General features: G+C 49.2%; 46 protein-coding genes and 1 other RNA gene (2 of these 47 cut by a window edge). 19 read left to right on the top strand and 28 right to left on the bottom strand.

Annotated elements, in window-relative coordinates; all coding sequences use genetic code 11:
• The 3 genes from DFR42_RS04835 to DFR42_RS04845 all read left to right on the top strand — a co-directional run.
• Nucleotides 1-102 carry the 3' portion of an MFS transporter gene (locus DFR42_RS04835; RefSeq protein WP_245936825.1) on the top strand. It extends 1,212 nt beyond the left edge of the window, so only the last 102 of its 1,314 coding nucleotides appear in the window; its start codon lies off the left edge, out of view; it ends in the stop codon at nt 100-102.
• 365 nt (nt 103-467) lie between these two features.
• Entirely contained in the window at nt 468-953 is a 486-nt protein-coding gene (locus DFR42_RS04840; RefSeq protein WP_110253783.1) for a cache domain-containing protein, read from the top strand.
• 73 nt (nt 954-1,026) lie between these two features.
• Nucleotides 1,027-3,300, top strand: coding sequence for an ATP-binding protein (locus DFR42_RS04845; RefSeq protein ID WP_110253784.1), 2,274 nt, complete (start codon nt 1,027-1,029; stop codon nt 3,298-3,300).
• 68 nt (nt 3,301-3,368) lie between these two features.
• On the opposite strand, the gene ffs is transcribed toward DFR42_RS04845, so the two are convergent.
• An RNA gene (gene ffs, locus DFR42_RS04850) (signal recognition particle sRNA small type) lies at nt 3,369-3,467 on the bottom strand.
• Nucleotides 3,468-3,697: 230 nt separating this feature from the next.
• Between ffs and DFR42_RS04855 the strand changes: the two genes are divergently transcribed.
• From DFR42_RS04855 to DFR42_RS04875, 5 genes are all read left to right on the top strand, one after another.
• Nucleotides 3,698-4,606: an ABC transporter ATP-binding protein gene (locus DFR42_RS04855; protein ID WP_110253785.1), complete on the top strand. Its 909-nt coding sequence runs from the start codon at nt 3,698-3,700 to the stop codon at nt 4,604-4,606.
• A 9-nt stretch (nt 4,607-4,615) separates the two neighbouring features.
• Nucleotides 4,616-8,185: an ABC transporter permease/M1 family aminopeptidase gene (locus tag DFR42_RS04860; protein ID WP_110253786.1), complete on the top strand. Its 3,570-nt coding sequence runs from the start codon at nt 4,616-4,618 to the stop codon at nt 8,183-8,185.
• A gap of 324 nt (nt 8,186-8,509) precedes the next feature.
• Nucleotides 8,510-10,372, top strand: a complete 1,863-nt coding sequence (gene pepF, locus DFR42_RS04865) for an oligoendopeptidase F (protein WP_110253787.1) — start codon at nt 8,510-8,512, stop codon at nt 10,370-10,372.
• Between the two features lie 105 nt (nt 10,373-10,477).
• Nucleotides 10,478-12,550, top strand: coding sequence for a S46 family peptidase (locus DFR42_RS04870; RefSeq protein ID WP_110253788.1), 2,073 nt, complete (start codon nt 10,478-10,480; stop codon nt 12,548-12,550).
• A 157-nt stretch (nt 12,551-12,707) separates the two neighbouring features.
• Nucleotides 12,708-13,307, top strand: a complete 600-nt coding sequence (locus tag DFR42_RS04875; protein ID WP_110253789.1) for a hemerythrin domain-containing protein — start codon at nt 12,708-12,710, stop codon at nt 13,305-13,307.
• 5 nt (nt 13,308-13,312) lie between these two features.
• Here DFR42_RS04875 and DFR42_RS04880 read toward each other — a convergent pair whose 3' ends face one another.
• Nucleotides 13,313-14,209: a DMT family transporter gene (locus tag DFR42_RS04880; RefSeq protein ID WP_110254239.1), complete on the bottom strand. Its 897-nt coding sequence runs from the start codon at nt 14,207-14,209 to the stop codon at nt 13,313-13,315.
• 124 nt (nt 14,210-14,333) lie between these two features.
• Entirely contained in the window at nt 14,334-18,206 is a 3,873-nt protein-coding gene (gene hrpA, locus DFR42_RS04885; RefSeq protein WP_245936864.1) for an ATP-dependent RNA helicase HrpA, read from the bottom strand.
• Nucleotides 18,207-18,857: 651 nt separating this feature from the next.
• Here hrpA and DFR42_RS04890 point away from each other — a divergent pair.
• From DFR42_RS04890 to DFR42_RS04900, 3 genes are all read left to right on the top strand, one after another.
• Nucleotides 18,858-19,826 carry a tetratricopeptide repeat protein gene (locus DFR42_RS04890; RefSeq protein ID WP_170133413.1) on the top strand — a complete coding sequence of 323 codons (969 nt, stop codon included), beginning with the start codon at nt 18,858-18,860 and terminating at the stop codon, nt 19,824-19,826.
• A 112-nt stretch (nt 19,827-19,938) separates the two neighbouring features.
• Entirely contained in the window at nt 19,939-21,249 is a 1,311-nt protein-coding gene (argA, locus tag DFR42_RS04895; RefSeq protein WP_110254240.1) for an amino-acid N-acetyltransferase, read from the top strand.
• Nucleotides 21,250-21,304: 55 nt separating this feature from the next.
• Nucleotides 21,305-21,577 (top strand): oxidative damage protection protein, encoded by a 273-nt coding sequence (locus tag DFR42_RS04900; RefSeq protein WP_110253792.1) that lies wholly within the window; start codon nt 21,305-21,307, stop codon nt 21,575-21,577.
• Nucleotides 21,578-21,669: 92 nt separating this feature from the next.
• Here the strand turns inward: DFR42_RS04900 and DFR42_RS04905 are convergent, their stop codons facing one another.
• The 3 genes from DFR42_RS04905 to DFR42_RS04915 all read right to left on the bottom strand — a co-directional run bounded on the left by DFR42_RS04905 (nt 21,670) and on the right by DFR42_RS04915 (nt 24,322).
• Nucleotides 21,670-22,416, bottom strand: a complete 747-nt coding sequence (locus tag DFR42_RS04905) for a carbonic anhydrase family protein (RefSeq protein ID WP_110254241.1) — start codon at nt 22,414-22,416, stop codon at nt 21,670-21,672.
• A gap of 99 nt (nt 22,417-22,515) precedes the next feature.
• A complete protein-coding gene (gene rpiA, locus DFR42_RS04910) occupies nt 22,516-23,187 on the bottom strand; it encodes a ribose-5-phosphate isomerase RpiA (RefSeq protein WP_110253793.1) in 672 nt (223 codons plus the stop codon).
• Between the two features lie 91 nt (nt 23,188-23,278).
• Nucleotides 23,279-24,322, bottom strand: coding sequence for a serine/threonine protein kinase (locus tag DFR42_RS04915; RefSeq protein WP_425450864.1), 1,044 nt, complete (start codon nt 24,320-24,322; stop codon nt 23,279-23,281).
• A 75-nt stretch (nt 24,323-24,397) separates the two neighbouring features.
• Between DFR42_RS04915 and DFR42_RS04920 the strand changes: the two genes are divergently transcribed.
• Entirely contained in the window at nt 24,398-25,099 is a 702-nt protein-coding gene (locus tag DFR42_RS04920; RefSeq protein ID WP_110253794.1) for a UPF0149 family protein, read from the top strand.
• Nucleotides 25,100-25,222: 123 nt separating this feature from the next.
• Nucleotides 25,223-25,477 (top strand): acyl-CoA-binding protein, encoded by a 255-nt coding sequence (locus DFR42_RS04925; RefSeq protein WP_110253795.1) that lies wholly within the window; start codon nt 25,223-25,225, stop codon nt 25,475-25,477.
• Between the two features lie 23 nt (nt 25,478-25,500).
• Here the strand turns inward: DFR42_RS04925 and DFR42_RS04930 are convergent, their stop codons facing one another.
• The gene (locus DFR42_RS04930; RefSeq protein ID WP_110253796.1) at nt 25,501-26,472 is read right to left on the bottom strand and encodes a 2-hydroxyacid dehydrogenase; all 972 of its coding nucleotides are present in this window, start codon (nt 26,470-26,472) and stop codon (nt 25,501-25,503) included.
• Between the two features lie 407 nt (nt 26,473-26,879).
• Here DFR42_RS04930 and fdxA point away from each other — a divergent pair, with 407 nt between their 5' ends.
• Both fdxA and DFR42_RS04940 read left to right on the top strand, forming a co-directional pair.
• The gene (gene fdxA / locus DFR42_RS04935; protein ID WP_110253797.1) at nt 26,880-27,203 is read left to right on the top strand and encodes a ferredoxin FdxA; all 324 of its coding nucleotides are present in this window, start codon (nt 26,880-26,882) and stop codon (nt 27,201-27,203) included.
• A 75-nt stretch (nt 27,204-27,278) separates the two neighbouring features.
• A complete protein-coding gene (locus DFR42_RS04940; protein WP_110253798.1) occupies nt 27,279-28,349 on the top strand; it encodes an NAD(P)/FAD-dependent oxidoreductase in 1,071 nt (356 codons plus the stop codon).
• Nucleotides 28,350-28,482: 133 nt separating this feature from the next.
• Here the strand turns inward: DFR42_RS04940 and DFR42_RS04945 are convergent, their stop codons facing one another.
• Nucleotides 28,483-29,607, bottom strand: coding sequence for an HD-GYP domain-containing protein (locus tag DFR42_RS04945; RefSeq protein WP_110253799.1), 1,125 nt, complete (start codon nt 29,605-29,607; stop codon nt 28,483-28,485).
• A 71-nt stretch (nt 29,608-29,678) separates the two neighbouring features.
• Nucleotides 29,679-33,971, bottom strand: a complete 4,293-nt coding sequence (locus tag DFR42_RS04950; protein ID WP_110253800.1) for a response regulator — start codon at nt 33,969-33,971, stop codon at nt 29,679-29,681.
• A gap of 518 nt (nt 33,972-34,489) precedes the next feature.
• Between DFR42_RS04950 and DFR42_RS04955 the strand changes: the two genes are divergently transcribed.
• The 3 genes from DFR42_RS04955 to nth all read left to right on the top strand — a co-directional run bounded on the left by DFR42_RS04955 (nt 34,490) and on the right by nth (nt 37,214).
• Nucleotides 34,490-35,725: a polyhydroxyalkanoate depolymerase gene (locus DFR42_RS04955; protein WP_110253801.1), complete on the top strand. Its 1,236-nt coding sequence runs from the start codon at nt 34,490-34,492 to the stop codon at nt 35,723-35,725.
• Nucleotides 35,726-35,853: 128 nt separating this feature from the next.
• Nucleotides 35,854-36,570 (top strand): electron transport complex subunit RsxB, encoded by a 717-nt coding sequence (rsxB, locus tag DFR42_RS04960; protein ID WP_110253802.1) that lies wholly within the window; start codon nt 35,854-35,856, stop codon nt 36,568-36,570.
• Nucleotides 36,567-37,214 (top strand): endonuclease III, encoded by a 648-nt coding sequence (gene nth / locus DFR42_RS04965; protein ID WP_110253803.1) that lies wholly within the window; start codon nt 36,567-36,569, stop codon nt 37,212-37,214. The genes rsxB and nth overlap by 4 nt, the downstream gene beginning before the upstream one ends.
• Before the next feature lie 62 nt (nt 37,215-37,276).
• Here nth and DFR42_RS04970 read toward each other — a convergent pair whose 3' ends face one another.
• Entirely contained in the window at nt 37,277-37,858 is a 582-nt protein-coding gene (locus DFR42_RS04970) for a malonic semialdehyde reductase (RefSeq protein WP_110253804.1), read from the bottom strand.
• 109 nt (nt 37,859-37,967) lie between these two features.
• On the opposite strand from DFR42_RS04970, the gene DFR42_RS04975 reads away from it, so the two are divergent.
• Complete coding sequence (locus DFR42_RS04975; RefSeq protein WP_110253805.1) at nt 37,968-38,396, top strand: DUF1841 family protein; 429 nt, start codon at nt 37,968-37,970, stop codon at nt 38,394-38,396.
• 86 nt (nt 38,397-38,482) lie between these two features.
• Here the strand turns inward: DFR42_RS04975 and bamC are convergent, their stop codons facing one another.
• The 18 genes from bamC to DFR42_RS05065 all read right to left on the bottom strand — a co-directional run.
• Nucleotides 38,483-39,652: an outer membrane protein assembly factor BamC gene (bamC, locus tag DFR42_RS04980; RefSeq protein ID WP_110253806.1), complete on the bottom strand. Its 1,170-nt coding sequence runs from the start codon at nt 39,650-39,652 to the stop codon at nt 38,483-38,485.
• 77 nt (nt 39,653-39,729) lie between these two features.
• The gene (dapA, locus tag DFR42_RS04985) at nt 39,730-40,614 is read right to left on the bottom strand and encodes a 4-hydroxy-tetrahydrodipicolinate synthase (protein ID WP_110253807.1); all 885 of its coding nucleotides are present in this window, start codon (nt 40,612-40,614) and stop codon (nt 39,730-39,732) included.
• Between the two features lie 99 nt (nt 40,615-40,713).
• Nucleotides 40,714-41,307 carry a class I SAM-dependent methyltransferase gene (locus tag DFR42_RS04990; RefSeq protein WP_110254243.1) on the bottom strand — a complete coding sequence of 198 codons (594 nt, stop codon included), beginning with the start codon at nt 41,305-41,307 and terminating at the stop codon, nt 40,714-40,716.
• A 28-nt stretch (nt 41,308-41,335) separates the two neighbouring features.
• Nucleotides 41,336-41,995, bottom strand: a complete 660-nt coding sequence (locus tag DFR42_RS04995; protein ID WP_110253808.1) for a site-2 protease family protein — start codon at nt 41,993-41,995, stop codon at nt 41,336-41,338.
• Between the two features lie 74 nt (nt 41,996-42,069).
• Nucleotides 42,070-42,693, bottom strand: a complete 624-nt coding sequence (locus DFR42_RS05000) for an L-threonylcarbamoyladenylate synthase (protein WP_110253809.1) — start codon at nt 42,691-42,693, stop codon at nt 42,070-42,072.
• Nucleotides 42,694-42,746: 53 nt separating this feature from the next.
• A complete protein-coding gene (gene htpX, locus DFR42_RS05005; protein WP_110253810.1) occupies nt 42,747-43,622 on the bottom strand; it encodes a protease HtpX in 876 nt (291 codons plus the stop codon).
• Between the two features lie 63 nt (nt 43,623-43,685).
• A complete protein-coding gene (locus DFR42_RS05010) occupies nt 43,686-44,576 on the bottom strand; it encodes a 3',5'-nucleoside bisphosphate phosphatase (protein ID WP_245936827.1) in 891 nt (296 codons plus the stop codon).
• Nucleotides 44,577-44,698: 122 nt separating this feature from the next.
• Nucleotides 44,699-47,014, bottom strand: a complete 2,316-nt coding sequence (locus DFR42_RS05015) for a TonB-dependent receptor plug domain-containing protein (protein WP_110253811.1) — start codon at nt 47,012-47,014, stop codon at nt 44,699-44,701.
• Between the two features lie 177 nt (nt 47,015-47,191).
• A complete protein-coding gene (locus DFR42_RS05020; protein ID WP_110254245.1) occupies nt 47,192-48,535 on the bottom strand; it encodes an ABC transporter permease in 1,344 nt (447 codons plus the stop codon).
• Between the two features lie 53 nt (nt 48,536-48,588).
• Nucleotides 48,589-49,536: an ABC transporter ATP-binding protein gene (locus tag DFR42_RS05025; protein WP_110253812.1), complete on the bottom strand. Its 948-nt coding sequence runs from the start codon at nt 49,534-49,536 to the stop codon at nt 48,589-48,591.
• Nucleotides 49,537-49,781: 245 nt separating this feature from the next.
• Nucleotides 49,782-51,299: an amidophosphoribosyltransferase gene (purF, locus tag DFR42_RS05030; protein WP_110253813.1), complete on the bottom strand. Its 1,518-nt coding sequence runs from the start codon at nt 51,297-51,299 to the stop codon at nt 49,782-49,784.
• Between the two features lie 22 nt (nt 51,300-51,321).
• Nucleotides 51,322-51,810, bottom strand: coding sequence for a CvpA family protein (locus tag DFR42_RS05035; protein ID WP_110253814.1), 489 nt, complete (start codon nt 51,808-51,810; stop codon nt 51,322-51,324).
• A gap of 19 nt (nt 51,811-51,829) precedes the next feature.
• Nucleotides 51,830-52,867: an SPOR domain-containing protein gene (locus tag DFR42_RS05040; protein WP_110253815.1), complete on the bottom strand. Its 1,038-nt coding sequence runs from the start codon at nt 52,865-52,867 to the stop codon at nt 51,830-51,832.
• Nucleotides 52,868-52,929: 62 nt separating this feature from the next.
• Nucleotides 52,930-54,219: a bifunctional tetrahydrofolate synthase/dihydrofolate synthase gene (folC, locus tag DFR42_RS05045; protein WP_110253816.1), complete on the bottom strand. Its 1,290-nt coding sequence runs from the start codon at nt 54,217-54,219 to the stop codon at nt 52,930-52,932.
• Between the two features lie 55 nt (nt 54,220-54,274).
• Nucleotides 54,275-55,150 (bottom strand): acetyl-CoA carboxylase, carboxyltransferase subunit beta, encoded by an 876-nt coding sequence (gene accD / locus DFR42_RS05050; RefSeq protein ID WP_110253817.1) that lies wholly within the window; start codon nt 55,148-55,150, stop codon nt 54,275-54,277.
• A gap of 85 nt (nt 55,151-55,235) precedes the next feature.
• Nucleotides 55,236-56,042, bottom strand: a complete 807-nt coding sequence (gene trpA, locus DFR42_RS05055) for a tryptophan synthase subunit alpha (RefSeq protein ID WP_110253818.1) — start codon at nt 56,040-56,042, stop codon at nt 55,236-55,238.
• 138 nt (nt 56,043-56,180) lie between these two features.
• Nucleotides 56,181-57,449 (bottom strand): tryptophan synthase subunit beta, encoded by a 1,269-nt coding sequence (gene trpB, locus DFR42_RS05060; protein ID WP_110253819.1) that lies wholly within the window; start codon nt 57,447-57,449, stop codon nt 56,181-56,183.
• A gap of 59 nt (nt 57,450-57,508) precedes the next feature.
• Nucleotides 57,509-57,671 carry the final stretch of a phosphoribosylanthranilate isomerase gene (locus DFR42_RS05065; RefSeq protein ID WP_342766832.1) on the bottom strand. It continues 515 nt past the right edge of the window, so the window shows 163 of its 678 coding nt (coding positions 516-678); its start codon lies beyond the right edge, outside the window; its stop codon occupies nt 57,509-57,511.

Here is a 57,671-nt window from a genome sequence, read left to right on the forward strand (position 1 = left end):
CAATTATTCATGGGTAGTGGCAGTTTGTTGATTTTGATCGTCATTATGGCGACGCAAATCAGCCCTATTGCCAGGGTGACAGATAAACGCGTCACTGCATAAAACCTGCATTAAACAGGCTCAGGCTGATCTCAGGCGGATAACCTCTTCTGCCTCAATGACGCCTGAGTCACATCGATACACATCCTCTCGCCAGTCAGTTTCCAAAAAACAACAAATCCCATGTTAAATCGGGTTAATTTGGATAGCAATTCATTTCCATTCAACTTAACTTTCCAGGGTTTCGCTCTATGATGTAAACACCAGGTAATTAAATCGAATCATTGTGGCTGCTAACAAAACGTCATTGGGTTACGTGCCTGCCCGTTATTTGATTTGCCTGGGATTTGTCATTCTGCTGCTTCAAGGTACGAAAGTAGTTTTAGTTCATCAACCAGCATAAGTCAGCACAAATCAGGGAGACATCCATGAGAAAAACTTGCCTTGCATTCGCTTTGGGATTTATTGTTGCTGCATCACCACTCTACGTATCAGCTACTGAAAGAAGTACAGAAGCCGAAGCTCTGGCTTTAATACAAAAGGCTCAGGAATACATCAAAAAAAATGGTGTCGAAAAATCAATCGTTGAATTCAATAAACTGGATAGTCCTTTCAACACCACCAGCGACATCAATAAAAAAGGGGACCTCTATCTTTATACGGTGGACCAAAAAGGTTATCAGGCAGTTCATGGGAAAAATCCTAAAATCGTAGGGAAAACCATGCTGGACATGCGTGATCAGGACGGTGTTTATCTGATCAAGGAATTAGTCGAGAAGTGTTTTGCCAATGGCAAGGCATGGGTAGCCTATCGCTGGCCAAACCCGATAAGTAAAGAACTGGAAAGGAAGAAAGGTTATGTTGAAAGAGTTCCGGGACAAGATTTCTGCCTGGGAACAGGGATATACTATTAATACATTTTCTTGTTGTTTGAAAGAGGAAGCGGAAAACTTCCTCTTGATGAAATAATTACAGGAAGGAATTTGCATGGCAGGACCGGCTGAACGGCCAAAAATTGCTGGTGTAATTTTCCTGTTGCTTGCAGGTGTGGCCATTGCCGCCATTATTTTGCAAACCTGGTGGGCTATTTCACAAGACCGCAGCCTCACCTTCAAATCAGAGTATGAAAATGGCCTGGTTACAGTTCGCCTGCTGGAAGAACACGCAACCCAGACGCTAAGAGAGGCCGATGGCAATTTAAGCACCGTCATTAACGCCATACAGTCCATCAGCAGGGAAAGAGAGCTGAATGACGATATCATTCGCGAACTGATCACCCAGGCACAGCCTTTTAACAAAGTATTAAAGGCTCTGCAGTATGTAAATACCACTGGAAAAGCATTTGTCAGCACTATCGATTATCCTGCATATCAAGTTGATGCGGATGAAAGAACCTACATTCCCTATCTGCTAAAGCACCCTGAAATCAAACACGCCATCATAGGACATCCATTTGAACGCTTTTATGATACTGAACTGGTCGTTCCTCTGGCGCGTAATTTATTTGCAGATAATGGCACCCATCTGGGTATCATCAGCACCGATATCAGTGTCGCTTACTTCAGTTCTGTATATGCGCGGGTAGCCAAGGACAGCAAGGCGATAGTCTCTTTATTCACCGACGAAGGTACGGTTATCGTTCGTTTTCCCTTTGATAAAAAATATGTTGGCAAAGAGTTTAAACAATCTCCTGTCATCAAGAATCTAGTACTCAAGGAAGTTGAAGGCAACTTCAGGGACAAGCAGTTTCTTGATGAAAAAAACCAGATAGAACGTCTATATACCTATAGAAAAATTACTGGTTTTCCTATCGTCTCAGTTTTTGCCCGGGACAATGACTCTATCCTTTCACCCTGGCGTGAACGCACGCGTGATCGGGTGATATTTTCCGGGGTAACAATACTACTCTTATGCATACTGACATTTTCGCTCTGGATACATATACACCGTTTGCATAGCTCTGAGGATTCCTTGAGAAAATCAGAGATGTCGCTACGCATCAGTGAAAGCAAGTTCGTCAATCTGTTTAAATTTTCCCCTGTTCCTTTGGCCTTGATCAGTCTGGCAGATGATAAATTGGTTGAAGTAAATGACAGCCTGCTCAGGCAAACCGGCTTTCAAGTCCAGGAAATGATGGGTAAATCACCGCAGGAGCTGCATCTTTGGGAAGATATTAATTTACGAAAAAATTACCTGACTCTACTTAAAGAGCAAGGTTTTGTTGATCAGTTTGAAATGCGCTTCCGCTACAAAAACGGCAACATTGCCACCTGCTTATTATCTGCCAGGCTTTTTGAATCTGACGGCGACAAGATGGTTATCTTTACGCCCATCGATATCAGCCAGATACGCGCGATAGAAAATGAGATTAGGCAGTTAAATACAGACCTGGAAGAGCGCGTCAGGCAAAGGACGCAGAGCCTCGAAGAAACCAATAAAGAACTGGGCAATGCGCTAGACAGTCTCACTACCATGCAGGTTGAATTGATACGCTCTGAAAAAATGGCCGCACTGGGGTCCCTGGTTGCTGGTATTGCACATGAATTAAATACTCCCATAGGTAATAGCGTCACTGTTGCTTCGACCCTGCAAGATCATGCTGAATCCATGGAAAATGAATTATCAACCAATCAACCCCGTCGCTCTATCCTCGCAAAGCTGACCCGTGAAACCAGCAAAGGGGCCAACATACTTGTGCGCAGTCTGGACAGAGCAGCCCAGCTGATACTCAGTTTCAAACAAGTTGCAGTAGACCAGTCCAGCAATCACCGACGCAATTTCGACTTGAGTACTACGCTCAATGAAATCCTAGCCACTCTGGAACCCATGTATAGCAGGACCGCTCATCGTCTGCACACAGACTTCGCTTCTGACATAAGCATGGAAAGTTATCCCGGGGCGCTGGCACAAATCATCACGAATTCAGTGAATAACAGTCTGACACATGCATTTGAACAGATGGAGCACGGTAATATGTACCTGAAAACCAGACTTTTTGGTCAACATCAGGTAGAAATTATCTTTAGTGATGATGGATCAGGCATTTCACCTGAACATCTTGCCCGTGTATTTGACCCCTTCTTTACGACTAAGCTTGGCAAGGGCGGCTCAGGACTGGGGATGCATATAGTCTACAACCTGGTGACGGATGTGTTAGGTGGCAAGATTGAGCTGGAGAGTGAACCCGGCAAAGGAACCACCATCAGCTTGTTATTGCCTTTAATTGCACCAGTCAAACAAACCGACAGGTTTGCCGCATAGACTGGCGCAACACCAAAGAAATGGTGAAACACGTCACGATAATTAAATTGGGGAATTTGAAAGAGGAAGTTGGCGAGCCTGATCTGCGGCACTTGTGGTAAGTGACTGTGGCTGCTTCGTTCCCGACCTGACCAGATTGGCCACGCCGCAATGCGCAGGGGCCCGCCAAGCCGCATTATATCGCATCAGACATAAACTTGCAGCACTTTGACCAGAATAAGCCTGACAGTGCTTTGGCACTACTCCAGCCAAACAAGTTCAATCCGCAATTTCCTGCTTCCATCCCCGTCTGTGGCCGTTTCATCGCATCTTTCCATTTGCACATTCCATTTGCATAAGATATATCTGCCAGCGCCACATCGCGCAGGGAATAGTTCAATTACAAAAAGGAAAAAGCATGGAACTTCGCATACAGCAGCTATCAAAACAATATAGTAATGGCGTGCAAGCGCTGGACAATATCAACCTGACCATACCTGCTGGCATGTTTGGCTTGCTCGGGCCAAATGGCGCGGGCAAATCCACCCTCATGCGTACTCTGGCGACTCTGCAAGACGCTGATTCTGGCACGGCGCTGCTGGATAATATGAATATCCGCGAACAAAAAGATCAGATACGCCGTTTGCTCGGCTATCTGCCACAGGATTTTGGCCTCTACCCCAAGGTCAGTGCCTATGATTTACTCGATCACTTCGCGGTCCTGAAGGGCCTGGACAACCGCAAGCAGCGTAAAGAAGTGGTGGAGGCTTTGCTGCATCAAACCAATCTCTACAATGTTAAAAGCAAGCATCTGGGTGGATTTTCCGGCGGCATGCGCCAGCGTTTTGGTATTGCGCAGGCGCTCCTGGGCGACCCGAAACTGATCATCGTTGATGAACCAACTGCCGGCCTGGACCCCGAAGAACGGGTGCGCTTCCATAATTTGCTGGCGGACATAGGTTCAGAAAAAATCGTCATCCTGTCCACCCATATCGTGGAAGACGTGGCTGACCTGTGCAATAACATGGCGGTCATCAACAAAGGCCAGGTCATCCTGACCGGCCAACCGCTTTCTTTAATTGCGCAAATACAGGGCAAAATCTGGAAACGATTTATAGAAAAATCTGAACTCGCTGCCTGCCAGCAAAAGTATCAACTCATCTCCAGCCGTCTGACCTCGGGCCGCACACTCATACACGTGTATGCAGATGCACAGCCAGATAGCAACTTTGAAGCCACTCAAGGTAATCTGGAAGATGTGTATTTTTCTGCGATGGCAGGCTTGCTGTCTGGCCCCGCTGCATTGCCAGTTCAACGCGCAGCCTGAGGAGTCGTCATGTTAGCAATACTCAAGTTTGAGCTGCGTCAAAAGGCACGCAGCATGTCCAGTTACATCTATTTTCTGGTTTTCTTCAGCCTGGCCTTGTTATGGATGGCAGCTGCAGGCGGCTTATTCACTGGCGCATCCATCGGTTTTGGCGGCAAGGTAAATATCAATGCGCCGGTAGCAATTTTCCAAAGCATTACTTTTCTTGGTTATCTGGGTATCAGCACTGTCGCGGCATTGATGGGGCAAGCGACACACCAGGATATAGAACACCACACCTGGCATTTTTTCTATAGTGCACCCATCAGTAAATTCCAGTATCTTGCTGGCCGGTTTTCAGGCGCCCTGCTGACTTCCATCATTATCTTTTCCGGTCTCGGCCTGGGTGCATGGCTGGGCTGTTATTTGCCTGGCATAGAAGCAGTGAGACTGGGCGCTGTACAGCCCATGTCCTACGTCATGCCTTATCTGTATGCGATCTTGCCAAACTTTATTATTTTTGGCGGCATCTTCTTCACTCTTGGCGCACTCACCCGTCGCATGTTGCCGGTGTATGTGGCCAGCGTGCTCTTGATTATCGGCTACCTGGTTGCTCGTTCATTGCGAGCTGATCTGGATAACAAGACCCTGGCTGCCCTGCTCGATCCCTTCGGTTCTTCTGCCATCAGCATGATGACGGAATACTGGAGCATCGCCGACAAGAATACCCGCCAGATTGCCCTGGATGGTGTATTCCTCATTAACCGCCTGATATGGCTGAGCCTTGGCCTTATCAGCCTGGCGTTGTGCTACTGGCGCTTTCAATTCTCCACAATCAATACGACGGGCAAACAGAAGAAAGAAAAGGCTGTAGCTGCCCCAATCGCAGTACAACTGCAAAAAGTCACGCCCAATTTCTCCGGTAACAGAATTTTGAAGTTGCTGTATGCAGAAAGCATGCTGAATTTGCGGGAATCAGTAAAAAACGTGTATTTCATCGTCATGCTGCTGGCGGGTGTTTTGTTCATGTTTGCGATTTCCAGCTCCATCACCAAAATGTTTGGCACACCCACTTATCCTGTGACTTATGCGGTGCTGGAAATTCTCGGCGGCAGCTTTAGTATCTTCATGCTTGCGATTACCACCTTTTACGCTGGTGAACTGGTGTGGCGTGAACGGGATGCCCGCATCGCGCAATTACTTGATGCTCTGCCCGTCCCCAATTACCTGCCATTCACTGCAAAACTGATCGCACTGATTGCCTTGCAGGGCATCATGCTTTTCGTGCTGATGTTATGCGGCATTTTGCTGCAAACCATCAAGGGCTATACCAATTATGAGTTAGCCCAGTATGTGCAACAGCTGTTTTTGATGCAATGGCCAGATTATGCCTTGCTGGCAGTCCTGGCGATTTCCTTGCAGGTTATCGTCAACCACAAGTATCTGGGCTATTTTTTAATCATCCTGTATTACGCTGCCACGATAGCTTTGCCTGCCATGGGTATCGAGCACCCCATGTTCCGCTACGCAGTAACACCACATATCACTTACTCGGATATGAATGCTTATGGTCACATGCTGGCAACATCGCGCTGGTATCTGAGTTACTGGACTGGTGCAGCTTTGGTATTGGTCAGCTTGTCCTTGATGATGTGGGTACGCGGCACGACTACCGATTTCCGTCTGCGCTTACGACTGGCAAAGCAGGCTTTCGCGGGTGGCAATTCAATCTTGCTGCTGGGTGGCACCAGTATTTTCGTGCTGACCGGCGCTGCCATCTTTTACTTTACAAATATCCTCAATCCCTACCAAAACCAGTTTGCAGAACAGGCTGACAATGCCAGCTATGAAAAACTGTATAAACAATATGCCATCCAGGCACAACCACGTATCAGCGATGTCAAATTGAATGTAGATATCTATCCTGAAACGCGCTGTGCGAACATCAAAGGAAGCTATCAACTGGTCAATCGCAGCAAGCAGGCTATCCAAGAGATTTTTATTACGCAGAAAGAAGATATAGACATCGTCAAGATGGAATTTGATTTTGCCACAGAAAAAAATATTGCTGATAAGAAGCTGGGCTTTCATAGCTATAAGCTAAAAAAGCCTTTGGCAGCAGGTGAAAAATTGACTCTCAATTTTGAACTCAGGATCGCACCCAAAAACTTTCTGGGCATGAGCCAGGGTAGCCCTCTTTACTACAACGGCAGTTTCTTTAACAGCATGTTGATGCCACATATAGGCTATCAACCGGCACTGGAACTCAGGGAAGACAAGACCAGGCGCGAACATGGCTTACCTGAAAAGGAGAGAATGGCAGAAAGAGATGATTCCAAGGCATTGGAAAACAGCTATATCGCCAATGATGCTGACTGGATTAATTTTGATGCAGTAGTGTCGACCTCGGCAGACCAGATGGCTGTCGCACCTGGCACCTTAAAGCGTCAGTGGCAAGAGCATGGCCGTAATTATTATCATTACGTGCCTGAACTGCCCATCTTGAATTTTTATGCCTTCCTGTCTGGACGCTATGAAGTGAAACAGGCGCAATGGCAAAACATTCCCATAGAAATCGATTATCACAAGGGACATGAATATAACGTAGACCGCATGGTGAAAGGCGTGCAAAAGTCACTGGATCACTACACTAAAAACTTTGGCCCGTATCAGCACAAACTGGTTCGTATCATTGAGTTTCCACGTTATGCCAGATTTGCCCAGGCTTTCCCTAACACCATACCGTTTTCAGAAAGCATAGGTTTCATTGCCCGCGTTGATGACAATAACCCCAAGGAAGTTGATTATCCATTCTATGTAACGGCACATGAAGTTGCTCATCAGTGGTGGGCACATCAAGTAATTTCGGGCAATAGCAAGGGGGGCACAGTGCTGGTAGAAACCCTGGCGCAGTACTCTGCCCTGATGGTCATGAAGCATACTTATGGTGATGCAACCATGCGCCGCTTCCTGCAATTTGAGCTGGACAGATATCTGCAAGGCCGTAGCCAGGAAAGGAAAAAAGAATTGCCGCTGGCACAGAATGAAAATCAAGACTATATCCACTATGCCAAAGGTAGCCTGGCCATGTACTTGCTGCAAGACCAGATAGGCGAAGACAAAGTCAACCAGGCCCTGCGCGAAGTCATCGCCCGTCATGCCAATAAGGGCGCTCCCTACCCTAGCAGCAAGGCACTGACCCAGGCATTACGCGAAGTGACGCCAGTGGAGCAACAATATGTGATTGATGATCTGTTTGACTCCATCACCTTGTATGAAAACCGTGCTATTTCAGCAAACGCCACGGCCTTGCCAGACGGACAGTACGAAGTAATGCTCAAAGTCACCAGCAATAAACTCAAGGCAGATGAACTGGGTGCGGAAAAAGAAGTTGCCTTGAAAGACTGGATGGACATAGGCATAGACGACAAGGATGGCAAGCCCTTGCTGCGTCAACGCCATCTTATCAATCAAAAAGAGATGGCATTCAAACTCGTCGTCAAGGGTCTCCCCTACAAAGCGGGTATAGATCCTGACATCAAATACATAGACCGCAAGCCTGATGATAATTTGATTAAAGTCGAATTGAGTAATAAGTAAGCTCTTACCAGAGAAACAAAAACCAGGAAAGGCGAACCATGTTCGCCTTCCTTTTTAATTTCTCAGTAGCAGAATCAAACCAGCTATTAAATTAGCCATTTAATATTCAATCAGATGAATTATTAATAATTCCCTTGAAATCGATCAATCTGCCGGGAAAATGCGAAAAACAGGAAATATATTTCCAAAATTGCTTTTCAATTGAGAACTTTCAGAACAGAATAATGCCCAAATACGGGGATGTAATTTCTAAATATATTAAATAAACAAAACATCATTCCCGCATTTGCTGCACATCCATTAATCCAAACTGGACCACTCACCATGCATAAACATCTTGTTCGCAACTTGTTCGCTGTTGCATTGACACTACCAAGCTTCGCTTTTGCTGCCCATCCCAATGAAACGGAAGCAGACCGCTGGAATTTAAATGACATGTATCAGACAAAGGCAGACTGGGACAAGGATGCTGTCATGCTGGAGGTACAGTTAAAGCAATTTCAAACTTGCAGCGGCCATCTTGGCGACAATATCGCGCGCTTCAAGACTTGCCTGGATCTGAATGCTGACTTGTGGAAGCGCTATGCCCGCCTCTCCAGCTATGCATTCCAGTTCCGCGACCAGGATACTGGTGACAATGCCGGCGCAGACCTGGGCCAGCGTTCGGACATTTTGGGCAGTAAAGTGGAAGAAGCGACTTCCTTCCTCAGGCCTGAGATTTTGAGTATAGGTGCTAAGAAGATACAGGCTTTCCAGGCCAAAGAAAAAGGCTTGAAAATATATGCCCATCAACTTGATGACATCTTGCGCTCTGGCAAACATACCCTGGACAAAAAAGGCGAAGAAATTGTCGCTACTTTTGGCATGGCAACCAATACGGCCAGCGCAGTGTATTCCACACTTTCCAATGCTGACATGCCATGGCCCAAGGTCAAATTATCGACAGGTGAAGAAGTACGCATAGACCAGTCTGCCTACACCAAATACCGCGCAGCGCCCAACCGCGCTGACCGCCAACTGGTATTTGATACATTCTGGGGCAAGTGGAAAGAATTTGAACGCAGCTACGGTGTCACTTTTTATGAACAGTTAAAACGCGATTCCGCCTATGCCAAGATACGCAACTACCCTGACTCATTGACGCAGGCACTGGATAACAACAAGTTGCCGCGTGAAGTGTATGACACACTGGTCACGCAAACCCGCGCCAACCTGCCTACCCTGCACCGCTACTTCAAACTGCGTGCCAAACTGCTGGGCGTCAAGGACCTGCGCTATTTCGACATCTACCCGCCGCTGGTATCTGGCGATTTCAAATATCCTATCAAGGATGGCGTCAAACTAGTCGTTGAATCAGTCAAGCCGCTGGGTGATGATTATGTCAAAGCCATGGCCAAAGCCACGACAGAACGCTGGATGGATGTATACCCTCGCCCACGCAAACGTTCTGGTGCCTATATGAATGGCGCAGCCTATGACGTGCACCCATACCTGCTGTTGAATTACAACGACGACTATGAGTCTGTCTCGACACTGGGGCATGAGTGGGGCCATGCCATGCATTCCTACCTGGCCAATAAACATCAGCCTTTCATCAGCGCTGACTACCCTACTTTCACGGCAGAAATTGCTTCAACTACCAACGAAGTCTTCCTGCTCGACCATATGCTGAAAATCGCCAAGAGCGATGATGAACGCCTGTTGTACCTGGGTTCAGCACTGGAAAACCTGCGCGGCACTTTCTTCCGCCAGGCCATGTTTGCCGACTTTGAGCGCGAGGTACATGCCAAGGTCGACAAGGGTGAATCCCTGACTGGTGAAGCACTGTCGAAAATCTATGGCGACATCCTGAAAAGCTATCATGGTGACAAAGAAGGCGTCATGAAGATAGATGATACTTACGCTGTTGAATGGGCATATATCCCTCATTTCTATAACCGTTTCTACGTATTCCAGTATGCCACCTCCATCGCTGCGGGCTCCATGTTTGCTGATGAAATCCTCAAAGGCCAGACTGGTGCCAGGGATAAATACCTGAATATCCTGAAAGCTGGCGGTTCTGCTTACCCTTATGAACTGGTCAAGAGCGCAGGTGTTGATCTGGCCTCGCCTGCTCCTTACCAGGCAGTGTTCGTGCGCATGAACAAGATCATGGATCAAATTGAAGCGATACGGGCAAAACGTTAATGCCTCATGTGTAGGCAGGAAGCTATCAGCTTCCTGCCGATGAATACCTCTGCCTCTCGCCAGCACTGACGAGAGGCAATTTATTTTCAAAGTAATGGAAAAACAATGCAAAAGAAATTCTTATTTCTGAGTCTGGCGAGTCTGGCGAGTCTGTCGACTCCCGCGATGTCCTTCGCGGCGGAAGGCATGTGGACCCTGGACAATCTGCCCATCACCAGACTGCAGGCAGAATATGGTTTCAAGCCCTCAGCAGAATGGATTAAAAACACCATGTTAAGCTCGGTCAAGCTACCGGGCTGCTCTGGCTCTTTTGTCTCCAGGGATGGTCTGGTCATGACCAACCATCATTGCGCCTCCAACTGTATAGAGCAGTTGTCGACCGCCAAACAAAATTATGTAGAAAACGGCTTTCTGGCAAAGAAACGTGAAGAAGAACAAGTTTGCCCAGCACTGGAATTAAACCGTCTGGAAGATATCAGCGATGTGACAGATGAGATCAAGAAAGCCACCGCAGGCCTCGAAGGCAAAGAATTCAAGCAGGCACAAAATGCCATTAACGCCAAACTTACCTCAGCCTGTGTAGGCGAAGACAAAGAAAAAACCCGCTGCGATATAGTCGATCTTTATCATGGTGGCCGCTACCATCTGTACAAATATCACCGCTATGCCGATACCCGTCTGGTATGGGCGCCGGAGAAGTCCATCGCTTTTTTTGGTGGCGACCCGGATAACTTCAACTTCCCCCGCTATGATCTGGACATCACCATGTTGCGCGTCTATGAAAATGGCAAACCGGCAGAAATCAGGAATTTCTTCCCTTTCAGTAAAGCCGGGCCACAAGAAGGTGAAATGACGTTCATCACAGGCCACCCTGGTTCCACTCAGCGCCAATTGACCATGGCACAATTGACAAGCTTGCGTGACATCGGTCTCATAGACAACTTGCAACACCTGGCTGAATTACGCGGTGTGCTCACACAATATAGCAAGACCAGTGCCGAAGCAGCACGTACTGCAGATCATCTCTTGTTCAGTACAGAAAACAGTTATAAAGCACGTACAGGCAGGTTAAAAACCTTGCTGGATCCGGAATTCATCGCCCGCAAGCAAGCAGAAGAAGCTGCTTTACGCTCGTTTGTCGATAGCAATCCTGAGCTCAGGTCAAAAATTAGTGGTGCATGGGACGCCATTACCAGGGCCCAGGAAAATTATCGCCAGTTGCACAGGATAAGCAGTATGGCAGAAGGTGCTGCGGCTTTTTCCAGCGAGTATTTTCACATAGCCCGTAATCTGGTTCGCGCTGCAGATGAAAAATTGAAAAGCAATGCCGATCGCCTGCCTGAATTTACCGATGCACGTCTCCCGGCCGTGCAACAAACAGTATTTTCAAAAGCACCAATTTACCCTGAGTTTGAAAAAGTCAAACTGTCGCACTCCCTGTCCAAGATGCGAGAAGATCTCGGCACCAATCACGCATTTGTCAAACAAGTCCTGGGCAAACTCTCACCTGAGCAATTGACGGACAAGCTCGTCGGCAAAACCCGCCTGGCAGATATTGAATACCGCAAAAACTTGTGGAATGGCGGCAAGGAAGCCATCATTCAGTCTGACGATCCCTTCATCAAACTGGCCCTGGCTGTCGATGCTGAGTCGCGAAATATACGCAAGCGCATGGAACAGGAAGTACAGTCAGTGGTGCAAAAGAACTCTGAGTTGATTGCACAAGCACGCTTTTTGCAAACTGGCACTGGCGCATATCCTGATGCCACCGGCACCCTGCGCCTGTCTTATGGTGAGGTCAAAGGCTGGGAGTCAGGTGGGAGCATGGTCAACCCGTTTACCAATTTTGCTGGCGCATTTGAACATGAAACCGGTGCCTATCCTTTTGCCCTGCCTGCATCATGGCATGCTGCGAAAAGCAAGCTGAACCTGCAACAAGCCTATAATTTCGTGACCAACAACGACATCATAGGCGGCAATTCTGGCAGCCCGCTCATTAACAGGAATGGTGAAATTGTCGGCCTGGTCTTTGATGGCAATATTCATTCTTTAGGTGGCGCATTCTGGTTTGATGAACGCAGCAACCGCGGCGTTGCCATCCATAGCGGCGGCATACTGGAAGCCATGGATAAAATTTATCATGCCAAGGAATTACTGAAGGAATTGAGCAGCAAGTAATACTCCTTATATACAAAAATATGATAGCCACGCAAGCCAAGCTTGAGTGGCTTTTTTTACCATTAATTCCATGACAGGCAAACACCTTTGATCCTGATCAACAGCAGCCTCCTGCGGCCAAAGTAAAGTAGCAAAAAGAATAGCAAGGAGGCCCACCATGTCCATCAGAAATATTTACCCTGCTTCGCTACGCGTCATACAGGATGAACACGAACATTTGTCTTCAGTCATACAAGGCATGCGTTATTTCGTCCGGCAAATTGAGAGTGGCGGCAATGCACCCGATTTGAAGGTGTTCCGTGCCATGCTTTACTACATCATGGAATATCCCGAAAAAATCCATCATCCCAAGGAAGATCTGTATCTGTTCGCCAAAATCAAGGAAAGAACACATCAACTCGATAGTGAGCTGGATGCCTTAAGCGCGCAACATAGCATGGGTGAATTAATGGTGCATGGCCTGTTCCAGGCCTTGCTGGATTATGAATTTGGTGGCAAACCTGCTTTTACACGCTTCCACGATCTGGTAGAACAATACGCACTTTTTTATTTCGCCCATATGCGTGCGGAAGAGGAGCGCATCATGCCTGTGGCCAGACAAGTACTCAATGAGCAAGACTGGAAAGAAGTCGACGCCGCCTTCCTCGAAAATCGCAAAATGCTGGATGATGCTGGAGAACGTTACAAATACGAGCAATTATTCTCACTCATCGTCAATATTTCACCCGCACCTATCGGCGTCGGTGACCCTATATAGATAGACTAGCGACGTGATGAAAGAATAATACCGCCAACAATGCACATGAAAGCCAGCCCATGAAACACATGCGGTGTCTCACCCAGGAATGCCGATGACAAGAGCGCCGCAAACAAGGGCGTCAGATTACTAAAAAAAGCAGCAATATTTGGCCCTACTCTTTGCACACCCAGACCCCAGCAACGAAAAGCAATGACTGCCGGGCCTATGGCAACAAAAGCCAGGGCAGCAAACAAGATCGGGCTCCAGTGTATCGCCGGTCCGGTAATAGCCCATTCTGCCGCAGAAAACAGCCCTGACCACAATACGCCAAAGCTGACTTGCGCCAGCAAGAAATCGGCCCAGTGCTTGCGTAACTCTCCGTCATTGCCACGCGTCAGCAACCAGCTGTAAATTGACCATGTAATGGTGGCGATAATCATGAAGATATCGCCAGGCACCAGGCGCAAAGCCAGCAATTGCGCTATCTCACCACGGCTCAGGACAATCAGTACGCCAGCGATAGACAGCAGCGCCCCAGCCAATTGCCAGCGCGATACTCTGGCCTGAAAGAACAGTCGCCCTACAATCAACATCCATACCGGCATACTGGCCGCAACCAGAGTGACATTGATCGGGGTAGAACTTTGTAAGGCCAGGTATTGCAAGGCATTGTACAAACCCACGCCCAGCAAACCTAATACGGCATAACGTCGCCAGTTACGCCATAACATACTGTCGCGACGAAAAATATGCCAGGCCAGAGGCAAGAGTATTAAGAAGGCCAGTACCCAGCGTATGAAGTTCAGGGTAATCGGTGGCACCATCTCATGTATCATGCGCCCGACAACAGCATTGCCTGCCCATAGCAATGGCGGTATGACTAGCAGGAAGATCGTTGCAGGATTGAGTTTGTGATTCATGGATTTTTGCTCGCCTATAAAAAAAGCAGGCAGTATCAGGTTGATCAACCTGTCTGCCTGCCATCAGCATACAACAAGCAAACAAGCTTTGCCTGCGGCCATGCGAATCCAACTCAAATAGCACCTATCGCTGGAAACTCTCCCACACTTTTTGCAAACGCTTGACTGACACAGGCATGGGGGTACGCAGCTCCTGGGCAAACAAGGAAACCCTGAGTTCTTCCAGCAACCAGCGGAATTCCAGCAATTTTGGATCAGCATCCGGTCCTGTCTTGCGTGGGTGACGTTGCCAGGCCTGGGCCACACTATTCCATTCAGCCAGCAACTTCTGGTCACGCGCAGGGTCTGCACGCAACTTGTCCATACGTACTGTAATCGCCTTCAGGTAACGCGGGAAATGCGACAACTGAGTGAACTCATTTTCTGCAATAAAGTGCTTGGTTACCAGCATCTGCAATTGCGTCTGCATGTCGGCAGTTGCTTGCGCATGGGCCTTGATGCCTTGCAGCTTTTTGGGCAAGCCATGGTATTCAGCAAGTATTTGCGCCGCTGTACGGGCAATTTCATTGGCCAGCAAATTCAACCTTGCCTTACCTTCATCTCGTCGCTTATTGAATTCACCTGAATTAGCAGGCAATGGGTTTTGCAGGAAAGCGCTTTCTATGGCGACCTGAATGATCTGGTCACGCAATTCTTCCTGCGAACCCAGAGCCATGAATTGCATGCCCATTTGCTGCAAGCCAGGGATATTTTTTTCCAGGAACTTGATCTGTTCTTTCAACTGCAAGGCAAACAGGCGTCGCATGCCTATGCGATGTATGCGCGCTGCCTCATCCGGATCATCAAACACTTCAATATGACAATGCGTGAGTTTGTCGACCAGTGCTGGATAACCAATCAGAGTTTGCTTGCCTTGCTGGACTTCCAGCAATTCTGGCAAACTGTCGAATGTCCATGCTGTCAGGTTTTCCTGCTTGAATGCCGGTACGACAGAAGCAGTCTGAACATTCGCAGTTGCAGGTTTTCCATTATTACGGACCGACTTGTCTTCTACTACAACAGCCGGTTTGGAGGCAACTGGGTTGGTATCCAGCAGCGCCAGTTTTTCGGCACTGGCAATACGCTGAAAACTCTCGCGTGCCTGACCACCAAATTCTGCCCGCAGGCTGGCCAGGTTACGCCCCATTTCCAGTTGACGACCATGCTCATCAACGACTTTGAAATTCATCGTCAAATGCACAGGCACGGTCTCGAATTTGAAATCCGTAGTCTTGCACAGCAAGCCTTTTTGTTCGCGTATATCGGCAATCACGGCGTCAAGGAAATTGCCCTTACCGAAATCATTGCGCTCGCAAAAGCCTGCTGCATATTCCGGGATAGGCACGCAATGACGGCGTATCTTTTGCGGCAGAGACTTGATCAGCAAATGCACTTTTTCTTTGAGCATGCCAGGCACCAGCCATTCGCAGCGGTCTGCCGACACCTGATTCAGTGAAAACAAGGGTACGGTCAGGGTCACGCCATCGCGTGGACTGCCAGGCTCAAAGTGATAGCTGAGCTGCAAGGCCACACCCGAAACTTGCATGGTCTTGGGGAACAGTTCTGTGGTGACGCCAGCCGCCTCATGGCGCATCAGCTCGTCCTTGTTCAAGTACAAGAGCTTGGGGTTGGCCTTGGTCACTTCTTTATGCCATTGCTCAAACAGGACTGCATTCCACACATCGGCTGGCAAGTGCTGATCATAAAAAGCCACGATCAGTTCTTCATCGACCAATACATCTAGACGGCGTGATTTGTGTTCGAGGTTTTCTATCTCGCGCACCAGTTTTTGGTTATACGCAAAGAAAGGTGCGCGGGTATCAAACTCACCTTCTACCAGCGCATCGCGGATAAACATCTCGCGTGCCTCTACCGGGTGGGTTAAACCATACTGGGTGCGACGCTGGCTATATACGACCAGGCCATACAGCGTGGCGCGTTCAAAGGCAGATACCTGGCCTGCACGTTTCTCCCAGCGCGGTTCGCCATAAGATTTCTTGAGCAGATGCCCGCCTATCTTCTCCAGCCATTCTGGATTAATCTGCGCAATACAACGACCGTACAGACGTGTGGTATCAACCAGTTCAGCCGACATGATCCAGCGCCCGGCTTTTTTGGCCAGAGTGGAACCTGGCCAGATATAAAATTTGATACCACGCGCACCCAGATAATGTGCTTCTTCATCTGACTTATAGCCGATATTGCCCAGCAAACCCGTTAGCAGAGACAGGTGCAATTGCTCGTAGGTGGCAGGTGCCTCATTCAAGCGCCAACCCTGCTCTTTTACTATCGTCAGCAATTGCGAATGCACTTCACGCCATTCACGCAAACGCATCTGGCTCAGGAAATTGGAGCGGCAATTATCTTGCAACTGACGATTGGTTTTCTTATGCTCGATTGCATCTTCGAACCACGCCCAGATTTTCAGGTAAGACTGAAATTCAGACTTTTCATCGGCAAATTTCTTGTGCGCCATGTCGGCTGCGGCTTGCGCATCCATAGGACGGTCACGCGGGTCTTGCACTGACAAGGCAGCAGCGATAATCAACACTTCCTGCAAAGCCTGGTTGTCACGCGCTGCTAAAATCATGCGGCCTACACGCGGGTCCAGCGGGAGTTTGGCGAGCTGCCTGCCCACCGGCGTCAACTGATTGACTTCATCCATTGCCCCCAGTTCCTGCAAGAGCTGATAACCATCAGCAATCGCCCTGCCTGGTGGGGGTTCTATGAAGGGAAAAGTTTCTACATCCGTCAGACGCAGAGATTTCATGCGCAAGATGACGGCAGCCAGTGACGAACGCAAAATTTCTGGTTCAGTAAATTTTGGCCTTTGCAGGTAATCCTGTTCATCGTACAAACGTATGCAGACACCAGCAGCAACGCGACCACAACGACCGGCGCGCTGATTGGCAGCAGACTGGGCCACCGCCTCTATCTGCAATTGCTCGACTTTATTGCGGTAGCTGTAGCGCTTGACGCGTGCCAGACCAGCATCAACGACATAGCGTATGCCAGGCACAGTCAGCGAGGTTTCGGCAACATTGGTTGCCAGGACAATACGACGCGCATTCGAGGTCTTGAATACCCGCTCCTGCTCTTGTGCTGACAGGCGGGCAAACAGTGGCAAAATTTCTACATGCGGTGGATGGTGTTTACGCAAGGCCTCGGCAGCATCGCGAATTTCACGTTCACCTGGCAAAAACACCAGTACGTCACCAGACCCGACTCTACACAATTCATCAACGGCATCAGTAATCGCCGTCATCAAATCACGCTCTTTATCTTTTTCTGTATCTTGTATCGGGCGATAGCGTACTTCTACCGGATACAGACGGCCCGACACTTCGATGACAGGTGCAGGCTTGGGCTCGCCACCACGCGTATCAGCAAAATGATTGGCAAAGCGCTGCGCATCTATTGTGGCTGAGGTGATGATGATCTTCAGGTCACGACGCTTGGGCAGTAATTGCTTCAGGTAACCGAGCAGGAAATCAATATTCAGGCTGCGTTCGTGCGCCTCATCGATGATGATGGTGTCATATTGCTTTAACAGCGGGTCTGTCTGGGTTTCTGCCAGCAAGATACCGTCCGTCATCAACTTTACCGATGCGCCCTTGCTCAGGGTGTCGGTAAAACGGACTTTAAAACCTACATTTTCGCCCAGCGGCGAATTCAATTCCTGTGCAATACGCTTGGCAGTAGACGAAGCAGCAATACGGCGCGGCTGGGTATGGCCTATCAGGCCTTTTTGCCCGCGCCCCAGCTCCAGGCAGATTTTGGGTAATTGCGTGGTCTTGCCTGAACCGGTTTCGCCGCAGACAATAATGACTTGATGTTTTTGCAGAGCCTCGGCAATTTCTGCCCGCTTGCCGGATACCGGCAACTCTTCGGGGTAACTGATTTCTGGCAAGGGATTACGAAAAGGCAGTGGGGCTTCTTCTTTGGCAGGCCCGGCCATTTTTTTCGCAGCGCCTGGACGCTTACTTTCAGTTGCCGTCGTTTTACTGCGATTCGGCTGCGGCCTTGCACTTTGCACTTTGGGAGTGCGCAGAGGCTCAGCACTGTTTTCCTTTGGCCGTTTGTTGTCAGGCGACTCAGACTTGGCAGCTGTTTCGCGCAATTGTTGTCGAAGTTCTCGCAATCCCGATAAACCATCTATCGCACTGGGCATTGCTTTTGGGGGGGAGTTTTTTGGTGTTTGATTTGAAGACATAGCGCTGCGCATTATCCCAGATTTTTAGCTGTGCTGCGCAATGTTGTTTTTTGGCTATTTTCAAGCAAGCTACAGAGACAATTCTTTTTTTATTCTGCAAGGCAGATAAATAGTGAAATTAAATTCCCCGGAAATTTAATCTATACTGAATAAATCAAAGCTGAGATGAACTGAGCATCAATTTACTATCCTGATACTTGCGGGGAGATTGAGATGAAAACCTTGATTATTCTGTTTTTCACATGCCTGGTAACAGCTTGCGCCACACAGACAACACAAAAAGTGAGTGCGCTTCAGTTTCATGATCAAGGGTTTTCCCCAAGCAGCACACCTATAGACAGAGAAAATGTACTAACACTTAGTAAGGAAATGAAATCCTACTTGCTCGAGGAAATCATGCCGCAGCTAAGTAGACGTGGTCCACAAAGAGCTTTGTTTGAAGCCCTCTCAAGTAAACGCCAGATCAAACTGGAATATGATGCAGAAATGACACGCAATGCCGCGCAGGCCTTTGCTGCGCGCTCCGGCAACTGCCTGTCACTGGTACTCATGACTGCTGCCTTTGCAAAACAATTAGGTCTGGATGTGCAATTTCAAAATGTCATCATCAATGAGGCATGGAGCCGCAACAATGATTTGTACTTTGCCGCTGGCCACGTCAATATCGTTCTGGGCAGGAGACCAAATTTTTTGCGCAACACGGATGAATACCATCAAAGCATGGTGATTGATTTCTTGCCACCAAGTGAAATCCTTGGACAAAAAACAGTATTGATCAGTGAAGCGACAGTAATCGCCATGTACATGAATAACCGTGCGGCAGAATTGCTGGCACAGCACAATGTCAATGATGCCTATTGGTTTGCCCGTGAGGCATTGCGTGCTGACCCCGATTTCCTGACAGCCTACAATACCCTGGGTGTTATTTATCGGCAGCATGGCGACTTCCAATTGGCAGAAAATGTATTCAAACAAATATTGGAAAAAGAACCCAATAACACTCTGACCTTAAGTAATCTGGCTGAAGTCTTACGCAAATCCGGGCAAGCACAAGAGGCACAGGTGTACATCAGTCGCCTGGAGCAATTACAACCTTATCCGCCCTTCTATTTTTTCAATCGCGGCCTGGCGGCGATGCAGCGTGGCGAGTTTACGGAAGCCAAGGTTTTATTCAAACGCGAGATAAAACGTGACGCAAACTATGATGAATTTCATTTATGGCTGGCGCTGGCCCATTTGAAACTAGGTGAAATACCTAACGCCACTGAAGAGCTACTGTTGGCAAAGGCTAATAGCACGACCCGCAAAGCCCATGATCTGTATGCCGGAAAACTGGAACGTATCAAAGCAACTTACACACATTGAAAACGATGTGAATATTGCCAGGGATCGCAGGCAAAAAGTGAAAGCCATCAATGTGGAAAATCGACCACGTTGATTCATGATCTGTTTTCGCGTCTCAGATTATAATTGGCGGATGGAAAATCCCGTTCAATTCGTTCAATGGCTGCGTTCGGTCGCGCCCTATATTCACGCCTTCCGTGGCAAGACCTTCGTGGTCGCATTCCCGGGGGAACTGGTCATGGCAGGAGCCCTGCCAGTTCTGGCGCAAGATTTATCACTTTTGCATGCCCTGGGCATCAAGATCGTTATCGTTCATGGCTCACGACCCCAGGTGGCCGAGCAACTGGCACTGCGCAGCGTAGAAGGTCGTTTTCATAATGGCATACGCATTACCGATACAGCAGCACTGGAATGCTCAAAAGAAGCTGCTGGCGAATTGCGCCTGGACATAGAAGCCGCATTCAGCCAGGGCTTGCCAAATACGCCTATGGCACATTCTGCGATCCGTATCATTTCAGGCAATTTTGTCACAGCCAAGCCTATAGGCATCGTTGGCGGTGTGGACTTCCAACTGACCGGTATCGCCCGTAAAGTCGCTTATGACACCATACACCGCATTCTTGATGCAGGTAATCTGGTCTTGCTTGGGCCTCTGGGCTTCTCCCCCACAGGCGAAGCATTCAATCTGACGATGGAAGACGTTGCCGTATCTGCGGCCACCGCCTTACGGGCCGACAAACTGATTTTCATTTCCGAAACACCGATGATGGTGGACCAGGATAATGATGAAATCCGCGAACTGTCTTTCATGCAGGCAGAACTGGAATTAAAAGCAGGCTATCTGCCCCTGGATTCAGCGTTTTATCTGGAGCATGCCATCAAGGCCTCACGCGGTGGTGTGCCGCGTATCCATATCGTCCCCTACAAGATGGACGGTTCTGCGCTACTGGAATTGTTTACCCATGACGGCGTGGGTACCATGGTGTCTTCAGAAAACCTGGAAAGCCTGCGCGAAGCCACGATTGAAGATGTAGGCGGCATTATCAAACTGATAGAACCACTGGAAGCCGACGGCACCCTGGTCAAACGTGGCCGCGAACTGATAGAGCGCGAAATCAATTACTTCTCAGTCATTGAGCATGATGGTGTGATTTTCGGCTGTGCTGCGCTATATCCCTTCCCGTTCGAAAAAATGGCAGAGATGGCTTGCCTGACCGTCAACCCGGACGTGCAAAGCCAGGGCGATGGCGAACGCATACTCAAACATATGGAAAAACGCGCACGTCGCGCTGGTTTCCATAGCCTGTTTGTATTAACAACACGTACGGCACACTGGTTCCTGAAACGTGGTTTTGTCAGCGCATCAGTCGATGATTTGCCGAAAGACAGGCAAAAAATGTATAACTGGCAACGCAAGTCTTTAGTCCTGATCAAGCAACTCTGAGCCACTGGTCGTATAATTCAGCCTGTTTTCAAGATTTAATATTAAGGAGCACCACATGGCCCGTACGGTCCACTGCATTAAATTAGACAAAGAAGCCGAAGGCTTGGACTTTCCACCATATCCAGGTGAATTGGGCAAACGCATTTATGAAAGTGTTTCCAAAGAAGCCTGGGCTGCCTGGCTCAAGCACCAGACCATGCTGGTGAACGAGAATCGCCTGAATCTGGCAGACACACGCGCCCGTAAATATCTGGCAACGCAAATGGAAAAGCATTTCTTTGGCGATGGCGCAGATGCTGCTACTGGCTATGTCCCGCCAACAGAATAATGAGTGCGCATTAACGCTTCATTAACTGCATACCAGCTACATAAACAATAAAGCCCGCATCTGCGGGCTTTATTGTCAGGAAACAGACTAGCTCAATAAAAATCGATCTTGCCAGTTTCTACATCCAGCATGGCACCGACGATTTTGATCTGGCCCTTATCTGCCATTTCTTTCAGCACCACACTTTTTTCTGTCACTGCCTTGACCGTCATTTTGACATTCATCTCTGCCACTGCATCAACAAAATGGTGATTCTTCGATGAACGGTCACTACCATGATTATCTGGTGTCGCCTTCACAGCCGGCATGATCTTGGCCACCAGTTGCGTCAGGTTTCCCAGATTGGCATTATCACAAGCACCTTTCACAGCACCACAGTGAGAATGACCAAGGATGATGATGACTTTGGAGCCCGCGACCTTGGCCGCATATTCAAGACTGCCGAGTATGTCTTCATTAACGATATTGCCTGCCACCCTGGCTGTAAACAAATCGCCTATACCCTGGTCAAATACCAGCGCCGGATCAGAACGTGAGTCTATGCAACTGACGATGCTGGCAAACGGGAACTGACCATCTCTGCCACTGGTTTTCACTTGCGCAGGCAAATCGCGCTTGAGCATGCTGCCAGAAATAAAGCGCTGGTTCCCCTCTTTCAGCATCGTGATGGCAGCATCAGGGCTGATTTTGGCCTGCATAGCCTGCGTCATTGCCACATTGATGGGAGGCTGGCTGGCCGTAGGCGACTGCGTAGCGCAGGCTGAGATCAGCAAAGCTGCCGTCAGTGTGACAAAGAAACTTAATGACGTGACCGTTTTTTTATTTGTATTCGTGTTCATTTGCATCATCTCCTCATAAAATTGAACAACGGATGACTTCTGATTCACCTGCGATTGCACAGATTTACAGCAGACCAACTGGACATTTCCTTGCTGAACTCAGAATTGCAAGGTTTTAACACCTTCCGCAGTCCCCAGCAGGCAAACATTTGCACCCTGACGCGCGAACAAACCGACCGTCACCACTCCCACGATATTATTAATCTCAGCTTCCATCGCCAGCGGATCATGGATTTGCATGCCATGCACATCCAAAATCATATTGCCGTTGTCAGTCAGCAGTGGCTGCCCATCCTTGATACGCAAACGCGCCTCACCGCCCAGTGCATTGAGCTTGCGTGCCACGACTGCATGTGACATGGGAATCACTTCTACCGGCAAAGGAAACTTGCCCAGCACATCCACCAGCTTGGAACCGTCGGCGATACAGATAAATTTTTCAGCGACAGATGCAACGATCTTTTCGCGCGTCAATGCTGCACCGCCACCCTTGATCATGGCTCCTTGCGGCGTAATTTCATCTGCGCCATCGATATACACTGGCATGGACGTCACTTCATTCAAATCCAGCACGGTAATACCATGAGAACGTAACCGTGCCGCCGTCACCTCGGAAGAGGCAACAGCCGCTTTGATTTTGTGTTTGATCTTGGCCAGCTCATCGATAAAAAAGTTCGCTGTAGAACCTGTACCTACACCAACTATTTCACCTTCTACTACATAAGCAATTGCCGCCTGGGCGACGGCAAGTTTCAATTCATCTTGAGTCATGGTGCATTTCCATCATAGTTTAAAAATTGGCGGGATTTTACAGTAAGGCCTGACTTATTAGCAATTTGATCAAAACATCACAAAAACAGTATTAAATTTGCCACAGTGGTGCTTCATCCATCAAGGCAACCTGTTCGCGCAATTCAAGTATGCGGTCTTGCCAGTAACGCTGGCTGTTAAACCAGGGAAAGGCTGCCGGAAAAGCCGGGTCGCTCCAACGCTGCGCCAGCCAGGCGGAATAATGGATCAACCTCAAGGTTCGCAAGGCTTCTATCAAATATAGCTGGCGCGGCTCGAATTCAAAGAAATCTTCATAGCCCACCAGGATATCGGTCAACTGGCTTTGCATTTCGCTGCGCTCACCTGATAACAGCATCCATAAGTCCTGTATACCCGGCCCCATGCGGCTGTCATCAAAATCCACAAAGTGCGGGCCTGCCTCAGCTCCGGACTCCAGCCATAAAACATTTCCAAGATGGCAATCACCATGCAGGCGCAGTTGCGGCACATCACCCGCTCTGTCATAGCAAGCCTGAATACCATCCAGAGCTTGCTGGCTAACGCTGGTATAGGCAGCCAGCAGGTCTGGTGGAATAAAATCATTTTCCAGCAACCAGACACGTGGCAAGACACCAAAACTTTGAGGATTCAGCGCTGGCCTGACTGCGTAGCTGGCAGTAGCCCCGACTGCATGTATGCGTCCTATGAAACGACCCAGCCACTCCAGTGTCGCTGGATCACCAGTTTCAGGTGCACGACCACTCTGGCGATTAAACAAGGAAAAACGGAAGCCCTGATAATGCCGCAGGCTCTTGCCATCTTCCGTTTGCAGGGCTGCCAGCACGGGAATCTCATGCGCCTGCAATTCACGCACGAAATCATGTTCTTCCTGTATCGCCTCGTCCGACCAGCGCAAGGGCCGGTAAAACTTGGCAATAATCGGCGAGGCATCCTCTATACCTATCTGGTAAACGCGATTTTCGTAGCTGTTCAGGGCCAGCATGCGGCCATCGCTGCGCAAGCCACTGCTTTCTACGGCATCAAGGACTAATTCGGGTGTCAGCCCGGCGAAGGAATCTGGGGGAGTAAAATCTGTCATCCCGCTATTGTACGTGGCTGCCAGTACATTCGACATAAAACTCCTGTGCAGCCAGCACACAAAGCGCTAAACTTCCGGTATTTTCATACTTATCTTTTGAAGAGTCACGACATGCATCTCGACGAACCACTAAGCGACAAAGAATTCAATGAACTCGACAAATTTCTGATGTCGGACAAAGTCGGCGACGATGGCATGACCATGGATGCCCTCCATGGCTTCCTGACTGCCATTGCCCTTGGTCCAGAAATGATACCGATGGCTGAATGGCTGCCACTGGTATGGGGTCTGCCTGAAGAGGGCGAACCCAAGTTCAAGAATGAAAAGGAAATGCAGCGCGTTACCAGCCTGGTAGCCCGTTTCATGAATGAAATCCAGATCACCTTTGAAGTAGCGCCGCAAGAATACGAACCCCTGTTTTGCGTCATGGAACAAAATGGCAAGGAATTGATTGATGGCGAAACCTGGGCCTGGGGCTTTTGGGAAGGCATGCAATTGCGCGAAGAAGCCTGGGAAGCTGCCTGGGAATCGGAAGAAATTGGCCCGCTGCTGCAACCTATCTACCTGCTGGGTGCAGAAGAGATAGAAGAAAGTGAATTGAAATTCGTTGATACGCCAGAGAAATGCCATGAACTGGCATTGACACTGGAAGCGTCCATTCCTGCGATACGTCGTTTCTGGGCCCCCTTGCGCAAGTCTGGCGTTACCACGGTCAAGCGTGAAGCTCCAAAAGTAGGCAGAAATGACCCCTGCCCTTGCGGCAGTGGCAAAAAGTATAAAGTCTGCTGCGGCGCTGAACCTACCCTGCATTAATCATCTGCAAAATTAATCATCTGCAAACCATCGGCGCTGGAGGGAAACCTCTAGCGCAAAACTGCCCTGCCAGCATGTCTTCATGCTATTTTTGCGCTTCTCAATAACATGCTGGAGACTTCCATGAGCTTGCAAGAACAATTCACCCAGGCACAAGCCGATTCCAAAAACTTGTCCGAGCGTCCGGACAATATGACTTTGCTGAAAATCTACGGATTGTTCAAGCAAGGCAGTGCCGGTGACGCCACTGGTGACCGTCCTGGCATGACCGATTTTGTCGGCCGCGCCAAGTTTGATGCCTGGGCTGGCCTGAAAGGCACTACCCAGGAAGCAGCAATGCAGCAATATATAGATCTGATCACTTCACTCAAGGATTAAGTCCCTATCATTAAGGCGGTAGCTTAAGCTGGAGGGTTAAGCCAATCCCTGGGCTTACCCTCAGTCAGACCTGCAATCAAATTATCTGCCGCCCGGTTTGCCATAGCCCTGCGGGTTGCCTCTGAGGCGCTGGCGATATGCGGAGTCAGTACGACATTGCTCAAGCCCAAAAAGTCTGGATGAAATTTAGGTTCATTCTCAAACACATCCAAACCTGCTGCCGCAATCCTGTGTTCACGCAAGGCTGCGATCAGGGCCTGGTCATCAACAATACCACCGCGTGCCAGATTCACCAGGGTTGCGCCAGGCTTCATCATTGCCAACTCTGCCGCAGCGATGGTGTGATGTGAGGCTACTGAGTATGGCAGCACCAACACCACATGGTCAGCCTGTTGCAGCAATTCTTCCTTACTGACGTATAGAGCATTATTTGCATAGGCCTCCTGTTCAGCGCTGAGGCGTGAGCGATTGTGATACACGACCTTCATATCAAACCCCATGGAACGCCGCGCTATGGCCTGCCCTATTCTCCCCATACCGATAATACCCAGGGTGGCTCCATGCACATCTGCCCCCAGAAAAGAGTCATAGCGCCATTTGGTCCAGTGACCGGCGCGCAACCAGTGCTCAGACTCTGTCACCCTCCTGGCTGTCGCCATCAGCAAAGCCCAGCCAAAATCGGCGGTAGTCTCGTTCAAGACTTCTGGCGTGTTGCTGGCCATGACACCATGTGCAGTACAGGCTGGCACATCAATATTGTCGTAACCTACGGCCATGCTGGCGATCATTTTCAAACCCGGCACCTGCTGCAGCAACTCAGTATTGATTCTTGCACTGGCGGTTGCCAGAGTGCCGACTTTGCCCTTGAGCCTGGCAGCCAGCTCAGTTGGTGAAAAAATAATATCGTCCTGATTCGACTCGACTTCAAAATACTGTTCCAGCTTAGTCAGCACTTCAGGAAAAATGGCACGTGTTACCAGGATTGCAGGCTTCATGTCTGGCCTTAATTAAAATGATATGTAAATTAGCAAATGCTTGAATTGCCCATCCATCTGATGATGAACAGGCTGGATGCTGCATGATACCGTTTCTATGCTGAATTTTCCTGCAGCCTTATAGCAGTTCAACAACTTTCATCCTGGCTATCATTCCTGCAAGAAAATTCATGCAAATGATGCAAATCAAGCCAGCTCATTGCTAAGTGGCATACAATTGCTCATTAAGGCAGACTTCAGGAGCAAAGTGACTTGATTCGCTTGTATTTGCTTATGCGCAAACTATATAAGCCTGATTTGTGAGAACTGCCAAATTGCCTTAAAATACAAGGCTTTGCAGCCCTGAGCCTGTTTTTTGCGTTCAGACTGCGCCTAAATCCCGAATTTTTAGTTTAGATTGGACTGTTATGACCCACGTTGTGACCGAATCCTGCATCCGCTGCCGCTATACCGATTGCGTGGATGTGTGCCCGGTGGACTGCTTCCGTGCTGGCCCGAATTTCCTCATCATTGATCCAGACGAATGCATCGATTGCGCCGTGTGCGTTGCAGAGTGCCCGGCTAACGCCATTTTTGCTGAAGAAGATGTTCCTGCAGATCAGCAGCAATTTATCAAGATCAATGCAGAACTGACCCGCAAATGGCCGTCGATTACCAAGACAGTTGCCCCATTGTCAGATGCTGACGACTGGAAGGACGTCAAAGACAAATTGCAATACCTGGAAAGATAAGTATCAGGAAAAGCAATACGGGCTTTTTGCTAATCGGCTCAAACAAATCCGCAATATCAGGAATCAACTCGTCGTATGGAAAACAAACAAACTACCACGGCCCAGGCCGTCATTGAAGCAGATGCAGTCATCATTGGTGCCGGCCCTGTTGGCTTGTTCCAGGTGTTCGAACTTGGCTTGCTCGAAATCAAAGCACACGTTATTGACTCCCTGGCAGTCGTCGGCGGCCAATGCGTAGAACTGTATCCAGACAAACCTATCTATGACATCCCTGCCGTGCCCGTCTGCACAGGCCAGGAATTGACAGACAATCTGTTGAAACAAATTGAACCTTTCGAACCAACTTTCCATCTGGGTCAGGAAGTGACTCTGGTCGAGCGCCGCGAAGATGGCCGCTTTGATCTGGAAACATCGACAGGCACACGCTTCATCACCAAAACCATTTTCATCGCTGCCGGTGTTGGTTCCTTCCAGCCACGTACTTTGAAGGTTGAAGGCATAGAAGCATTTGAAGGCTCGCAGGTGTTCTACCGTGTCAAAGATCCTACCCAGTTCCACGGCAAAAACCTGGTGATCTGTGGTGGTGGTGACTCGGCACTGGACTGGGCATTGAACCTGGTTGGCAAGGCTGAATCCGTGGTGGTATTGCACCGCCGTGAAGACTTCCGCGCTGCGCCTGCTTCCGTCGCCAAGATGAAAGAACTCTGCGACAACTATGAAATGCAACTGACCATAGGCCAGGTCACAGGCATAGAAACTAAAGACGACGTATTGTCTGAAATCAAGGTCACTGGTGCTGACGGCGTCACCCGTCGCATGCCACTAGACACTTTGCTGGTCTTCTTCGGTCTCTCACCAAAACTCGGCCCTATCGCCGAATGGGGTCTGGACATCGAGCGCAAGCAACTGAAGGTCGTGAATACTGAAAAATTCGAGACCAATGTGCCTGGCATTTTTGCTGTAGGTGATATCAACACCTACCCTGGCAAGAAAAAACTTATCCTGTCTGGCTTCCATGAAGCTGCACTGGCTGCGTTTGGTGCTGCACCGTATATTTTCCCTGACAAGAAAATCCACATGCAATACACCACTACTTCGCCAAAGCTGCACAAAATCCTGGGTGTGGAAACACCAGTTTTCGATTAATCCGGAAACCACTCAAACAAAAAAGCGCAAAGATATCTTTGCGCTTTTTTGTTTTCAGAGACAATTAGCTTTGCCAGCTATATGCTCGTTATGTGGTTACGACATAGCAAGCACATAGCCATTTCTTAGCTTCTTAATTCACAGGCACATGCGAATCTGATTCCTTGAATTGATTGGCAATCTGCCGGAACTCTTCCGTGATTTCCAGGAAAGCTTCAAGGATATCCGGATCAAAATGTGTCCCACTACCTTTGCGCATGATGCTGATAGCTTCTTCATGCGAAAAAGCTGGTTTATAGACGCGACGTGAAATCAGGGCATCATAAACGTCTGCTATGGCCATCAGACGCGCAGACAGGGGAATGGCGTCTCCCATCAGGTTTTCAGGATAACCTGAACCATCCCATTTCTCTTGATGGGAATAGGTGATTTCACGTGCAAAGCGTAAAAACTCATTACTTTCACCCAGGTATTTTTCAACCGAGATAATGGTTTCACGCCCATACACGGTATGCAGCTTCATAACTTCAAATTCTTCAGAAGTCAGCTTGTCCGGCTTCAACAAAATATTGTCGGGAATCCCTACCTTGCCTATATCATGCAGCGGCGCTGATTTGTACAACAAGTCTATATTTTCATCGGTCAATAATGCGCTGAAGCGAGGATGGTTTTTCAGTTTTCGCGCCAGTGCAGCAACATAATTCTGGGTGCGGCGTATGTGATTACCAGTTTCATTGTCGCGGGTCTCGGCCAGTGAAGCCATGGCCATGATGATGGCATCCTGCATCTTGGCCAGCTTGCGGGTTCTGTCCTGTACCAGGCTTTCCAAATGCTTGTTCTGATCCTGCAACAGATGACGCGCGCGAACCAGATTCAGTTGAGTTGCCACTCTCGCCAGTACAATGGGGGGACTGATGGGTTTGCTGATGTAGTCAACAGCGCCCAGACGCAGGCCCATTTCCTCATCCTGCACCTGGCTCTTTGCTGTCAGGAAAATAATTGGTATGTCTGAAGTGGCCGGGTCAGCCTTAAGGCGACGGCACGTCTCATAGCCGTCCATTTCGGGCATCATTACATCCAGCAAGATCAAATCAGGACCTGGCAAGCTGGAGGCAATCTGCAGCGCTTTTAAGCCATTGGTGGCAATCTTGATTTTGTACTGGTCTTTTAACAATCCGGACAAGAGTGAAATATTGTCTGGTGTATCATCTACTATCAGCACAACCTGCTTGGCATTTTGATCGAATACCTCACTCATAGATCACCCCGATAAGAAGTAACTGCCCCACATACCTGTGGATGCCATGCATGGAACTGGATTTCATCAAATCAAAGTATTTCATAACCGAGGTTTTTCGCACTATTGCTTAATAAATTCAAGGCTGCATCATAGTCAAACTGTCTGACTGCACGCATGATTTGCTTTTGCACATCGACACCAAATGCATTGGCGATCATGTCACCTGACTCTAACAGCAAGTCTACCGCTTCGCCATCGTAATCACGCAACAGGTTACAGCATTTTACAAGCAAATCCTGCATGAGCTCATGATCAACAGGCACCAGATCAAGTGCCTTGACCTCAGTTTTGTTCTGCGATTTTTCCAGTATCAATACCTGGTCTATGGCATTGACGATGATCTGCATGGCTTGCGCGCATTCAATAAGTACTGGCTCAAGCTCTGCCAAAGCTGCCTTATCGTGCAATTTTGTTTCCAGTACTGCAGCAAACGGCTGTATGGTTTTTGCACCTATCAAACCAGCCACGCCCTTCAGGGTGTGCGCCAGGCGTTCGGCCAGCAAATTATCCCCCGCATCCACCGCTGTGCGGATATGCTCCACGACATGGCGCTGGTCATCACAAAAGCGGGACAGCAATTCCAGGTAGAAAGAGCGGTTACCCAAAGTACGGCTCAAGCCCTCTTCCACATCAATACCATCAATCTGCAAACTATTGCTGATGTCCTGTATGGGGAGTTGCACATTATCAAAATTGCTGCCCGACACATGCGCCGGACACCAGTGTGAAATGGCGTGGTACAACTCTTTTGGGTTAATGGGTTTGGCAAGATGGGCATTCATGCCTGAGGCAAAGCATAATTCGCGCTCTTCAACCATGGCGTGTGCCGTCATGGCGACTATCGGCAAACCATCAAAACTCTGGTTTGCACGTATCAGTTTGGTGGCTTCGTGCCCATCCATTTCTGGCATTTGCACATCCATGAATACCACGCCATAGTAATCGGGTCCGGTCTTATTCACCATGTCGACCGCTATTTTGCCGTTGCCAGCAATATCAACGGTTACGCCTGCAGCTTCCATCAGTTCACGGGCGATTTGCTGGTTGATTTCATTGTCTTCCACCAGCAAAACCCGCAAATCAGTATATTTGGGAACCAGTACGCCGTGGCTACTCGGGATGGCATAACTGGTACTGGAAAACAGTTCAACCAGACAATCCACCAAGGTGGATGCATTGACAGGCTTGGTCAAGAACCCATCTGGCAAGGCAATGTCATCCCTATAACTGACTTCTTCACGCCCATGTGCGCTGACCAGCACCGTCAAGGGTGCTGGCTGCAAGGAGCCGTCGCGCTTCAGATAGGTAATCAGTTCCAACCCATCCATCTCGGGCATGCGCAAATCTGTAAAAATCACACCGTAAGGCTGAACAGGATTGCAATCCATGACCGCCTGCAAGGCAGCTGCGCCACTATTAACAATATCAATATCAACTGGCAACTCGGATAATATTTCCTGCAAAATCTCGCATGCAGCCGGATTATCATCAACGATGAGCAAACGCATGCCATTGATGGCACCAGGTATCACCTGACGCTGTACGACTGGCTGAGCGATCCCGAACCAGCCAGTAAAAAAGACCTTGGTGCCATGCCCTGCCTCACTACGCAAGGCGATTTCCCCTCCCATCAGCTCGACCATGGCCTTGGAAATAGAAAGGCCCAGACCGGTACCGCCAAATTTCCGGGTGGTTGATTCATCAGCCTGGCTAAAGGGTCGGAACAATTTATCCGACTGCTCTTCTGACATACCTATACCAGTATCGCGCACTTCAAACCTGAGTTTGACCCTGCCAGCCACCATCTCCAGCATCTGGCAGGTGACGTAGATCTCGCCTTGCTCTGTAAATTTAATGGCATTGTTGATCAGGTTAATCAATACCTGCCCCAGCCTTAAAGGGTCGCCATTCAGATAGCGTGGTATATCTGGCGGGGCGCGAAACAGAAACTCCAGACCCTTTTCATCCGCCTTATCACTCGTCACCGCAGAAATATTATTTAGTACATCATCCAGATTAAAATCCACCTGCTCAATATTCAGCTTGCCAGCCTCAATCTTGGAAAAATCGAGAATATCATTGATGATACCCAACAGGGAAATCCCAGCCTTGTGGATTTTTTCTACATAATCTTTTTGCTTGGGATTGAGTTCTGTTCTTAGTGCCAGATGCGCCATGCCGATGATGGCATTCATCGGTGTGCGGATTTCATGACTCATGTTCGCCAGGAACATGGATTTGGCTTCCGTCGTTTCTTCTGCATGACGACGCGCCATTTCAGCTTCCTTCAACTCATTTTGCATTTGCAGTGTTTGCAGACGTATCTGCTCTGCCATACTTTCCTTGAGCTGGCTTTCCAGCAGCTTTCTCTGTGTAATATCTGACACGAAAGACAGGGTCGCGGGACGTCCTTCCCAATCTATCATGACGGCAGACAACTCTACCCAGATGATGGACTGGGTTTGATGATTTTCTATACGGAAGTGGTAATACTGCTCGACCTCTTCACCACGTAAGCGTCTGGTATGATGGTCTATGACCATGGGCCTGTCATCAGGATAAATAGCGGTGATGAAAGACATTTGCGACAGCTCATCAGCCTTGTAACCAGTCAGGCTTTGTACGCGCGGATTGGCAAATACGATGCGTCCATCCTGCACCACCAGTATACCTTCAGTGACGTTGTTGATAAGCTGCCGGTAATGCTGCTCAGACTTGCTCAAGTCTTCTTCGAGCTGACGGCGGGTAGAAATATCCATGACGACCCAGACCGTGCCATGGGTCAGATTGGTTTTATCAACAGCACGTCCGGAAAAATGCACCCAGAATACAGTGCCATCGCTGCGCCTCATCTTCAGCTCAGCCTCATAAGCCTCACCGCGCAAAACTGACTGATTGACTGCTGCACCTGACTCCAGATAAGCCTCACGCGACTCATAAAAAGGTTCCAGCGAAGAACCCAGTACTGTCTCGCGTTCCACACCAAATATCTGGCACAAAGGTGTATTCACCCACTGCACTCGCCCCTGGTTGTTCAGGAAAACCATACCCACGATGGAGTTTTCCAGCACGGTTTCACGTTCAGCCAGCATGCGCTTAAGTTCGTCCTCAAGCTGACGGCGCTCGACCATGGCACGCTCGGCCATGCGCCTGGCCAGTTCGGCTTCTTTTAATTCATTCCGGATATGCAGGGTTTGCACATGGACACGGGTAGCCAGGCCCTGCGCCTTGGCAAACAAGTCCAGGTAACGCTTTTGTTCGTTATAGGCTTCTTGCCATTCACCGAGTTCAGTAAATATCTCTGACAGCTCCTTGAGTGCCCGCAATGGCATGTAGATATAGCCATTGCCACCGACTTCATCGACACCGCGGCGCAAATCGCGTATGGCTTCAGGATAACGCTTGTGAATGCGATGCAGATGGCCGCTGACCCACCAGCTATACGGTTTCAAATGCTTGTCTTCAAAGCTGTCCAGCAGCTTCATGGCAGCATCACTGAGCTTGTCTGCCTCTTCTACCTGTCCACGCATGGCAAGTGTATACGCAGCCACTGACAGGCAAAATGCCCTGCTGGAATTATCTGAATTCTCGCCGCTCTTGATGCCACCTATGTAGGAAGCAATAGCCTGGTAAGCCTCTTCGTATTTATCCAGCGACACTTTACACAAGGCCAGCATGGTCGATACAAAAGGTGCCAACCAGCGCTCACTGGAATTGACGGCAATATCCCGGGCTTCCTGTAATAGCACTTCTGCATCTTCTGCATTGCCACTGACATAAAAAATCTCGCCCAGATTAGCTGTCACCTGGGCTACGCGATTGGGTATCTGCAACGCGCGGGCATCATTCAATGCAGTGTAAAAATGACGTATGGCCTCTTCGGTATATCCCAGCTCCTGTGACAATATCCCCAGCGTGTTATAGACCACGACAGAAATGCGGCTGACCCTCATGCGCAATGCGGGCACAATGCGTGAATGACACAGAGAATAAGCTTCTTGCACTTTACCCCGGCGACGCCAGACGGCAACTGTACCAAACAGTGCAAATGCCATGCCCTCATGTTCGTCTACCGACTCAAACAGGGTTGCTGCGCGTTCAAAGACGGGGGCGGCCTGCTCCATGTGATCATCAAAATAATCAGCAAAGGCATCCACCAGGTCTGCTGCAATCAATACGGCGGGATGAGATTTATCAGCTCCGCTCTGACGCATGCTGGCGGCAATCTTGCGGCCATCTGCCGGGTTGTCACGCATCAGGTCCAGGGCATCCAGGCAAAGCTCGCGCCAATGGATTTCTGCTAGAGAACTATCTTTACTCATTCTGCTCAGCTCTTCAGAAAGAAATGATGCATTGAAATATCAAAATGACCTGGAACATGGTTTTGCTTTCAGGGTCTTCTGTCCAGGTACGACACTCTTTTACCAAACGCCCGTCAGATTCAGTACGAGCGTGATCTGACACATACGACAATATTAATGCCAGAGACTGACTTATGGATAAACATTGCCATTAACTGTGTCTTTTAACTGAATAAATGAACAAATCAAACACTATTCAATTTCATCATCACAAAGGAATCGGGTAATTCTTGAAAAATAACTTAATTTTCAACATTTCCACAAGAAATCATTGCATATCAATCAATAATTTAACATTAATTCACACCAACAAGTTATGCAAATCCTTTGCTCAGCCACAAATTTTAAAAACTGGTTTATGATGCATTGCAACAGTTTGATTAAGTGTTTTTTCTAAGCCTGTTTCGCCCTGTGTCATTTAGTCACGGCTATCCCGTTATGACTGATGAGTGCATGGCCCCCTATTTGAAAGATTCACTATGCTTTATCAATTTCATGAGCTCAATCGCGCCTTTCTGAATCCACTGACTCAATGGGCAGAAGCATCTTCAAAACTGTTCACCAATCCAGTGTCGCCACTGGCGCATACGCCCTACTCACAGCGTATTGCTGCGGGCTATGAACTCTTGTTCCGCCTGGGCAAAGATTATGAAAAACCAGAATTTGGTATTACCTCCACCACGATAGACAAACAGGAAGTGGAAATTGCGCAAAGCACGGCTGTCATCAAGCCTTTCTGCAAATTGCTGCACTTCAAAAAAGTCTTGGGTGACAAGGAATTGGCGAAACTGAACCAGCCCAAGGTATTGCTGGTCGCGCCGCTGTCTGGCCACCACGCAACCTTGCTGCGCGATACTGTGCGCGGTTTGTTGCCAAAGCATGATGTGTACATCACTGACTGGACAGATGCACGTATGGTGCCCTTGTCTGCCGGACCTTTCCATCTGCATGATTATATTTATTACGTCCAGGACTTTATCCATTATCTGGGTGCCGGTACACATGTGATTTCCGTGTGTCAACCGACTGTGCCGGTATTGGCTGCAATTTCCCTGATGGCGACTGCCAAAGATCCCCTGCTGCCCAAGACCATGACACTTATGGGCGGCCCTATTGATCCGCGTAAATCACCGACCCAGGTCAATAATCTGGCGACGGAAAAGAAATTCTCGTGGTTTGAAAATACTGTGATCTACAGTGTGCCAGCAAATTACCCTGGCTATGGCCGCAAGGTCTACCCTGGTTTCTTGCAACATACCGGCTTTGTTGCGATGAACCCAGACCGTCATGCACAAAGTCACTGGGACTTTTACCAACACCTGATACAGGGTGATGATGAGTCCGCTGAACAGCATCGTAAATTCTACGACGAGTACAATGCGGTATTGGATATGCCTGCCGAGTACTATCTGGAAACTATTAAATCAGTGTTCCAGGAGTTCCGTCTGCCTACTGGCACCTGGGAAGTTGAAGGCAAACTAGTCAGGCCACAGGATATCAAGAATGTAGCCCTATTCACTGTAGAAGGTGAACTCGATGATATCTCCGGCCCTGGTCAAACCCAGGCAGCCCATGATTTGTGCAGCGGCATTCCCGCCAGCATGAAGCAAGACTATGTGGCGCCTGGCGCAGGCCATTACGGCATTTTCTCTGGCCGTCGCTGGCGCGATATCATTTGCCCTAAAATCGGCGAATTCATCAAGCAGCATTCCTGATCTGCCAGCAATCTGTAAGTATCAGACAAAAGCCACGACAGCAAAAGCGTCGTGGCTTTTTGGTTTTCAGACTCTGATAGACTCTGATTGTAGACGCTGGTGTTTAGGGGGATAATCACGGCTCTTTATTGTCTTATGCAAACACCGTGTCAGATTCTCTCGCAGACCTGTTGGAAAACGCCCTGCCGCAAACCCAGTGCACCAAATGCGGCTATCCAGCCTGTCGCCCGTATGCTGAAGCTATCGCCACTGGCGCAGCCAATTACAATCAATGTCCGCCAGGTGGCCAGGAAGGTGTGGCACGGCTTGCCCATATACTGAGCAAGGCAGTCATACCACTGGACATCAGCCACGGACATGAGCGCGAAAGACAAGTAGCAAAGATAGAAGAAGCGTATTGCATAGGCTGCACCCTGTGCATACAAGCCTGCCCTATTGACGCCATTATCGGTGCGCCCAAGCAGATGCACAGCATCATCAGCGAACTGTGTACCGGCTGCGATCTCTGCGTTGCCCCATGCCCTGTCGATTGCATCAGCATGCTGCCCGTCACCACAGGCAAAACTGGCTGGGACGCCTGGAGCCAGGAACAGGCAGATCATTCCCGCCAGCTATACACTTTACGCAATCAGCGCCTAATCCGTGAGAAACAGGAAAATGATGAGCGCCTTGCCGCCAAGGCCGCGGCCAAACTCATTGCGCTGGAAGCAGAACCAGCATTGAGTGCAGAAGAAATTGCCAGCAAAGATCGCAAGAAAGCCATCATTGCTGCAGCCATAGAAAGAGCGCGCCTGAAAAAATTGCAAGCGCAATCCGAAAATCAAGCAGAAGGTGACAAGCAATGAATGCAACCAAACGCCAGGCAATTTTTGAACGACTGCGACAGCAGAATCCACATCCGACGACGGAGCTTGAATACACGACACCCTTTGAATTGCTGATTGCAGTTTTATTGTCAGCACAGGCCACTGATGTATCCGTGAATAAGGCTACGCGCCTGCTTTATCCAGTCGCCAATACACCAGAAAAAATTCATGCTCTCGGCGTTGATGGACTTATCCCTTATATACAGACCATAGGATTATTCCGCACCAAGGCCAAGAATGTCATCGAGACTTGTCGCATCCTCATGGCCGAACATGGCAGTGAAGTGCCACGCCAGCGCGAAGCACTGGAGGCCTTGCCCGGCGTTGGCCGCAAGACCGCCAATGTAGTCATGAATACCGCCTTTGGCGAACCAACTATTGCGGTAGATACGCATATATTCCGTGTATCCAACCGCACTGGCATTGCACCTGGCAAGAATGTCGATATTGTCGAACAAAAATTAATGAAGTTTGTGCCAGCAGAATTCAGGCAGGATGCCCACCACTGGCTGATATTACATGGCCGCTATACCTGCATCGCCAGAAAACCTAAATGCTGGAATTGTATGATTGCCGACTTATGTGAATTCAAGCAAAAGACGCCCTTGCCGGATTCGGTTTAAAAACATTCACGCAAAAAAAGCCTGCATTTTTGCAGGCTTTTTTTAACAGAGCATCTAGAGATTCAGACTATCTTGCACGCTTCATCAAAACTCAAACGCGGGGAACGTGGGAACAATTGCTGTGCATCGCCATAACCGAGATTGCAGATGAAATTGACTTTAACCGTCGTGCCGGCAAAAAAGACGGCATTGAGCTTGTCCGCATCAAAACCCGACATAGGACCACAATCCAGGCCCACAGCGCGTGCGGCGAGCATGAAGTATGCCCCTTGCAGCGATGAGTTACGGAAGGCTGTCGCATCGATGTTGGCCTGGTTGCCAGCGAACCATGAACGGGCATCTGCATGCGGGAACAATTGTGGCAGCTTTTCAAAAAACTCCATATCCATGCCGATGATGGCTGTGACTGGCGCAGTTTTGGTTTTTTCAAAATTGCCTTGGGAAACACAGCCCAGCAATTTTTGTTTTTCAGCATCAGATCTGACAAACACGATACGCGCCGGGGAACAATTGGCAGAAGTGGAACCCCACTTCATCAAATCATATATTTCTTGCAATTGCGCATCAGTAACCGGCTTGTCCAGCCAGGCATTATGAGTACGTGCATTTGTAAACAAGGTATCGAGAGCGTCTTTGGATAACATGGTTTCCCTTTCAAATAATCGGTGGATAATAACTCAAGTCGTCAAAAGCTTCAGGGCAGCAAAAGAAAATACCTTTTACAATAGGCGCACTTTTTAATTTGGACCCGCCATGTTCACCCCTAGCCAGCACGATGTACGCCGTTTTTTTTGTGAAACCTTCAGGAAAACCCGAGAAAATCTGGTGCTGACACCACTTGAGATCATTGCTTCTGACTGGATCAGGCAGCACCCTGAATATGACCATGACCTGGCTGATGTAGAGCAAGCCTTGCAGGCAAACTATAGCGTGGACCAAGGTCAGACCAATCCATTTTTGCATTTATCCATGCATTTATCGATAGCCGAGCAAATCTCGGTCGACCAGCCTCCCGGCATCAAGCAGGCATTTCAGATACTGGCCAGAAAACACCAGTCCGAGCATGAAGCACACCATGAAATCATGGAATGCCTGGGGGAAATGATATGGAATTCACAAAGGACAGGCTTGCCACCAGATGGGCAAGCCTATATTGAATCTTTGAAGATGCGCTGCAGCTGACTTTGGCAATACTTGGCTTAATTACATAAACATAAAAAGCAAAAAAGCGAGGCCAGAGACCTCGCTTTTTTATTGATGCATGCAGCTTATTTCAGTTGATCATTCAACAATTGCAGGATTTTCTCTGCCACTGGTGAAGAGTCTACTTTGCCATCGCTATTGTGTACCGACACCAGGCTGATGTCGCCACTGGCGGCATTCTTGACCTGGATACGGTATTTCTGTGCATTTTTTGTCGCATCGCTGGAAGAACCGAACGAGAACAGGCGCGAGAAGAAGCCTTCGCTTGCACCTTTGGTCTTGGCATCAATGTCCTGGTCAACATAACGGACAAAATACAAACCTTGTGAGCGGTCACGGTCTTCCACTGTAAAGCCTATGCGATCCAGCGCCAGACCTACCCTGCGCCAGGAGCGGTCAAATGCCTCATCGACTTCAACATAGGTTTTGCCATCGTTTTTCAGCAATTGCGAACGAGCCTTGCCAGGTGCACTAGGCGCAGCCACTGCAGTTTTTGCTTTTTCACCGTCACTACCCAGGCGTACCATCAGGCGGGACAGGAATTCTGCTTCCAGGCCAGGATCAACTGCACGAGGTGTCCAAACCGTACCATCTTTTTGTGCACCAACCAGCACTTCTTGCGCGCCGCGATGGCTGATGTAGATTTCTACCTCGCCATTTGCACCACGTTCAAGACGGGTACGGAATTTATCCCGTTCGCCTGTGGAATACAGAGAGTCAAGTACTTTGCCCAAGGTATTGCGGATGATGTCCTGAGGGATTTTGGCGCGATTTTCTGCCCAGTCGGTTTCCATGACACCAGCTTCCTGATTTTCTACATTGATCAGGAAACCCAGCTCTTGCCAAAAGTCTTTCAACTGTGGCCACAGAGATTCAGGCGTGTCTTTTACCACCAGCCAGCGAGTCGTGCCATTACGCTCTATGCGCATGTTCTGGACTTGCTTGGCAGCGACTACGCCGCTATTGCCACTGCTGGCAACTTTATTTCCTTTTTCCAGATTGTAACTGGATGCTGTAGCACTGCTTTTGTTTGCTTCAGGGATGGAAAAACGATTATCGCGACGAATTTGCGTCAAATCAGGTGGCACCTCCAAAGATGCCGACGTTGTTTTACTGGCGCTTCTATAGTCGATCTTGTTAGGTTCGAGAATATTGCCTATTGAACTACAGCCAGTCAAACCTGCCAGCGCTAATGCGCCTATGATGCCGTTTTTAGCAACAAAGCTTTTTGCCATGTGAAAGTCCCTACGAATTATTATCAATTAAAACTGCGTGAAGCAAACGTGCGAGTTACCTAGCCGTTCAAAGGAAGTCATTGTAATACACCAGCTTCACGCATCGCTGCGCGAACGGTTTCATGATATTGCTCAGCCATCGTCACCAAAGGCAAACGCAGACCGGTTGGTATCAAACCCATTTCCACCATGGCCCACTTCACTGGCAATGGATTGGGTTCAATAAACAATTTATTGTGCAAGGGAATCAGGCGGTTATTGATGGCAATGGCTTCCTTGACATCACCACGCATGGCGGCCGCACACAATTCATGCATGGCTTTGGGAGCTACATTGGCTGTCACCGAGATATTACCCTTGCCGCCGTACAGCATCAGCGCGACTGCCGTTGCATCATCACCGGAATAGACGGCGAACGAAGCTGGTGCCAGGCGTATCAGGTCGGTACCACGGGCAATATTACCCGTTGCATCCTTGACACCAATAATGCCAGGAACTTGCGCCAGACGCAGTATAGTCTCATTCGACATGTCTGCCACTGTACGACCAGGAACATTGTACAAAATGACAGGAATATCAACAGATTCAGCAATTTTCTTGAAGTGCTGGTACATGCCTTCCTGGGTAGGACGGTTGTAGTAAGGCACGACTTGTAAAGAGGCATCAGCACCAGCCTGTTTCGCGAACTTGGTCAGGGCAATGGCTTCTTCAGTGGAGTTACCGCCAGAACCGGCGATGATAGGGATACGTTTATTGGCATGCTCAACAGCCACGCGTATCAGTTCACAATGTTCCTCAACAGTAACAGTAGGTGATTCACCTGTCGTGCCAACGATCACGATGCCATCTGTACCTTCGGCAATATGCCAGTCTATCAATTTGCGCAAACATGGCAAATCAAGACTGCCATCTGCATGCATGGGGGTTACGATCGCAACCAGACTACCCTGAATCTTTGTCATGTTAATGCAAGAAAAAAGTAAAACCCTGATTGTAGCGGATACACTGCTGGTCGGGGCGCAAATAGCTGGAATAAGCCTCTAAACTTGTAGGCATTTGCTTCAAAGCTTATCCAAAGCACTGATTTTTCCAGCTTTTCTGGCACAAATACGCTGCACCATGGCTGGTTTGGGCTGCTCTACATAGCCATCCTCGTAAGCGATAATGCTCATCTCCACCTGGGGATTAGACTGCATTTGCTCAAGAAGTTCGCCGGGGCGTAATAAAAAAGCAGGATTAGAGGGTTTACCAAAATTTTCATTGCCAGCAGCAAAGGTTTCGTAAATCAGTATGCCGTCCGGCTTCAAACTGCTGAGCAAGTGCGGAAATAATTGGCGGTGCAGATAATTGCAGACGATGATGGCAGCAAAACTATGCTCAGCAAATGGCCAGTCATAACCGACCTCGCCATACTCCAGATCATGTAGCTGTGTTTCTATGCCAGCCGCATGCAAGGCCAGGAAGCCCTGATCACTTTTATCCAGACCCAGAACAGACAGCCCTGAGTCATGCAGGTAAAAGCTATTTCTGCCGCTACCACAGGCCAGATCCAGTACTTTCCCATTCTGCGCCTTCAACAAATGAGAAAACCGCTTTAACCAGAGAGAAGGCGTAGCAGCCTGATGCACACCACTCTCATCATGTTTCACCTGCATCGTCAACATCCCCCCTAAAACCGCAGACTCAAGTCAGCAAGGCGATAAAAGGTGATGCCAGCAACTGCAAAACATAGCTGCCCACAGTCATCAAAGGAACCATCCAGTACTGCAAAACATGAAGCAAGGCCAGACCTATGAGGATAAAGAAACAGTAAGGCTCTATCTTTGCATACTTATAGGCCTGGGCATGAGGCAACAGGCTCAATATAATCTGTCCGCCAGCCAGAGGTGGGATAGGCAATAAATGAAACGCAAACATGGCGAGGTTGGTCAGCACACCCGCACGTGCCATTTTTGAGAAAAACGGTTCTTCGACAGACAGTGCGACAAGCAGGATGGACAACAACATCCATGCAAAACCCATGAGCAGATTAACTGCAGGACCAGACAAGGCTATCCATTTCAAATTCTTTTTTGGATCGCGCAACATGGAGTAATTGAGTGGCATGGGTTTGGCATAACCAAACAAGAATGCGCCCTGCGTCACCAGATAAAGAACCACAGGTATGACCAGCGTACCCATGGGATCGATATGCACCATGGGATTAAAACTCAAGCGCCCTTGCGCCTGCGCGGTTGTGTCACCAAAGTAGCGCGCCGCATAGCCACGCGCCGCCTCATACAGGGTAATGGCAAAAACAACGGGCAAGGCATAAACCAGGACGGTTTGTATCAGTTCATTCATGTATCAGCTCTATTTGTTCTAAGTGGTTAGAATGCAAGAAAATTTTCAGTTGCACTATCGGTCGAACTGAGGGATTACAGCCCAAACAAGGCAACGTCACCGCGTCCCTGGCGCACCAGCCCAGGTGCATCCCCGGTCATATCGATCACCGTGGTTGGCACCAGGCTGCAGGCACCACCATCAATGACCAGATCGACGAGCTTCGCCAGCCTGTCCCTGACTTGCTCAGGATCAGTCAAAGGCTCTTCTTCATCTGGCAGTATCAGTGTCGTACCCAGCAAAGGCTGCTTCAACTCTTCCAGCAAGGCGTGGGTGATGGAATTTTCAGGCACGCGCAGGCCTATGGTCTTGCGTGATGGATGACTCAGGCGACGCGGCACTTCCTTGGTCGCTTCGAGTATGAAAGTGTACGGCCCTGGCGTTGCCGCTTTCAACATGCGGTACTGGCGATTGTCGACCTTGGCATACAGAGAAATTTCTGACAGGTCGCGGCACAGCAAGGTCAGATGATGTTTTTCATCGACACCACGAATTTTGCGCAGGCGCGTAACCGCATCCTTGTCGTCCAGGTGACATACCAGGGCATAACAAGAGTCAGTAGGCAAGGCAACGATGCCGCCATTATCGATAATCTGCACTGCCTGCTTGATCAGTCTCAGTTGCGGATTATCAGGATGAATTTGAAAAAATTGGCTCATAAAAAGAAGAAAGGCGGTAGCTCTGCTACCGCCGCAAAATTAATTACCGAAAATTAACGCATATTTTGCAATGCGGCAATACGTTGTTCCAGCGGAGGATGGGTAGAAAACAAAGCACTCCAGCCTGATTTATCACTAATGCCTGATGCTGCCATGGATTGTGGCAATGCGCCCGGCTGCATACCCCCCAGCCTTGCCAAAGCGTGCATCATGGGTTGGCGGTTGCCCAGCAATTTGGCTGAACCCGCATCTGCACGAAATTCTCGTTGACGCGAAAACCAGGCAACAATCAAAGAAGCAGCGATCCCGAACAGTATCTCACATACAAATACGGTGATCATATAGCCTATGCCAGGCCTGTCGTCATTACCATTGCGAAATACTGCTTTATCGATAGCATAACCAACCACCCGCGCCAGGAAAACCACAAAAGTATTCACTACACCCTGTATCAAAGTCATGGTCACCATGTCGCCATTGGCGATATGGGCAACTTCATGCCCCAGTACAGCTTCCACTTCTTCCCGCGTCATACCTTCAAGCAAACCGGTGGAAACAGCTACCAGGGCAGAATTTTTAAAAGCGCCGGTGGCAAAGGCATTCGCTTCACCATTATATATCGCCACTTCTGGCATACCGATGCCAGCTCTCTCAGAGAGAGTTTTCACAGTATTCACCAGCCAGAACTCTGTCGATGTAGAGGGTGACTCTATCACCTTGGCACCAGTTGACCATTTTGCCATGGGCTTACTGATCAACAGGGAGAAAATGGCACCAGTAAAACCAACTACCAGAGAAAATACCAGCAGGGTCGACAGTTGCAGCCCATTAGCCGTTAAAAACCGGTTAACGCCCAGTAAAGACAAGACCACGGACATGACGGCAACAACCGCCAGATTTGTCAGCAAAAACAGGACTATACGTTTCATGAAGACCTCCCTTGGAGAATTACACGATTAATGCCCTGTTAAATATGGCTTAAGCCAGCGTTTTCAAGGCAGCGACCATTGTTCCCACACTGGTTTTGCCATTTTTGGTAAAGCTGGCAAACGACCTATGTCGACTTCTGCATCCTGCGGAGAATGAAAGTCCGAGCCACGTGAAGACAAGAAACCGTAATGAGCAGCAATCCTGGTGTACTCATCATATTGATCGACCGAGTGACTTCCTGTGACGGTTTCTATGGCAATGCCGCCAAGGTTTTTAAATTCAGTGAAAAAGGCATCATATGCCAGCGGGCTAAGGTCATAGCGTCCCGGATGCGCCACCACGGCCACGCCACCAGCACCGCGTATCCAGCCCACTGCCTCACTCAGGCTAGCCCAGCGGTGTGGCACGAAACCAGGCTTGCCATCTGCCAGGTAATGTCTGAAGACATCGGATACTGTCGCGCAGACACCGATCTCAACCAGGTAACGGGCAAAATGAGAACGTGAAATCAAATCTGGATTGCCGACGTATTTAAGCGCGCCCTCATAGCTGTTCTCTATCCCAGCCTTGCTTGACAGTTCGGCAGCCATATCCCGCGCCCTGCGCTCACGGCCAGAGCGGGTTTGTGCCAGGCCATTGACCAGATCAGGATTGGTTTCGTCGAGATTAAGGCCGACGATGTGGATAGTCTTACCAGCCCAGGTGATAGAAATTTCTACACCAGGAATATAAATCATCCCCAGGTCAAGAGCCGCTTCGCGCGCCTCGGGAATGCCACGCACTTCATCATGATCAGTTAAGGCCCAGACATCGACACCATTGGTTTTGGCGCGTGCGGCAAGTTGAGCTGGTGCCAGCACGCCATCAGAGACGATGGAATGGCTATGCAAATCGGCATTTAATTCTGGAGATAACATGATGAATACGATGAAAATCAGGCTGACGGTCTTCATCTTTCCCCGGACTGCCTGTTTTAGCCAGGAATTACTTGCCTATGCACCGCCTTATGCAAGTATTGTACTCTTCGTGACAGGATCGTGCTGCACTGCACGATCCTTTGTATTTATGGCATGACTTACAGTTTCATCTCTACACGCAAAGTCCAGGTGGTGTAGGTTTTGGATGTGTTGTAATCAATACGGTTGAGTGAGTCAGAGTTAATGATACTGCCGCTCTGATAATCATTAGCCCGCAGATTATTGGCAGACAAACGCACTTGCAAGTTCGGGCTGAATTTCCACAAACCATACAGATCAAGCTGGCGCTTTATACCTGTCTGATTGATCTGGATATTGCTGCTTTGTATCTCATAGGCAGGCGTCCAGTTGATATTGCCACCTACCGTCAGCGGAATCCCTGCTGGACGATAATCGAGGCCAAAATTGGCAGTTTGCGTAGGCTGCTGGTCAAGGCGATTATTCGGTCCCTTGATGTCATCCACACTGGACCAGAAATGACTATAGTTGCTGCGTACATCAATAGCCGGGCCATCCGGGAAGAATTCCTGCAATTGAAATTTCGCTTCCAGTTCTATGCCTTTGGTCGTTGCGTGACCAATGTTCACGGGCTTGGACACTTGACGCGGTTTGTATTTACCATCAGTCGTATCCAAAACTTGAACTTCCTCTGTGTTTCTGCGAATCAGATTATCAATATTTCTGACAAAAAAATTGGCACTGACTATACCCGCCCGTGTCAGGTAGTGTTCATAGGCGATATCAATACCCTTGGACAGCTCTGGTTTCAAATATGGATTACCAGTACGGTCAGGACGAAAAACACTGTTCTGATTGGAAATACTGGTCACAGCGATCAAATCATTCAATGCTGGCGCGCGATAACTTTGCGTCAGGCTGGCCCTGATCTGGTCTTTGCCAGCGCCAGGAATACGCCAGACACCATGCAGGACCGGGCTCCAGACACTGCTGGTATTTTCTATTGCCTGCCCTGCAACGGTGCTGCTGGTTCTGATGCCTTCCCAGCGCAAACCTGCGTAGGCAGAAAACTGTGCATTGATATCAAACTCATCTTGCGCAAAAACTGCCAGGCGGCGGGTATTTGCATCCAGATTATCACCTGACTCTGCAAACTGCGCCTTGCCATTATCCAGCGAAATACGGGTCTGGCTGCGCTTGCCCATTTCCAGATCCCAGCCCGCCGCCAAAGTATGGCCTTCACCATAAGGCATGGTGAATTTACCACCAGTATTGATACTGCTGTCCCGGGTATTGTTGACGTCGCTGATCACGTCTATCTGCTTGCCATCCTTATCAAACTGGTAGCGCAAGGAATTGCTTTCCATCTTGCCGAGACCACCGCCAAATCTGATATTCAGCTTCGAGTTATCTTCGAACTTATGCTGCCAGTTACCAAAACCGCGCAAGAACGTTGTCTCTGCACGAGCAGATCCGGTTGCCACTGCAAAATCATCAACAGTTTTCATGTCAGGGTCTGTTTTAGGAGTGCGATAAATTTCGCTCACCGTGCTTTGAGTACTGGAATCACTGCGTGAATTCATCAGGAATGGTTGCACCATCAAGGTGTCACCATTTTCAAACTTATAATTGAAACGCGGTGTCAGATGAATGCCCGTCGTTTTCCTATTGGTTTGATCATATTGATTCTGTATCAAAGTCTGAGCGGGACGCTCAGCACCGTGGTCATAAGAATTGGTAAAAGTACTCCCTTCATCATGCTGACGATTCTGAAAAACAGAACCACTCAGTGCGTACGACAAGCTACCAATTTCACCAGGCACTGTCAGCGATACATTTGGTGCCAGCCTGCCCTCTTCATAAGCCAGCGACAATTTCAGATCGATATCTTTTTGCTTGTACTCTTCACGCAAGACGATGTTGATGGTGCCGGCAATTGCCTGGGTACTGTATTCTGCAACTGAACCCCTGATAATTTCTATGCGTTCTACCTGATCAGGTGTCAGGCTGTCCATGGAAAAACCACGGGGCGCTCTTTCACCATTGAGTAATATCTGGGTATAGCCATTGCCCATGCCGCGCATGCGTATGTCACCACCACGGCCAGGACGCCCACCAACAGTAACGCCAGGCAAGCGCTTGAGCACTTCACCCAGGCTACTGTCGCCATTACGGTCCAGTTCTTCCCTGCCGAAAATAATCTTGGCGGCGGTGGATTGGCGGCGCTCTTCCTGGTCGCTACGGCCACCACTGATGGTGACTTTCTGTATTCCGTCGTTCGCAGGCGCTACTGCCTTCTTGTCCTCAGACTTGGCTTTAGGCTTGACGTTCTGCGTATTTTCTTCAGAATTTTTGGCAGGCTCGGATGAAGTCGTTTGCGCATAAGCAAATGAACTTACCGAGAAAACACTGGCGACTGCCAGTGTCAGAGTACGCAATCTTAATTGTGGATACATAGGCTTCAAACAAAAAACACAACACTGCATGAGCGCAAGCTAGTCCTGCGCTCTCATGCCAAGATTGTATTTTTAAGCAAGCCTGAATACCAGCGACGGCCGCCCGATATTTGTATGGAATTGAAACAGCAAGTCCATACCAGTTACTTTGCGATACCAGACAAGAACTGTGGTTAATCAGTTTTTACGAAACCGCCATAGTGCTATGACACCAAAAACAGCCGCAAAAGCCAGTTGCACACCTACCGCAGGCAAGGCTGCATCCAGCCCCAGTCCACGCCATGTCATGGCATCCAGACCATCCACGGCCCAGCGCGTGGGCACGGCCAGTGTCGCCGTTTGCAGCCACTGCGGGAACATGAAAGATGGCATCCAGGCACCACTCAGCATCACCATGATCAGGGTCGCGAATACAGAGATGCCACGCGCTGCCTCAGGTGTTTTGCCAAAGGCGGCAATCAATAAACCAAAGCTCGCTGTCATGAGTGAGAATGAAATGACCACAGCAATAAACCCAGGCAGGCTACCTGCAATATGCACTTTAAACACCAGAACAGCGACCAGGAAGATGAAACACATGAGAAAGCAGGCTATCAGCGCACAAGACAAGGCCCTGGCTATCAATACGGTATTCAAGCCTACCGGGGCCGCCAGCAGGCGATTCCACAAACCCAGTCGCCGCGCCATCAATACACCTATCCCTGCATCAATCGCCATGAACAAAATAAACTGCACACTCATGCCTGCAAATGAATGAGCATAGCCATTGTATTTATTGGCAGCGGGGTCGCCTGCGGTCATTGCCTGATCCCTGGTGACGAATGGCATGCTCAGTCCAGCATTTGCATTGCCAGCATTTGTATTTCCAGCGTTTGCATTTTCTGCCGCAGCTGAAGCACTTGCCGCGCCAGCGCCCTTGGCTGTCTGTTGACTCAGCTGGAATTTTTTCAGGCTGCCAAGAAAATCATGCAATTCCCCTGCTTCCTTATTACTCTTATCCACCTTCTCCAAATCTTGCAAAGTCTGGTCAACAAAATTGCTTCCGCTTTTACCGTTGAACATTTCAGCACTAACGCTTTGCATGACTTGCTGCGTCAGCATGCCCTTGACCATCGCCAGCACAGCTGTTTGCGAAGGGTCATAGAAAATGGCGAGTTCAGGTTTTTCCTTACCACCAAATAATGCCCCACCTGCACGTTCGCCAAATTTCTCAGGTATCAGCACTGCCATGTTGAGCTTGCCCTTCAATACCAGAGCCTTGGCCTCTTCCAAGGGCAGTTCTTTGACCAGCAAAGTGGGTTCGTCTTTCAAGCCTTTTACTATTTTCTGGCTGATGACATGATTATCCTGGCTGATTACTGCGATCTCTATCTTTGCTGCGTCTTTTGTGTCCTTGCCACCAGTGACAAATCCAAAGAAAGCCCCCAGCAAGATGGGCATGACCAAATTGAGCAACAAGGCACGGCGGTCTGCCAAAAACAGTATCAGGTCTTTCCGTATCAATGCAATCAAGGCGGTCATCATATTCCCTCAGTCATTCACAGTCTTACGGCATCGTTTTAAGCAAGCTGATTTCAATCGCGCAAACTACGTCCGGTCAGCGTCAGGAATACTGCTTCGAGATTGGTCTTCGCAGTCGCAAAATGGCCAGTCTTGTAACCTGCCTTGGCAAGCCAGTTGAGCAGACCCACCGCCACTTCATGTTCAGTCAGCGCCACATCCAGATGCTTGCCTTGATCAGACATATGCACGCTGTCCACACCGGGCAAGATACTCAGGGCGGCAACATCAGTCTCTGCAATTGCAGTCAGCAAATCCAGCCTTAATGCCGCTTTTGCGGGCAGGCGGCGATACAGGTCTGCCGGGGTTTCATTGGCGATGACTTTACCATGATCGATAATCACGATATGGTCAGCCAGTCGCTCGACCTCTTCCATGTAATGACTGGTATAGATCAGCGTACGTCCTTGTGATTTCAAAACATCCAGACTATCAAAAATCGCATTGCGACTTTGCGGATCAACACCTACTGTCGGTTCATCAAGTATCAATAATTCAGGGTCATGTAACAGTGCTGCCGCGATATTCAGACGACGCTTCATCCCACCAGAAAATGTCGATGGCTTGTCACCTGCCCTGTCGAGCAGATTAACCAGATCAAGCACGGCATCGCAACGCTGCTGCAACTTGCCACCAGAGAGTCCGTACAAGGCACCGAATAATTTCAGATTTTCTCTGGCTGACAGATCTTCATATAGCGCCAGATCTTGTGGCACCAGGCCAATCTTGAATTTGACGGCATTATTACCCGCGCCCATGGTTTGTCCATCCAGCAACACCTTGCCCTGATCTGGCTGCAGCAAGCCACAAATCATGCTGACCGTGGTTGACTTGCCTGCACCATTTGGCCCCAGCAAACCCAGCGTCTGGCCCCGCATGACAGAAAAGGAAACATCATCAACAACCTTGCGTGCAGCATAAGCCTTGGTCAAATGTTGAACATCCAGCAGCGCGCTTGTCATGGGAATGCCTTTATTGAAGAAGCAGTGTCAACAATGGTAGTTCAAACAATGCTTTTACGGCAAACAAGTCGGCAAACCTGGAACCAGATAGCAACAAATATCGCCGTTATGGCACTAAATTTATAGAAAAATTACGGATTTATCGTTTTTTCGCACGCCTACAATAACAAAAGCCTGCGCGCTCAATGCGTGCAGGCTTTTGTCGCCATGCCAATTACTATTAACAGTTTAGCTTAGGTTGCTCTTCAATCTGCAGCAGCCAGATTCAAATTCAACTGTGAACGCAGCAAATCTTCAGTATCCGGGCGCGGGCTATTGCGTGCCGTTTCCAGCTTGTCTAGATAACCTGGTGTGACATCGCCTGTAATATAAAAACCATCAAAGCAGGAAGCTTCTATGTTTTTCAACAATGGATTCACATCAGAAATCGAACGCTTCATGGCAGCGACATCCTGATAAACCAGAGCGTCTGCCGTGATTTCGCGACAAACTTCTTCTTCACTACGGCCATAAGCAATCAATTCACTACGGGTAGGCATGTCGATACCGTAGACGTTAGGGAATTGCACTGGTGGTGCAGCAGAAGCAAAAATCACGCGCTTGGCGCCAGATTCACGTGCCATTTGCACGATTTCACGGCTGGTAGTGCCACGAACGATAGAGTCATCGACCAGCAAAACGCTTTTGCCCTTGAATTCAGAACCGATGGCATTGAGTTTCTGACGCACAGATTTGCGACGTATCGCCTGGCCTGGCATCATGAAAGTACGGCCTATGTAGCGATTCTTGATAAAGCCTTCGCGATAATCCAGGTTCAGTTTCAGTGCCAGTTCCATCGCTGATGGACGGGAAGAATCAGGGATAGGCATGACCACATCAATTTCACCATCGCGGAATTGATTACGTACTTTCTCGGCCAGGTATTCCCCCATTTTCAGGCGTGTCAGGTAAACCGAAGCACCATCGATAATGGAATCAGGACGAGCCAGATAGACATATTCAAATGCACATGGATTCAGACTAGGATTGTCCGCACATTGCTGGGTATGCAGCTTGCCATCCATGTCGATGAACAGGGCTTCACCCGGTTCAACATCACGCAGGAACTTGAAGCCCAGGCCTTCAAGGGCAACAGATTCGCTGGCGATCATGTATTCAGCACCGTTGTCAGTTTGTGAAACACCGACGCACAAAGGACGGATACCAAATGGATCACGGAAAGCCAGTAAGCCATAACCAGAGATTTGCGCAACAACGGCATAGGAGCCACGCACGCGCCTGTGCAGCATGGATACCGCACGGAACAGGCCTTCAGGGTCCAGCGAATAACCACTGGTGACTTCCTGTATCTGATGCGCGAGGATATTGAGCAAGACTTCAGAGTCAGAATCTGTATTCAGATGACGGCGGTCATTCTTGAACAATTCTATCTTCAGTTCTACCGCATTGGTCAGGTTACCATTGTGTGCCAGCACGATACCAAACGGTGCATTGACATAAAACGGTTGTGCCTCTTCTTCGCTGGTAGAACCGGCAGTTGGATAACGCACCTGACCAATGCCGACATTACCCGGCAGAGAACGCATATTGCGGGTACGGAAAACGTCACGCACCAGACCATTCGCTTTATGCATGGCAAATTTATTGCCATGATTTGTTGCGATACCGGCTGCATCCTGACCGCGATGCTGCAACAACAGCAGCGCGTCATAAATCAATTGATTGACAGGATTATTTGAAAATACGCCTACGATGCCACACATGGTGGACTCCTAAAAAAAACAATTAAAACTTTACATGCTCCGAAACCGAGGTCGGCAACAGCGGTATCACTGTGCGCGCTGCAGCTTCTGCGAGCGGACTGAGCCAGGCTTCAGTCCAGAATGTCTGCTGGGGTATGGATGTCATCCCGCATACCAGAACGCCAGCCAGCACCAGAATACAACCCCGTGCCAGGCCAAACAGTCCACCCAGACCGCGGTCTGCCAAGGTCAGGCCACTGGCCTTGATCAGGGCATCCACCGCCAGCATGATGAGCGCCATGATCAGGCGCACCCCAATGAACAGTGCAATGAAGGCCACGATCAGGCGCAACATTTGTCCGGGCACTACAGACGGCAACCAGGTCGCCAATACATCACTATAGGCATTGGCAATCACAAATGCGACTATCCAGCTGACCAGTGACAAAATTTCTTTAATTAAACCGCGCAACGTACTGATCACGATAGAACAAACCAGGATCAGGAGCACGAGATAATCAAACAAGGTCACGCCAGATATTCCTTACTTACTAGTTAGGCGGCAAGCTGGCACTCAAACCCAGCTTGCTCAATTTGGCGCGCATTTTATCTGCCTCTTCCTTTGATGCAAAGGGGCCAACCCTGATTCTTGTCACTTCGCCATTCGTCGTGATGATTTTTTGTGTATAGGAACGGATATTGGCAGCATTGAGTTTCGCTTGCACTTCATCGACTTTGGACTGAGTAGAAAATGCACCCGCCTGCACTGTATAAGATGATTTTTCAGCTGGTTTTTCAGCAGATTCAGGCTTGCTGACAACTGGCTTGGCTACCGGAGGCGCTTTACCTTCAAGTATGGCCAAAGCACGGGCAGCTTCGTCATCGCCGCTGCCAGGTTTGGCAACAGCAGGTTTTGCTTCAGTCTTGACTGGCTTGGCTTCGGCTTGCTTTGCTTCAGGTTTAATTTCAGCTTTAGCCTCGTTTCTTGCCGTCACGACTTCCTTCTCCACCGGCTTGGAAGGAGTTTGTATGGGCTTTACCTCAACTTTTGGCTCAGGCTTGGCTTCCACTTTTGCAAGCGGCTTGGTTTCTGTTTTTATTTCAGGTTTATTCGGGACAGTAGCGGGCGCAACTGTAGTCGTGGCCGTTTTTATCTGTCTGTCCGCATTCTCATTTGCGGCAACTTTGTTTTTTGGCAAAGCTGGCACTTCTATGATCTCTTCTGGTGGCTCAACTGGCAGCGAACTCCGGGTTTTGGGCGCTACAACATCCGCCGCATCTGCCACTTTGTCCTTGGACGGGATACGGATGCTGATATCATCAGCCAAAGGCTTGGGGTCAGAATCCAGTATCATGGGCAAACCTATGATGGCAGCCAATGCCAGGGCAACTGCGCCTATCAGGCGACGCCTGGCGCGTTTTTTTTCTGGCAGTATGGGATCATTGACCTTGGAGCGCCTTCTGGGCTCGGCCTTTTTTGTCCTGGAACGAGTTTCAATACTCTCTTCTTCGGCGCGGGAACGGAATTCGCCACTGTCCTGAGTATCGGAAGTTTCTTGCTTCTGTGTAAAACGCGAGAGCAAACCCATGTGCAAATTTCTGGTTAGTTAGCCAAGGGGCTTGTCATCAACAAACCCTCTGGCAAAAAACATCAATGGAGTGCCGAACGGCGGGCGGGCATCACACCTGCAACCGTCAGGAAAGATCCAAAGACCACTATTCTATCATTTTCGCCCGCTTTGCTGATGGCTGCCGCATAAGCCTGCTCTGGTGTATCAAAACCAGTGACAGTTTTTTCGGTATCTGCCAGCACTCCGGCTGCAATCAATTTGTCTTTCAACACCTCAATTGGGGCTGCCCGCGGCAAAGGCAAGGCCGTGATGTACCAGTGATCAACTTTATCTTTCAGTTGAGCAATCACGCCATCGATATCTTTATCCAGCATGGAACCAAATACTGCATAGGTATAGGCATGAAAGCCCATATTGTCGAGATTTTGCGCCAGCGTAGCCGCTGCGTGCGGATTATGCGCCACATCCAGCACCACGGTCGGGCGACCAGGCATAACCTGGAAACGCCCCGGCAAATCTACCATGACCAGACCAGTACGCACTTCTTGCGCGCCAACTGGCAATTCCAGCTTCAGGGCCTCCAGCGCAGCCAGTACAGCAGACGCATTCAAGAGCTGATTGGCGCCACGCAGACTGGGGTAGCCGAGGGAATTACGGCGCTGGCTGCGGCCTGCAAAATTCCACTGTTGCTTGTCACCGTTATAGTTGAAATCTCGTCCAAACAGCCATAGATCAGCACCTATGGCATTGGCATGATCGATCAGGGACTGAGGCGGCAAAGGATCGCCACAAATCGCAGCCTTACCCGGACGAAAGATGCCAGCTTTTTCAAATCCTATCTTTTCTCGGGTATCGCCAAGGTAATCAATATGATCGATATCGATACTGGTGACGATGGAGACATCGGCATCAATGACATTCACCGCATCCAGGCGACCACCGAGGCCAACTTCAAGGATGACCACATCGAGCCTGGCATCAGCCAGCAATTTGCAAATTGCCAGGGTAGTAAATTCAAAGTAAGTCAGCGAGATATCACCACGTGCCTCTTCAACGGCATTGAAAGTGGAAATGAAAACATCATCCTTGACCATCTCGCCATTGATGCGGGCACGTTCATTGAAGTCAAGGAAATGCGGCTTGCTGTACAGGCCAACACGGTAACCAGCCTGCATCAGCACCGCTTCCAGCATGGCGCAGGTAGAACCTTTGCCATTGGTGCCCGCGACCATGATGACAGGACAATCATAGTGGATGGCCAGTTTGTTCTTGACCGCAGCAACGCGGTCCAGGCCCATATCAATTTCTTTGGAATGGCGGGTTTCGAGTACGGCCAGCCAGTCAGCCAGGGTGGCAGGTAAATTTGTCATAAGATAAAAAAAGCCCGAACAAAATGCTTCGGGCTTATTGGATATTCACTATAAATCAGGAGGATACTGCTTCAGCGGGCTGGTTTTGCAACAGCGCCAGCAAACGCGCGATTTCTTCACGCATTTTGCGACGGTCAACGATCATGTCAATTGCGCCCTTTTGCAGCAGGAATTCAGAACGCTGGAAGCCTTCCGGCAATTTTTCACGCACAGTATTTTCAATCACGCGCGGGCCAGCAAAGCCGATCAAAGCCTTGGGCTCGGCAATCACCACGTCACCCAAAAAGGCGAAAGAAGCGGAAACACCACCCATGGTAGGGTCAGTCAGCACAGAGATGAAAGGCAGTTTCTTTTCAGACAGCTTGGTCAGCATGGAAGTGGTTTTTGCCATCTGCATCAGGGACAACAAGCCCTCTTGCATACGTGCACCACCAGTAGCGGTAAAGCAGATGAAAGGTACTTTTTGTTCCAGCGCGGCTTGCGCGCCACGCACGAAGCGCTCACCAACAACAGAACCCATGGAGCCGCCCATGAATTCAAATTCAAAGCAAGCTGCCACCACAGGCACGGCCATGATGGAACCACCCATGACGACCATGGCATCAGTCTCACCTGTAGTTTCCAGCGCATCTTTCAAACGGTCAGGGTATTTTTTGCTGTCTTTGAATTTCAGCGTATCGATAGGCAAGACTTCCTGGCCGATTTCATAACGGCCGCCTGCATCGAGCAAGGCATCCAGGCGCTCACGTGCACCTATGCGCAAATGATGGCTGCATTTGGGGCAAACATGGATATTGGCTTCCAGATCAGAACGGTAGAGCACCGCTTCGCAAGAGGGACACTTGACCCACAAACCTTCAGGAATCGACTTACGATTTGCAGATTCCGAGCGTTGTATGCGCGGTGGTAACAGTTTTTCTAACCAACTCATGTTTTCTCCTTATGGCCGCCAGGCTGTCTTTTTAACAACCCAGCATCAGGTTCATTCTGGTAAAAGAACCAGTCAGGCGCGTATTTTACTCGTCCAAAGCCTGTCTGACACCAGAAATAAAGCTTTTCACTGCAGCAACTGCGGCAACTATGTCTCCACGCGGGGTATTTTCCAGTTCCTGGATGATACGCGAGCCTATTACCACGGCATCCGACACTGTGGAAATGGCTCTCGCCGTCGCTCCGTCACGTATGCCAAAGCCCACGCCCACCGGCACGCTGACATGCTTTTTGATACGCGGAATCATGGCGGCAACCGCATCCAGATCCAGCGCACCAGAACCGGTGACACCTTTCAGTGACACATAATACACATAACCACTGGCAATTTTACCAACTTGCGCTATACGCTCATCAGTTGATGTAGGTGCCAGCAGGAAAATAGTATCCATCCCCTGTTGCTGCATTTTACTTGCAAATTCTTCACATTCTTCCGGCGGGTAATCTACTACCAGCACACCATCCACACCAACTTCAGCAGCCTTGGCGATGAATGCATCCTGTCCCATGCGCTCTATGGGATTGGCATAACCCATGAGCACAACCGGTGTCTTTTGATTACTTTGCCGGAATTCGCGGACGAATTGTAATACATCCCGCAAGCCAACTCCAAATTGCAGCGCTCTTTCAGAAGCGCGCTGAATGACGGGACCATCTGCCATAGGGTCAGAAAACGGCACGCCCAGCTCAATAATATCGGCGCCGCCCTCGACCAGAGCATGCATTAAAGGCACAGTTAATTCAGGTGCAGGGTCACCTGCGGTGATGAAAGGGATCAAACCTTTTTTATTGCTTGCCGCCAAAGCAGCCATGGTATTTTGAATTCTTGACATCTTGTTGGTCCTTATTTGATGCGCTATACGCTGTCCAGGACTTCATTCCTGCGATGGCATCAGTCTCAATTCTTAATAGGGAAGACATGCAGGTCGCACTCCTATATGTATGCGCCCGCATGTATGCTCAAAGGCGAATCAGAACTTCAACCCGGCACGTTCGGCCACGGTATGCATGTCCTTGTCACCACGGCCAGACAGATTTGCCAGGACGATCTTATCCTTAGGCAAAGTCGCTGCCAGCTTAGCCGCATAGGCAAGAGCGTGGCTGGATTCCAGCGCAGGGATAATGCCCTCTATACGGCAACAGTCATGAAAAGCCTTGAGTGCCTCATCATCAGTAATGGTCACGTATTGCGCACGACCACTTTCTTTCAACCATGCGTGTTCAGGACCTACGCCTGGGTAATCAAGACCCGCCGACACAGAGTGCGTTTCGATGACCTGGCCATTTTCATCCTGCAGCAAGTAAGTACGGTTACCATGCAGTACGCCTGGTGAGCCGGCAGTCAAAGAAGCGGAATGCTTTCCACTGTCCAGCCCCTCGCCTGCAGCTTCCACACCGATGAGCCTGACTTGCTGATGATCAATGTAAGGATAAAAAATACCCATGGCATTTGAGCCACCACCTACGCAAGCCACCACATGGTCTGGCTGGCGGCCGGTTTGCTCAGGCATCTGCCACAGGCATTCTTCCCCTATCACCGACTGAAAATCCCTGACCATCATGGGATAAGGATGCGGGCCAGCCACAGTGCCTATGATGTAAAAAGTATTATCGACGTTCGCGACCCAGTCACGCATGGCTTCGTTCAGCGCATCTTTCAGGGTCTTGGAACCGGACTCTACCGGCACTACAGTCGCACCCAGTAATTTCATGCGATATACATTTTGCGCCTGGCGCTTGACGTCTTCCGACCCCATATACACCACGCATTCCAGACCAAAACGGGCGCAGATGGTGGCAGTGGCCACGCCGTGCTGGCCTGCGCCAGTCTCGGCAATCACACGCGGCTTGCCCATGCGCTTGGCCAACAGAGCCTGGCCGATCACATTGTTAATCTTGTGCGCACCAGTATGATTCAAGTCTTCACGCTTGAAATAGATTTGCGCCCCACCCATCAGATCAGACCAGCGTTTGGCGTGATACACAGGAGATGGACGACCGACAAAATACTTCAATTCATTGCGAAACTCTTCCAGAAACTCAGCATCATGCTGGAATTTGGCGTAGGCTTCTTTAAGCTCCGTCAGCGCATGAGTCAGCGTCTCGGACACGAAAGTGCCGCCGAACTGACCAAAATGACCACGTGAATCGGGTAAATGATATTGAGCTGACTGGTAAATTGCCTGACCGGCGATAGACTGGCGCTCGAACTGAGCATCCAAAGGCTGGAGTTCTTTCATTTTCTTTCCTTCAAACTGGCTTGAAAGCGATGCAATGGGCAGCTACCCAAGCGACATCACTATTCCTGATTGTCTGCCAGACGCACCGCAGCAATAAACGCGCGCACGCTGGCCTCATCCTTGATACCCTTTGCCGCCTCGACACCACTGCTGATATCAACCGCAAACGGGCGAACCTGACTAACTGCGCCAGTCGCGTTCTGTACGCTCAAGCCACCACTT

The organism is Undibacterium pigrum (assembly GCF_003201815.1).
Lineage (GTDB): Bacteria > Pseudomonadota > Gammaproteobacteria > Burkholderiales > Burkholderiaceae_D > Undibacterium > Undibacterium pigrum.

What these genes read in the sequence shown, in the direction of transcription:
- DFR42_RS04955 (WP_110253801.1), top strand. Translation starts at nt 34,490, where the DNA reads ATGCTTTATCAATTTCATGAGCTCAATCGCGCCTTTCTGAATCCACTG.
- DFR42_RS04925 (WP_110253795.1), top strand. Translation starts at nt 25,223, where the DNA reads ATGAGCTTGCAAGAACAATTCACCCAGGCACAAGCCGATTCCAAAAAC.
- purF (WP_110253813.1), bottom strand. Translation starts at nt 51,299, where the DNA reads ATGTGTGGCATCGTAGGCGTATTTTCAAATAATCCTGTCAATCAATTG.
- fdxA (WP_110253797.1), top strand. Translation starts at nt 26,880, where the DNA reads ATGACCCACGTTGTGACCGAATCCTGCATCCGCTGCCGCTATACCGAT.
- DFR42_RS04970 (WP_110253804.1), bottom strand. Translation starts at nt 37,858, where the DNA reads ATGTTATCCAAAGACGCTCTCGATACCTTGTTTACAAATGCACGTACT.
- DFR42_RS05000 (WP_110253809.1), bottom strand. Translation starts at nt 42,693, where the DNA reads ATGAGCCAATTTTTTCAAATTCATCCTGATAATCCGCAACTGAGACTG.
- trpB (WP_110253819.1), bottom strand. Translation starts at nt 57,449, where the DNA reads ATGAAAGAACTCCAGCCTTTGGATGCTCAGTTCGAGCGCCAGTCTATC.
- DFR42_RS04840 (WP_110253783.1), top strand. Translation starts at nt 468, where the DNA reads ATGAGAAAAACTTGCCTTGCATTCGCTTTGGGATTTATTGTTGCTGCA.
- argA (WP_110254240.1), top strand. Translation starts at nt 19,939, where the DNA reads ATGGAAAATCCCGTTCAATTCGTTCAATGGCTGCGTTCGGTCGCGCCC.
- hrpA (WP_245936864.1), bottom strand. Translation starts at nt 18,206, where the DNA reads ATGGCCGGGCCTGCCAAAGAAGAAGCCCCACTGCCTTTTCGTAATCCC.
- bamC (WP_110253806.1), bottom strand. Translation starts at nt 39,652, where the DNA reads ATGGCAAAAAGCTTTGTTGCTAAAAACGGCATCATAGGCGCATTAGCG.
- DFR42_RS04940 (WP_110253798.1), top strand. Translation starts at nt 27,279, where the DNA reads ATGGAAAACAAACAAACTACCACGGCCCAGGCCGTCATTGAAGCAGAT.
- DFR42_RS05025 (WP_110253812.1), bottom strand. Translation starts at nt 49,536, where the DNA reads ATGACAAGCGCGCTGCTGGATGTTCAACATTTGACCAAGGCTTATGCT.
- DFR42_RS04995 (WP_110253808.1), bottom strand. Translation starts at nt 41,995, where the DNA reads ATGAATGAACTGATACAAACCGTCCTGGTTTATGCCTTGCCCGTTGTT.
- DFR42_RS04845 (WP_110253784.1), top strand. Translation starts at nt 1,027, where the DNA reads ATGGCAGGACCGGCTGAACGGCCAAAAATTGCTGGTGTAATTTTCCTG.
- accD (WP_110253817.1), bottom strand. Translation starts at nt 55,150, where the DNA reads ATGAGTTGGTTAGAAAAACTGTTACCACCGCGCATACAACGCTCGGAA.
- dapA (WP_110253807.1), bottom strand. Translation starts at nt 40,614, where the DNA reads ATGACAAAGATTCAGGGTAGTCTGGTTGCGATCGTAACCCCCATGCAT.
- DFR42_RS04870 (WP_110253788.1), top strand. Translation starts at nt 10,478, where the DNA reads ATGCAAAAGAAATTCTTATTTCTGAGTCTGGCGAGTCTGGCGAGTCTG.
- htpX (WP_110253810.1), bottom strand. Translation starts at nt 43,622, where the DNA reads ATGAAACGTATAGTCCTGTTTTTGCTGACAAATCTGGCGGTTGTTGCC.
- DFR42_RS04875 (WP_110253789.1), top strand. Translation starts at nt 12,708, where the DNA reads ATGTCCATCAGAAATATTTACCCTGCTTCGCTACGCGTCATACAGGAT.
- DFR42_RS04930 (WP_110253796.1), bottom strand. Translation starts at nt 26,472, where the DNA reads ATGAAGCCTGCAATCCTGGTAACACGTGCCATTTTTCCTGAAGTGCTG.
- DFR42_RS04880 (WP_110254239.1), bottom strand. Translation starts at nt 14,209, where the DNA reads ATGAATCACAAACTCAATCCTGCAACGATCTTCCTGCTAGTCATACCG.
- DFR42_RS04860 (WP_110253786.1), top strand. Translation starts at nt 4,616, where the DNA reads ATGTTAGCAATACTCAAGTTTGAGCTGCGTCAAAAGGCACGCAGCATG.
- nth (WP_110253803.1), top strand. Translation starts at nt 36,567, where the DNA reads ATGAATGCAACCAAACGCCAGGCAATTTTTGAACGACTGCGACAGCAG.
- DFR42_RS05015 (WP_110253811.1), bottom strand. Translation starts at nt 47,014, where the DNA reads ATGTATCCACAATTAAGATTGCGTACTCTGACACTGGCAGTCGCCAGT.
- DFR42_RS04855 (WP_110253785.1), top strand. Translation starts at nt 3,698, where the DNA reads ATGGAACTTCGCATACAGCAGCTATCAAAACAATATAGTAATGGCGTG.
- DFR42_RS05020 (WP_110254245.1), bottom strand. Translation starts at nt 48,535, where the DNA reads ATGACCGCCTTGATTGCATTGATACGGAAAGACCTGATACTGTTTTTG.
- DFR42_RS04975 (WP_110253805.1), top strand. Translation starts at nt 37,968, where the DNA reads ATGTTCACCCCTAGCCAGCACGATGTACGCCGTTTTTTTTGTGAAACC.
- DFR42_RS04915 (WP_425450864.1), bottom strand. Translation starts at nt 24,322, where the DNA reads ATGTCGAATGTACTGGCAGCCACGTACAATAGCGGGATGACAGATTTT.
- pepF (WP_110253787.1), top strand. Translation starts at nt 8,510, where the DNA reads ATGCATAAACATCTTGTTCGCAACTTGTTCGCTGTTGCATTGACACTA.
- rpiA (WP_110253793.1), bottom strand. Translation starts at nt 23,187, where the DNA reads ATGACTCAAGATGAATTGAAACTTGCCGTCGCCCAGGCGGCAATTGCT.
- DFR42_RS04920 (WP_110253794.1), top strand. Translation starts at nt 24,398, where the DNA reads ATGCATCTCGACGAACCACTAAGCGACAAAGAATTCAATGAACTCGAC.
- DFR42_RS05010 (WP_245936827.1), bottom strand. Translation starts at nt 44,576, where the DNA reads ATGAAGACCGTCAGCCTGATTTTCATCGTATTCATCATGTTATCTCCA.
- DFR42_RS04950 (WP_110253800.1), bottom strand. Translation starts at nt 33,971, where the DNA reads ATGAGTAAAGATAGTTCTCTAGCAGAAATCCATTGGCGCGAGCTTTGC.
- DFR42_RS04990 (WP_110254243.1), bottom strand. Translation starts at nt 41,307, where the DNA reads ATGCAGGTGAAACATGATGAGAGTGGTGTGCATCAGGCTGCTACGCCT.
- DFR42_RS04945 (WP_110253799.1), bottom strand. Translation starts at nt 29,607, where the DNA reads ATGAGTGAGGTATTCGATCAAAATGCCAAGCAGGTTGTGCTGATAGTA.
- folC (WP_110253816.1), bottom strand. Translation starts at nt 54,219, where the DNA reads ATGACAAATTTACCTGCCACCCTGGCTGACTGGCTGGCCGTACTCGAA.
- DFR42_RS04900 (WP_110253792.1), top strand. Translation starts at nt 21,305, where the DNA reads ATGGCCCGTACGGTCCACTGCATTAAATTAGACAAAGAAGCCGAAGGC.
- DFR42_RS04890 (WP_170133413.1), top strand. Translation starts at nt 18,858, where the DNA reads ATGCCGCAGCTAAGTAGACGTGGTCCACAAAGAGCTTTGTTTGAAGCC.
- trpA (WP_110253818.1), bottom strand. Translation starts at nt 56,042, where the DNA reads ATGTCAAGAATTCAAAATACCATGGCTGCTTTGGCGGCAAGCAATAAA.
- DFR42_RS04905 (WP_110254241.1), bottom strand. Translation starts at nt 22,416, where the DNA reads ATGAACACGAATACAAATAAAAAAACGGTCACGTCATTAAGTTTCTTT.
- DFR42_RS05040 (WP_110253815.1), bottom strand. Translation starts at nt 52,867, where the DNA reads ATGGGTTTGCTCTCGCGTTTTACACAGAAGCAAGAAACTTCCGATACT.